This window comes from Leptothermofonsia sp. ETS-13, from assembly GCF_049200465.1.
Classification (GTDB): domain Bacteria; phylum Cyanobacteriota; class Cyanobacteriia; order Leptolyngbyales; family Leptolyngbyaceae; genus Leptothermofonsia.
The window spans coordinates 173,014-230,684 of record NZ_CP120836.1 but is presented as its reverse complement, the minus strand read 5'-3'; the positions used below and the strand labels follow the sequence as shown (position 1 = coordinate 230,684).

Annotated in this window: 52 protein-coding genes and 2 tRNA genes (1 of these 54 running past the window's edge); 24 read left to right on the top strand and 30 right to left on the bottom strand. The window is 49.2% G+C overall.

What is annotated here, in order from left to right:
* Positions 1 to 491: the 5' portion of an NAD(P)H-dependent glycerol-3-phosphate dehydrogenase gene (locus tag P4D80_RS01100; RefSeq protein ID WP_421657018.1), read on the bottom strand. Its footprint begins 472 nt before the window's first position; the window shows 491 of its 963 coding nt (coding positions 1-491); it begins with the start codon at positions 489 to 491; its stop codon lies beyond the left edge, outside the window.
* A gap of 6 nt (positions 492 to 497) precedes the next feature.
* The gene (gene lipA, locus P4D80_RS01095) at positions 498 to 1,382 is read right to left on the bottom strand and encodes a lipoyl synthase (protein WP_421657016.1); all 885 of its coding nucleotides are present in this window, start codon (positions 1,380 to 1,382) and stop codon (positions 498 to 500) included.
* A 386-nt stretch (positions 1,383 to 1,768) separates the two neighbouring features.
* On the opposite strand from lipA, the gene P4D80_RS01090 reads away from it, so the two are divergent.
* The 4 genes from P4D80_RS01090 to P4D80_RS01075 all read left to right on the top strand — a co-directional run bounded on the left by P4D80_RS01090 (position 1,769) and on the right by P4D80_RS01075 (position 6,129).
* Positions 1,769 to 2,311, top strand: a complete 543-nt coding sequence (locus tag P4D80_RS01090; protein WP_421657015.1) for a peroxiredoxin family protein — start codon at positions 1,769 to 1,771, stop codon at positions 2,309 to 2,311.
* Positions 2,312 to 2,569: 258 nt separating this feature from the next.
* Positions 2,570 to 4,219, top strand: coding sequence for a hypothetical protein (locus tag P4D80_RS01085; RefSeq protein ID WP_421657014.1), 1,650 nt, complete (start codon positions 2,570 to 2,572; stop codon positions 4,217 to 4,219).
* A 392-nt stretch (positions 4,220 to 4,611) separates the two neighbouring features.
* Positions 4,612 to 5,550, top strand: a complete 939-nt coding sequence (locus P4D80_RS01080) for a hypothetical protein (RefSeq protein WP_421657013.1) — start codon at positions 4,612 to 4,614, stop codon at positions 5,548 to 5,550.
* 204 nt (positions 5,551 to 5,754) lie between these two features.
* Positions 5,755 to 6,129, top strand: coding sequence for a DUF5362 family protein (locus P4D80_RS01075; RefSeq protein WP_421657012.1), 375 nt, complete (start codon positions 5,755 to 5,757; stop codon positions 6,127 to 6,129).
* Between the two features lie 732 nt (positions 6,130 to 6,861).
* Here P4D80_RS01075 and P4D80_RS01070 read toward each other — a convergent pair.
* From P4D80_RS01070 to P4D80_RS01055, 4 genes are all read right to left on the bottom strand, one after another.
* Positions 6,862 to 7,836 carry a vitamin K epoxide reductase family protein gene (locus tag P4D80_RS01070; protein WP_421657011.1) on the bottom strand — a complete coding sequence of 325 codons (975 nt, stop codon included), beginning with the start codon at positions 7,834 to 7,836 and terminating at the stop codon, positions 6,862 to 6,864.
* A gap of 134 nt (positions 7,837 to 7,970) precedes the next feature.
* Positions 7,971 to 8,411 (bottom strand): hypothetical protein, encoded by a 441-nt coding sequence (locus P4D80_RS01065; RefSeq protein ID WP_421657010.1) that lies wholly within the window; start codon positions 8,409 to 8,411, stop codon positions 7,971 to 7,973.
* A gap of 11 nt (positions 8,412 to 8,422) precedes the next feature.
* Positions 8,423 to 9,271 (bottom strand): photosystem I biogenesis protein BtpA, encoded by an 849-nt coding sequence (gene btpA, locus P4D80_RS01060; protein ID WP_421657009.1) that lies wholly within the window; start codon positions 9,269 to 9,271, stop codon positions 8,423 to 8,425.
* Between the two features lie 138 nt (positions 9,272 to 9,409).
* A complete protein-coding gene (locus tag P4D80_RS01055; protein ID WP_421657008.1) occupies positions 9,410 to 11,014 on the bottom strand; it encodes an Hsp70 family protein in 1,605 nt (534 codons plus the stop codon).
* A 310-nt stretch (positions 11,015 to 11,324) separates the two neighbouring features.
* Between P4D80_RS01055 and P4D80_RS01050 the strand changes: the two genes are divergently transcribed.
* The 10 genes from P4D80_RS01050 (at position 11,325) to P4D80_RS01005 (ending at position 18,469) form a co-directional block, all read left to right on the top strand.
* Positions 11,325 to 11,465, top strand: coding sequence for a hypothetical protein (locus P4D80_RS01050; protein WP_421657007.1), 141 nt, complete (start codon positions 11,325 to 11,327; stop codon positions 11,463 to 11,465).
* Entirely contained in the window at positions 11,466 to 11,705 is a 240-nt protein-coding gene (locus P4D80_RS01045) for a DUF308 domain-containing protein (protein WP_421659606.1), read from the top strand. It begins immediately after the preceding gene.
* Positions 11,706 to 11,711: 6 nt separating this feature from the next.
* Positions 11,712 to 11,879, top strand: coding sequence for a hypothetical protein (locus P4D80_RS01040; protein ID WP_421657006.1), 168 nt, complete (start codon positions 11,712 to 11,714; stop codon positions 11,877 to 11,879).
* Between the two features lie 230 nt (positions 11,880 to 12,109).
* Positions 12,110 to 12,922 carry a prohibitin family protein gene (locus tag P4D80_RS01035; protein ID WP_421657005.1) on the top strand — a complete coding sequence of 271 codons (813 nt, stop codon included), beginning with the start codon at positions 12,110 to 12,112 and terminating at the stop codon, positions 12,920 to 12,922.
* Between the two features lie 101 nt (positions 12,923 to 13,023).
* Positions 13,024 to 14,016 (top strand): ligase-associated DNA damage response exonuclease, encoded by a 993-nt coding sequence (locus P4D80_RS01030; protein WP_421657004.1) that lies wholly within the window; start codon positions 13,024 to 13,026, stop codon positions 14,014 to 14,016.
* 89 nt (positions 14,017 to 14,105) lie between these two features.
* On the top strand, positions 14,106 to 15,209 hold the full coding sequence (locus P4D80_RS01025; RefSeq protein ID WP_421657003.1) for an AAA family ATPase: 1,104 nt from the start codon (positions 14,106 to 14,108) through the stop codon (positions 15,207 to 15,209).
* 78 nt (positions 15,210 to 15,287) lie between these two features.
* The gene (locus tag P4D80_RS01020; RefSeq protein ID WP_421657002.1) at positions 15,288 to 15,746 is read left to right on the top strand and encodes a MarR family winged helix-turn-helix transcriptional regulator; all 459 of its coding nucleotides are present in this window, start codon (positions 15,288 to 15,290) and stop codon (positions 15,744 to 15,746) included.
* Between the two features lie 52 nt (positions 15,747 to 15,798).
* On the top strand, positions 15,799 to 16,386 hold the full coding sequence (locus P4D80_RS01015; protein WP_421657001.1) for a hypothetical protein: 588 nt from the start codon (positions 15,799 to 15,801) through the stop codon (positions 16,384 to 16,386).
* Between the two features lie 99 nt (positions 16,387 to 16,485).
* Complete coding sequence (locus P4D80_RS01010) at positions 16,486 to 16,623, top strand: hypothetical protein (RefSeq protein WP_421657000.1); 138 nt, start codon at positions 16,486 to 16,488, stop codon at positions 16,621 to 16,623.
* A 373-nt stretch (positions 16,624 to 16,996) separates the two neighbouring features.
* Positions 16,997 to 18,469 carry an IctB family putative bicarbonate transporter gene (locus P4D80_RS01005; protein WP_421656999.1) on the top strand — a complete coding sequence of 491 codons (1,473 nt, stop codon included), beginning with the start codon at positions 16,997 to 16,999 and terminating at the stop codon, positions 18,467 to 18,469.
* Positions 18,470 to 18,571: 102 nt separating this feature from the next.
* Here P4D80_RS01005 and P4D80_RS01000 read toward each other — a convergent pair whose 3' ends face one another.
* The 4 genes from P4D80_RS01000 to P4D80_RS00985 form a co-directional block, all read right to left on the bottom strand.
* Complete coding sequence (locus P4D80_RS01000) at positions 18,572 to 19,792, bottom strand: site-2 protease family protein (protein WP_421656998.1); 1,221 nt, start codon at positions 19,790 to 19,792, stop codon at positions 18,572 to 18,574.
* A gap of 105 nt (positions 19,793 to 19,897) precedes the next feature.
* Entirely contained in the window at positions 19,898 to 21,292 is a 1,395-nt protein-coding gene (gene glmU, locus P4D80_RS00995) for a bifunctional UDP-N-acetylglucosamine diphosphorylase/glucosamine-1-phosphate N-acetyltransferase GlmU (RefSeq protein ID WP_421656997.1), read from the bottom strand.
* Positions 21,293 to 21,998: 706 nt separating this feature from the next.
* Entirely contained in the window at positions 21,999 to 23,018 is a 1,020-nt protein-coding gene (locus tag P4D80_RS00990; protein ID WP_421656996.1) for an HD domain-containing phosphohydrolase, read from the bottom strand.
* 706 nt (positions 23,019 to 23,724) lie between these two features.
* Positions 23,725 to 23,979, bottom strand: coding sequence for a hypothetical protein (locus P4D80_RS00985; RefSeq protein WP_421656995.1), 255 nt, complete (start codon positions 23,977 to 23,979; stop codon positions 23,725 to 23,727).
* A 305-nt stretch (positions 23,980 to 24,284) separates the two neighbouring features.
* Between P4D80_RS00985 and P4D80_RS00980 the strand changes: the two genes are divergently transcribed.
* Positions 24,285 to 25,121: a sulfurtransferase gene (locus P4D80_RS00980; RefSeq protein ID WP_421656994.1), complete on the top strand. Its 837-nt coding sequence runs from the start codon at positions 24,285 to 24,287 to the stop codon at positions 25,119 to 25,121.
* 307 nt (positions 25,122 to 25,428) lie between these two features.
* On the opposite strand, the gene P4D80_RS00975 is transcribed toward P4D80_RS00980, so the two are convergent.
* Together P4D80_RS00975 and P4D80_RS00970 are read right to left on the bottom strand one after the other, a co-directional pair.
* Positions 25,429 to 25,875 (bottom strand): hypothetical protein, encoded by a 447-nt coding sequence (locus P4D80_RS00975; protein ID WP_421656993.1) that lies wholly within the window; start codon positions 25,873 to 25,875, stop codon positions 25,429 to 25,431.
* A gap of 46 nt (positions 25,876 to 25,921) precedes the next feature.
* Complete coding sequence (locus tag P4D80_RS00970) at positions 25,922 to 27,133, bottom strand: HhoA/HhoB/HtrA family serine endopeptidase (RefSeq protein ID WP_421656992.1); 1,212 nt, start codon at positions 27,131 to 27,133, stop codon at positions 25,922 to 25,924.
* A gap of 172 nt (positions 27,134 to 27,305) precedes the next feature.
* Here P4D80_RS00970 and P4D80_RS00965 point away from each other — a divergent pair, with 172 nt between their 5' ends.
* A complete protein-coding gene (locus tag P4D80_RS00965; RefSeq protein WP_421656991.1) occupies positions 27,306 to 28,217 on the top strand; it encodes a peptidoglycan DD-metalloendopeptidase family protein in 912 nt (303 codons plus the stop codon).
* A gap of 92 nt (positions 28,218 to 28,309) precedes the next feature.
* On the opposite strand, the gene P4D80_RS00960 is transcribed toward P4D80_RS00965, so the two are convergent.
* The 3 genes from P4D80_RS00960 to P4D80_RS00950 form a co-directional block, all read right to left on the bottom strand.
* Entirely contained in the window at positions 28,310 to 28,654 is a 345-nt protein-coding gene (locus P4D80_RS00960; protein ID WP_421656990.1) for a hypothetical protein, read from the bottom strand.
* Positions 28,655 to 29,242: 588 nt separating this feature from the next.
* Positions 29,243 to 30,208 carry a peptide chain release factor N(5)-glutamine methyltransferase gene (gene prmC / locus P4D80_RS00955; protein ID WP_421656989.1) on the bottom strand — a complete coding sequence of 322 codons (966 nt, stop codon included), beginning with the start codon at positions 30,206 to 30,208 and terminating at the stop codon, positions 29,243 to 29,245.
* 124 nt (positions 30,209 to 30,332) lie between these two features.
* Positions 30,333 to 31,124 carry a Tic22 family protein gene (locus tag P4D80_RS00950; RefSeq protein ID WP_421656988.1) on the bottom strand — a complete coding sequence of 264 codons (792 nt, stop codon included), beginning with the start codon at positions 31,122 to 31,124 and terminating at the stop codon, positions 30,333 to 30,335.
* A 777-nt stretch (positions 31,125 to 31,901) separates the two neighbouring features.
* Here P4D80_RS00950 and P4D80_RS00945 point away from each other — a divergent pair.
* Entirely contained in the window at positions 31,902 to 33,179 is a 1,278-nt protein-coding gene (locus P4D80_RS00945) for an ABC transporter substrate-binding protein (RefSeq protein ID WP_421656987.1), read from the top strand.
* 31 nt (positions 33,180 to 33,210) lie between these two features.
* Here the strand turns inward: P4D80_RS00945 and P4D80_RS00940 are convergent, their stop codons facing one another.
* Positions 33,211 to 35,814 carry an O-antigen ligase family protein gene (locus tag P4D80_RS00940; RefSeq protein ID WP_421656986.1) on the bottom strand — a complete coding sequence of 868 codons (2,604 nt, stop codon included), beginning with the start codon at positions 35,812 to 35,814 and terminating at the stop codon, positions 33,211 to 33,213.
* A gap of 163 nt (positions 35,815 to 35,977) precedes the next feature.
* The gene (locus P4D80_RS00935; RefSeq protein ID WP_421656985.1) at positions 35,978 to 37,405 is read right to left on the bottom strand and encodes a sugar transferase; all 1,428 of its coding nucleotides are present in this window, start codon (positions 37,403 to 37,405) and stop codon (positions 35,978 to 35,980) included.
* Between the two features lie 196 nt (positions 37,406 to 37,601).
* Here P4D80_RS00935 and P4D80_RS00930 point away from each other — a divergent pair, with 196 nt between their 5' ends.
* The 6 genes from P4D80_RS00930 to P4D80_RS00905 all read left to right on the top strand — a co-directional run bounded on the left by P4D80_RS00930 (position 37,602) and on the right by P4D80_RS00905 (position 40,821).
* Positions 37,602 to 37,865, top strand: a complete 264-nt coding sequence (locus tag P4D80_RS00930) for a hypothetical protein (RefSeq protein WP_421656984.1) — start codon at positions 37,602 to 37,604, stop codon at positions 37,863 to 37,865.
* Positions 37,866 to 37,874: 9 nt separating this feature from the next.
* Positions 37,875 to 38,351, top strand: a complete 477-nt coding sequence (locus tag P4D80_RS00925) for an aminotransferase class I/II-fold pyridoxal phosphate-dependent enzyme (RefSeq protein WP_421656983.1) — start codon at positions 37,875 to 37,877, stop codon at positions 38,349 to 38,351.
* A 163-nt stretch (positions 38,352 to 38,514) separates the two neighbouring features.
* Positions 38,515 to 38,880, top strand: coding sequence for an aminotransferase class I/II-fold pyridoxal phosphate-dependent enzyme (locus tag P4D80_RS00920; protein WP_421656982.1), 366 nt, complete (start codon positions 38,515 to 38,517; stop codon positions 38,878 to 38,880).
* 215 nt (positions 38,881 to 39,095) lie between these two features.
* Positions 39,096 to 39,257 (top strand): hypothetical protein, encoded by a 162-nt coding sequence (locus tag P4D80_RS00915; protein ID WP_421656981.1) that lies wholly within the window; start codon positions 39,096 to 39,098, stop codon positions 39,255 to 39,257.
* 96 nt (positions 39,258 to 39,353) lie between these two features.
* Positions 39,354 to 39,716, top strand: a complete 363-nt coding sequence (locus P4D80_RS00910; RefSeq protein ID WP_421656980.1) for a hypothetical protein — start codon at positions 39,354 to 39,356, stop codon at positions 39,714 to 39,716.
* Positions 39,717 to 40,176: 460 nt separating this feature from the next.
* Positions 40,177 to 40,821, top strand: a complete 645-nt coding sequence (locus P4D80_RS00905; RefSeq protein ID WP_421656979.1) for a hypothetical protein — start codon at positions 40,177 to 40,179, stop codon at positions 40,819 to 40,821.
* Positions 40,822 to 41,085: 264 nt separating this feature from the next.
* Here P4D80_RS00905 and ftsH2 read toward each other — a convergent pair whose 3' ends face one another.
* The 8 genes from ftsH2 to P4D80_RS00865 form a co-directional block, all read right to left on the bottom strand.
* Positions 41,086 to 42,972, bottom strand: coding sequence for an ATP-dependent zinc metalloprotease FtsH2 (ftsH2, locus tag P4D80_RS00900; RefSeq protein WP_421656978.1), 1,887 nt, complete (start codon positions 42,970 to 42,972; stop codon positions 41,086 to 41,088).
* Between the two features lie 216 nt (positions 42,973 to 43,188).
* Positions 43,189 to 43,707, bottom strand: a complete 519-nt coding sequence (locus P4D80_RS00895) for a hypothetical protein (protein ID WP_421656977.1) — start codon at positions 43,705 to 43,707, stop codon at positions 43,189 to 43,191.
* 68 nt (positions 43,708 to 43,775) lie between these two features.
* A complete protein-coding gene (gltX, locus tag P4D80_RS00890; protein ID WP_421656976.1) occupies positions 43,776 to 45,227 on the bottom strand; it encodes a glutamate--tRNA ligase in 1,452 nt (483 codons plus the stop codon).
* A 46-nt stretch (positions 45,228 to 45,273) separates the two neighbouring features.
* Positions 45,274 to 45,347: transfer RNA gene (locus tag P4D80_RS00885), tRNA-Asp, on the bottom strand.
* Between the two features lie 202 nt (positions 45,348 to 45,549).
* On the bottom strand, positions 45,550 to 45,708 hold the full coding sequence (locus P4D80_RS00880) for a hypothetical protein (protein WP_421656975.1): 159 nt from the start codon (positions 45,706 to 45,708) through the stop codon (positions 45,550 to 45,552).
* A 1,971-nt stretch (positions 45,709 to 47,679) separates the two neighbouring features.
* A complete protein-coding gene (locus P4D80_RS00875) occupies positions 47,680 to 48,876 on the bottom strand; it encodes a HAMP domain-containing sensor histidine kinase (RefSeq protein WP_421656974.1) in 1,197 nt (398 codons plus the stop codon).
* Between the two features lie 192 nt (positions 48,877 to 49,068).
* Complete coding sequence (locus tag P4D80_RS00870; RefSeq protein WP_421656973.1) at positions 49,069 to 49,389, bottom strand: hypothetical protein; 321 nt, start codon at positions 49,387 to 49,389, stop codon at positions 49,069 to 49,071.
* A gap of 581 nt (positions 49,390 to 49,970) precedes the next feature.
* A tRNA-Asp gene (locus P4D80_RS00865) sits at positions 49,971 to 50,044 on the bottom strand.
* A 183-nt stretch (positions 50,045 to 50,227) separates the two neighbouring features.
* On the opposite strand from P4D80_RS00865, the gene P4D80_RS00860 reads away from it, so the two are divergent.
* Positions 50,228 to 50,770 carry a GNAT family N-acetyltransferase gene (locus tag P4D80_RS00860; protein WP_421656972.1) on the top strand — a complete coding sequence of 181 codons (543 nt, stop codon included), beginning with the start codon at positions 50,228 to 50,230 and terminating at the stop codon, positions 50,768 to 50,770.
* Between the two features lie 591 nt (positions 50,771 to 51,361).
* On the opposite strand, the gene P4D80_RS00855 is transcribed toward P4D80_RS00860, so the two are convergent.
* From P4D80_RS00855 to P4D80_RS00835, 5 genes are all read right to left on the bottom strand, one after another.
* On the bottom strand, positions 51,362 to 51,943 hold the full coding sequence (locus P4D80_RS00855) for a cysteine hydrolase family protein (protein WP_421656971.1): 582 nt from the start codon (positions 51,941 to 51,943) through the stop codon (positions 51,362 to 51,364).
* A gap of 196 nt (positions 51,944 to 52,139) precedes the next feature.
* Positions 52,140 to 53,702: an ABC transporter ATP-binding protein gene (locus P4D80_RS00850; protein ID WP_421656970.1), complete on the bottom strand. Its 1,563-nt coding sequence runs from the start codon at positions 53,700 to 53,702 to the stop codon at positions 52,140 to 52,142.
* Between the two features lie 60 nt (positions 53,703 to 53,762).
* On the bottom strand, positions 53,763 to 54,719 hold the full coding sequence (locus P4D80_RS00845; RefSeq protein WP_421656969.1) for an ABC transporter permease: 957 nt from the start codon (positions 54,717 to 54,719) through the stop codon (positions 53,763 to 53,765).
* 154 nt (positions 54,720 to 54,873) lie between these two features.
* Positions 54,874 to 56,019, bottom strand: a complete 1,146-nt coding sequence (locus P4D80_RS00840) for an ABC transporter permease (protein WP_421656968.1) — start codon at positions 56,017 to 56,019, stop codon at positions 54,874 to 54,876.
* 4 nt (positions 56,020 to 56,023) lie between these two features.
* Complete coding sequence (locus P4D80_RS00835; RefSeq protein WP_421656967.1) at positions 56,024 to 57,217, bottom strand: BMP family ABC transporter substrate-binding protein; 1,194 nt, start codon at positions 57,215 to 57,217, stop codon at positions 56,024 to 56,026.
* Between the last annotated feature and the right edge of the window lie 454 nt (positions 57,218 to 57,671).

Genomic DNA, 57,671 nt, shown 5'->3' with positions numbered 1-57,671 from the left:
GTATAAATCCGAAAACTAGAGGAGGAGAGCGCAAACTGCACCGTTTCAGCGGCGGCCATGTCATCGCTGGCAACCACGGTAGCAGCCGGTAACCCCTGTTGAATTTCTTTTGACAAATTGGGGCCGGATAGAACCACAACTGGATGGGATGGAAACGCTGCCTGCCAGATCTGAGAAGGTAGGAGGGGCAACTGTTGTTCACTCCCAGAGTCTGGATCTAATCCTTTGGTGGCAGTGACAAAAATGGTTTGGGATGGCACTTCTGCTTGTTGGACTTGCTCAGCGATCGCCCGCACGCCTTTCATAGACACGGCAGAAATGACCATATCGGCCTTTGCTAAAGCTGTTTGCAGGCAATCACCACTTCGACGGGACCATACCCTCACCCTATGTCCTTTTGCTCTTGCCAGATTTGCCAGCGTACTTCCCCAGGCTCCTGTCCCAATTACGGTAATGGTGAGTTGTGAGTTGAAATCGGCTAAGTTGCTCATCACGCTTTACTCAAAACTCTTCATTCTCGGATAGCGTTCCATTAATGCCCTGACTTGCTCAGCATGATAGGAACTGCGGGTGAGGGGAGAAGCCACCACTTGCAGGAAACCAATCGATTCACCATACTCCCGCCAGGAATCAAATTGTTCTGGAGGAATGAAATTCTGAACGCCCAGATGCTTCTGGCTGGGCTGGAGGTATTGCCCTAGGGTGAGAATGTCGCAATTGACCCGGCGTAAATCGCGCATCACCTGCCGGATTTCATCGTCCGTTTCCCCCAACCCGACCATTATTCCCGTTTTGGTGTAAATCCAGGGGGCCAGTTCGCGAGTACGTTGCAAGAGTTCAAGCGATCGCCCATAATCTCCCTGCGGGCGCACCCTCCGGTACAGCCGTGGAACGGTCTCCGTATTATGGTTCAATACCTCTGGATTGGCCTGCAAAATAAGTGCTAATGCATCCCAATTGCCACACAGATCAGGGATCAGTACTTCAATCGTGGTACCGGGGGAGGCAAGACGAATGGCACGAATGCAGCGATCGAACTGAGCAGCCCCCCCATCGGACAGGTCATCCCGGTTGACTGATGTAACTACTACATGGTTCAACTGCATCCGACGCACGGCTTCTGCTAACCGTTCGGGCTCGGTTGGGTCAAGGGGTTTAGGTTTCTTCTCGAAGTCAATGTCGCAGTAGGGACAGGCACGGGTGCAGGCAGGTCCCATAATCAGAAAAGTGGCGGTGCCATTGTTGAAACACTCACCAATATTGGGACAGGAGGCTTCTTCACAAACCGTGTTCAACCCCAGATCCCGCAAGATCTCCTTAACACTGCCAACCCGTTCCCACTGAGGAGCTTTAACCCGTAACCAATCTGGCTTAACAACCACGCCTTAACCTGCTTGTAAACAACCTCTTTGATCCTACTAGCAGTCCTGGAATTATTGGTGAACGAGGGGGTTGATATAGCAATTTTCAGATAGGGAAAGGATGTCTCAATCAAGGGAGTCAAGAGAGCAAGGAGGGGAGAAATGCAAGATTTACCTCGTTTGAATGGGAACCGCTATGAAAGGACTTTCTAGCAGGACCACACTTCCGCAATTCTGAGCAACCATCCTGATTAGGGTTCCCTCTACAATAACTTTTAGGGATTCCCTGCCTGATTCTTTGTCGTGGGATGTTTGCCTGTAGAAACGTTCTACGGATCATCTCTACAAGCAAAAGCAACATTTCTGGAACATCCCATCCACTCATCTACTCATCCACCCATCTACTTATGCTGACCTCTACCGATTTCAGCGGGCTGTTTAGCGATCGCTTCTTCAAAAACTTCTTCCCGATTCCCGCCACGAACTCCTTTAGCAAAGGAATGCTGACTCCGGATTTTGAATTGCCAGATATTACTAACGGGGGCAAGGTACGGTTGTCTAGTTTTCGAAGACATCTCCCCGTGATTCTTGCCTTTACCCGAATTTTTACCGAAAAGCAGTATTGCCCCTTCTGCTTTCCCCACATCAAGGCACTGAACGAGAGCTACGAAAAGTTTCGCGATCGCGATGTTGAAGTGCTCATGATTACCAGTACCGATGAGGCGCAGAGTAAAATAGTCGTTCGTGACCTGGGGTTAAAAATGCCGCTATTGAGTGACCCCAGTTGCAAGGTCTTTCAAGCTTATCAAACTGGTCAGGCGTTGGGGGCCCCCCTTCCCGCGCAGTTTGTGCTGGATGAGGAGGGGCGACTCCGCTACAAACACCTTTTTTCCTTCCTGGATCACAATGCTAGCGTTGAAACTCTCCTCAAAATTTCGGATCAGCTCTGACTCCTTGCTAAGTTCCCTAATTTCCTTACCCTAAAAATAGGGTGAACAGCCCCGTCTTAACCATAATGGCTTGAATTCGGGCCTCTTCATTCCCTCACCCAAAAGTGTTAGCCAAAGAAAAATTCTAAGGAACTCCGGAAAACTCCAGTTTCACTGGGTAGGTTACTGGGAGAATAGGCACTTGCAAACGATTACATGGATATAGCCTAGCTTGTGCCTCGTTTCATCTTCTACACCAGTATTTGGAGTGCCCCCTCTATGCAATCTTCTTCAAAATCTCAGCCCCCATCCCAACCCCAGCAGCCCACTTCAATCACCCCTTCAGCTCCGGTAAACCCTTCACCTACAGTTCCCTCTCAACCCTCGCAAGATCCCTCTCCATCCCCTGCACCTGCGCAAAATCCGACACAAACGATTCCTGCAAATGCGGCTTCGGAGCTACCGCTTTACCCACCCACCGCCATTGACTTGAGACGCTTCAACGAACTGGTCGGTGATTGGGCTGGTAAGCCTGTAGACGACATGAAAAAACTGTTTGTTAAAAAAGTCATCCTGGATGACCAGACTTCGATTGATGTGGAAACCATTAAAGTTCCTGGCTTTATTGGCATTACCGATGCACTGACTGTCATTGATGCCAGTGGAAAACAGGTTTCCGGCCATGAGGATATCGCAAAATGGCTGGGGCGAGATGGGCTCTATATCTGTACCTTCCAGTGGCACAAAGAACGCTATGGTGAACCAATAGATACTCGCCGCCCAATGGAGAAAGAAGTTTTCACCGAAGCCTTTATGAAGAATGAGGGGCATCATTCTGGAGCGGTTGTTCCGGCTAAGCGATTTGGTCAACCGGGAGGGCTGATTGACTCTTTCGGCACCTTCAACGAACCGAATGATTACCACAGAGGTATGTATGGCAAAGATGGCTATGTTGCTGTCGCCCAGCGGCTCGTTTTTCCCAATTTTGTCACACCTGCTCAGGCACGAGGTTATACCGACAGCATTATTTGCTGGATGGCGCTGCTGAATCCCTATGTGCAATTTCCGGCTGATTATAACGGGGGCGACCCGACGAACATTAGCGATCGCGCCTCCCTTAAAGAGTTTCTGCGGAATGCATTGCTGGCTGCATTGGGCGATCAAAATGCGATCGCCTTTTTCAAAGATCCCCTCCACAAGTGCTACTGTGCAGAGTTCATGTACGTGAGCCTAAACACGCCAGTCTATCCCTTCAACAAGCAGGGCTTATCCCTCCTACTGGATGGGGATATGCAAAAAGTTGAGCAAATTTTGGAAATGCGAAAGCTACAAAACGAGCGGCGGGCAAACACACTCAGTGTGCAAACCACAAACCCAGAATTCAAAGCCTACAATATTCTAATGCCCATCGTGCCAGAGCACCTGCCCCCCCTGGATGCGTTAATGACTCAAAACGGGCAGACCATTGCTCCTAACAGCATTCCCTTCCCACCCTTCAAAATCTCTCATGTGATTCGCCGTGCCTATCGCACACTACTGCCCCGCCATCAGGCTGTAGATGACATGAAAATTGCTAAAGCCCAGGCTCGTATGTTCAAGTTCATGGAACCGGCACTCATTCAGCAGCTTGGGTTGCAAGGTAAACCTGAAACCGATCCGCAAGTAGTAGCTGTCAAACAGTTTGTGGCATCCGTCAGCCAACAACTTGAGCAGCCCTTTCCAAACTATGCCGCCTTTAGTCAGGCGATGGATGCGTGTATGGCGCAAGCAGATGAAATTTTGGCAGGCGAAGGTGCCCGCTCCCGCTTTGTACCACCCCGAATCTACGTTGACCTGGGACAGAATGACGGTGATGCCAGCCTGCCAAAAGGCTGGGGCTTCCGCCTGGAAACTGTCGGTGCCCTCGTTGCTCGTAGTGTGATTAGATAACACTCAACTTAGAGATTTAAATTCCGTCGATCTAGAAACCTATAGTTTTTCCTTGGGAAAATCTCCAGGTTTCAACCTGGATCAGGTTTAGTAGAGTTTTAGAAATGCGGCTTTGTCTATAAGGACGTTTCATAGAACTTCCCTACGGACATTTATAGCGGTAGTCATTATGATTAGGACGGGGTGCAGGGGTTCCACCCCTAGCTGGGGGCGAAGCTCCCACTCCCTCTCTAATTCCAACGTCCTAATGCACCCGCGAGAGCTATACAATCCGCACAGATACCCCCATACTCTACTTCCTATCCATTAGATGCCACTCCCGGTCGAAAACTGCTTTAATCTCAGAACCCTTTGAATTGATGTTGTGTCCTCCCCTATCAGGAGAATCGCTTATGGCAAGACACTACCTGGTTTTTGTGCATGGAATTGGTGAAAGACAGCCAGACAAACCTTCAAAAGAAAGCCATCTTGAAGCCGATGTGGTTTTGAATCGGAGCTATACTACCCTGTGGAACAATCTGGCTCAGAACTTTGAACAATTAACCAGCAGTAAATTTAACAAGGCATTTGCTCCCGTCTACACCGACTGGCATACAGAGCAGATTAATCTGGCAGAATCAACAATTTATAGTGCGGCTTTCCCCGAACTGGCAAAGCGCAAGTGGTCATTGATCTGTCCCTTGCGAAACTTTACCACCTTTTTTCTGGGGGATGTCATTGCCTATGTATCAAAGGATGTCAATGTTATCCGCCGCACAGTATGGAACCAGATGTGGGACCAGCTTCAACATCCATTAAAAGAAGAGAACGCAACTTACAGCATCATTGCCCACTCTCTCGGTACAGTCGTTGCCTTTGACTATCTGTTCTACCTCCTCAAACATGACAAGCTCTTTGTAGAAGAATTGAATCCAGGTATGGCAATCAGTCCAGAGGATCGCCAGTTGCTCAGGCAACGATTCCGGTTTTTCTTTACAATGGGTTCCCCGATCGGACTTTTTATGCTTCGTGAGGGAAGACTCTGGGCCGATGGTGAACCATTCCAGAAAATTTACAATCCCATTCGGGGAGAAAACTGCACCTGGCTAAACTTCTACGACAGCAAAGACTTCATCGCTTACCCCTTGAAAGGACTATTCAACACGAACCGCGACAGTAATCAGGACTGCTTGCCCGAAGATATTCCTGTGTGGTCAGGTTGGACACCCTTTGGTGCCCACACTAACTATTGGAAAAACAAAGAGGTCGCCAGGAGAATTGTGGAGACGTTGAGCCAGTCTCCAAAGCTAATAGACAGGGAGCCTGGTAAAGTGGTATGGTCCCCTGGCTAATCTAGCAATGAAGCAGAGATGAAACCTGCACGGATGCCGGTGAGTCAACTTTTCGCAGTGACGGTTTTAACCGTTACACCCTTCTTAAGGGTGCTCCCGCCCATGATTAAGGGTTGCCGCAGGTGAAAAAAAGCTTTAGAAAAGGTTTTAACAGCAACCTGTGTTGGAAACTAATCAAAAAGCTTAGCCAGGGAGAATGAGAAAATGAATGCTTATGAATTTAACGATTCTCAAAATGGATTGATTAAGGATTTATCACAAAAAATGCGGTTTGTCGGATATTTCAGCATGGTGGTTGGAATTCTGGCCATCATTGGCGGTTTGTTTGCTTTTACCAGGGGTGGACTGAGTAGTCTAATTCAAGGTGTGATTGCAATTGTGATTGGGCTCTGGACACTAAATGCTGCAAATGCCTTTAAGTTAATCGTTGACACCCAGGGCAATGATGTTGAGAACTTAATGGGAGCGCTGGGGGAATTGCGAAAGCTCTACACGCTCCAGTACTGGTTGCTAATCATCGCTATTATCTTCATCGCTCTGGGGCTGATAAGCCTCATCTTTTTTGCAGCAACTCGTTGATATAGTGATCCCATCTGGATTTTGAGAAGGGATTCCGCAGGAATCCCTTCTCAGAAAACCTGTTATTTTACAAATCATTTAGGACTGCTATAGCTCTACGCGGGTGCGTTAGGACGTTGGAATTAGAGAGGGAGTGGGAGCTTCGCCCCCAGCTAGGGGTGGAACCCCTGCACCCCGTCCTAATCATAATGACTACCGCTATATAACGCTCACAAATAGTTTGTGAACAAGGGGGGGCGCGTAGCCTCCACGCAGGGGTTCCATCCCTGTACTCCGTTCAAATTTCAAGAAGGATCGCTATATATAGTTGTTACCGGGTTGCTAAGGAATGAAAGTTAAATAACTCCGAAAACCTCACCCCGCCTTTGGCACCCCTCTCCGACTCGGAAAGGGGAAGGGAAAGAGGTCATTTCACTCAAAGAATACGGTGTTATTAAATCCATGATCCTTAGAACATTGGGTTTAAAAGGGTGTGAGGGCCGCGCCCCAGCCAGGGATTCCACTTCTGCACTCCGTCCTAACCACAATGACTCAGTAGGTAGTCATCATTAATTGTAAAGGGGGGGGAGGGTTTCACCTCCTCCCCCCCGAAATTATCCTTAATTTAATTGCGCCTAGTACAGCACAGCGGGAATATGGATACCATTCTAGCTCCCTTCTACTCCCCACTTTTCAACCCAATGGTTACTGGGCTTATCCATCGTCCACTAGCTACTCAGCAACGTCCCTTTTTCAGTTCTTAAAGTTACGCGGTCCTGTATAGCCTGAAATCTCAGCCAGCTTCTCCAGAGATTGAGCACCGGGATAGTACTTACCTTTGATTTCCCAGGTTGGGAATCCAAATTGCTGCCCAGTCTGCTTTTCAACTTCGGGTAGGATTTTTTGACAGAGGGCGCTCTGAGAGTTTTTGCCATCAGCCGCACACTCTACGTAATTGATCAGGGCAAAGGCTTCCTTCCCAAAGGCAGCTTCTTGGTCATGACAATGAGGACACCAGTAGGCACCATACATCTTGGCGTCAATCTGTTTTAGATGACGCGCCAATCCAATTTCTGCTGGAGACGAAGTGGTTTGGATAGGGGGTGGAGCCTTGGTTTCCAGGTAGTTTGTGCTACTGGAGGAGCCACCAATGCTGGAGTAAACTGCCAGTGTGCCAACCAGGGTCACCATCACAACAATGATCCCAATAAACAGTAACTGGCCAACGTCATCCCAATCATGCCCGACAAGGGTGAGTATAAACAGGCTGAGGGCAAAGATAGCAGAGACTATGCAGAAATAGCAGATCCCACCTGGACCGAACTTAGCAACAAACTGAGAAAACATGATGTACATCAGGTAACCGCTGAAGACGGTCATGGCGGTTGCCCCAATGAACAGAAATAACCAGGTCCATTTATCGAGGCTGGAGCGAAGCTGTCTGTCTTTCTCGGAACCAACGGCTAGCGGTGCTAATGCAAAGATTGCCATTGCGACATAGGCAAGCAACCCAAATAAGGAAAGGGGTAGCCCAAAAACAGTAGCATAGGGACTGGCAAGCACCTGCTCACACCCCTGAGTTGGGCAGGCGGTTTCTGTGCTGGTTAGTTTAGCGATAGTCAGATACGCCGTGTTGATAGCACCAAGAATGGCGATCGCCCCAATCAGATGACGCGACCAACGGTGAATCCATGGGGTTGAGCGGCGACGGTTGACAAGACTAGACATGGAGCATCCTCAAATTACGGTCCAATCGCTTAAAGATAGCAGTAGTCTGTTTCCTATTCTGCCCTATTAAATTAAGGATTTTAGATTTTGGGTTCGAGATTTTAGATTGAGAGGGATGGGGGGGCGAGTAAGGGTCAAAAGTTTTGGGTGCCTTGATAGCCAGATAGGGCCGCCAGTTCTTCTAAAGACTGCACACCGGGATATAGCTTGCCTTTGATTTCCCAGGTGGGATAGGCTTCTATCCTCACAGCTTTGCACAGATCGGGCTTGGCCTTGTAGCCTCTGGGGTCACATTCAATGTAGTTGATATAGAGATTGAAGACAGACCCAAACATATCCTTTTGATAATGGCAATGGGGGCACCAGTAGGCTCCATACATTTTGGCTCCGATCGCCTTCAAATGTCTGGCCAGGGCGGTAACACTAGAATTACTCTGAGTTTTTAAGGCAGGAGTTGAGGAAGGAGCGGTTTGGGCAGGCTGGGCTGCAAGGGGAGCGATCGCCAGAAAAACAGCCACTATCAGGAAGCAGCTTCTACTTAAAGAGCGGTAAAGCTGAGAAAACCAGGGGTTCATAAACAGTAGATTCAGGAATGTAACGATACGGATGAAACAGATTGGGGCTCAGCCTTAGCGGCGCAACTACGGCGGGTGGCTTCCACAAATCGGCTGACGCGAATCGGATCAATGGGCTGGTCGCGGCGACCATGGCGTTTGAGGGAACTAGAGGTAATAACACCATCAGCGGCTCGCATCAGGGTGTGAATATTTTCCCAGTTCGCCCCACTGCCAATAAATACGGGAGTACCGTTGGCAGCCGCGCTGGCAAGCTCCAGATCTTCCAGGCTGGGAGGGCTACCCGTTGCCCATCCAGAAAGAATAATGGCGTCTGCCAAACCACGCTCAATGGTGTCCTGTACGGCAACGGTTAGATTGGGGGAACTGAGGGGGCGGGCATGTTTCACCAAAACATCGGCGAAAATCTTCACATCGCTGCCCAGTTCTCGCCGGTAGCGCAATAGTTCGTGGGCCTGCCCTTCAATCAAACCCTGGTCGGTTGCCATTACCCCCGTTAAGACGTTGACACGGATAAAGTGTGCCCGTGTGCAGGTGGCGATCGCAAGGGCACTACGGGCATCATTTCGCAGCACATTGATGCCAATCGGCAACGTCACCATGTTCATCAGCCGATTCACAATCAGAGTCATTGCACTAACGATGGCTGGGTCAACCTGATCCTTCGTGAAAGGAGCATCAAAAAAGTTTTCCACAATGATTCCATCCACTCCACCGGAAGCAAGAGCCGTGGCTTCTTGTTCAGCACGGTCGATGACTGCTTTCAAATTGCCCCCCCAGCGTGGTGAGGTTGGCAAAGGTAGCAGGTGGACAACGCCAATAATGGGATTGGGAGTCTTAAATATCTGTTCTAAGTACACGTGCGTATGGGTTCCGACTCGTCTGCAAAATCGGCTATCAAAATAATAGCTTTTAGCGTACCCCAGGGAGTAAGTGGTAGGAGTAGAGATTGGGGGGAGATGGGGGGATGCTCCTCACCCTCCCACTCATCCACCCCTTTACCTCAACTGCACCACGGGCTGATCATCAAGCAGGGTGCGGAGAGCAAGCAGGTCTTCAACGGTGATGCGGAGAAACCGCTGATCATCGACACGGAACAGGACCTTGATGCGATCGCTGCCTGGATGGCCTGGAGGGTCAAGTTTGGCAATGTTGCGAGCACCTTCCCGATCGTTGAGGGGCTGGACTTGAGTTTGGCCAGCACCAATCCGCCGGGTAACAAGGCGATCGCCATCAAAGTAAACCTCCGTCTGGTCAACGTCTGCCCCCATTTCACCAATAATCAGTTCAATGCTGGGCTGATTGTCCAGAGAGGCACCCAGCACCAGTTCTACCGGATCACTCATAGGATAAGCCTGACCAGCCCGAATCAGAGGATGCCAGTTGTGGCACTGGTTGCGCCGATCCCAGTAGCGAATGCCATAGCTGTGGTAAAGAAAGTCTTTTAGCTCAATTCCCTGACTCAGTTGGAGGGCACCGTGGGCGATCGCTGCAAAGGGTTTTTCGCAGCGAACTTTCTCCAGGTCAAAATACTGTTGTACCCAGGTTTGCACGGCTGGAATCTGCACAGTTCCGCCCACCAGCAGTACCGCATCAATATCCTCTACCATTAACCCCTGCCTGCGTGCCTGCTGAAGCACCTGAGTCATGCAATCATCCAGACGCTCAAAAAATGCGTGTTGTTTTAGAATCTCCTCAAACTGGGAACGGTTCAATTGCAGCTCATAGCTTTCAAATGTCTCATCATTGAAATAAACTTCCTGTGCCTGTGGTTGCAAGGAAAGCTGGATTTTGAGCCGCTCGGCGAGGCGAGTCGTGAGGGGGGTCGCAGCCACTCCTTGAGTGGAGGCAAAGTAGTCCACCAGCCAATTATCAATATCAGAACCACCCAGGTTTTGCCCCGCTTTCGCCAGTACACGAGCAATTTTGGGCTTCTGCCCGGATTGTTCTGCAAAGGATTTTGGCCCCCATTTGAGAATAAAGCCGAGGGGTTTAGTTTGTGCGCCGCCTGCACCCGTATCCAACTGCACCAGGGACAGGTCCAGGGTTCCTCCCCCAAAGTCAATAACGAGAAGGGTTTTGCGGTCAGTCAGTCCATAACCCAGGGCGGCGGCAGTTGGCTCATCCAGCATCCGCACCTGTTCCACCTGGAGGGATTCGCACACTCGCCCCAGCCAGAGCCGGTAAGTCTCAAAGCTATCTACCGGAACAGTAAAGATCAGGGATTGCCCTGCCTCTGGTTCAATAGTTTTCAACTGCTGGATGACTTGAAATAGAAACCACTGACCGACCTGCTCAAAGCTGATTATCCGCCCATCCAGTTCAGGCAAAAACCCCTGAACAGAAGCACCAATGCCCCGTTTAAAGTTTCGAAAAAAGCGGAGATCACTGGCAAGGTCGAGGGCGCGATCGCGCACTGCCTGCCCCACTAACACCTCTCCTCTGGCAGCATCCTCTACATACACCAGGCTGGGAATCAATGGTGGATTCTGTCCCGATTTGTAAGAAATGCCTGGTAGAGTCAGGGTTTCGGGTTGCTGAGTTGCCCGATTCCAGCGGGCAATAACAGTATTGCTGGTTCCAAAGTCAATTGCAATTCCCATGCAGATTCAAACAGGTTGCCTCAAACACATTGTCCTTTTATTGAAGATACCAATCATCGGCCCTCACCAGTTATTCTTTGCCCGGACCGATCCGCCTCAACTGAACTTAGATTGCAATGTAGAGTAAATGAGGTTTAATTGCAGAGTTTTTCAGTCAAGTTAACCACACTCTTTAGGGAGCAAGGGGCTAAAGAGTGATTTATAAAGAGTGGTTGATAAAGTTAGCTGTAAGGATTGCCAGCTTAGTTCTGTATTCATATTGGTAGCAGGCTGATATATTTTCCTCATAACATAATGAGGGTTATATCCAATGACAACGGATCTTCAAACTGAGCTTCGCAAAAGTACTGGCTGGTTAATTGCTTTAAGCATTCTGCTGATTCCGTTAGGCATTGCGGCCATTTTCATGCCAGGAATCGCCTTGGTTACATTTACTCTGGTGCTGGCCTAGATTCTATTAATTAGCGGCATTATTCGGATTGTTGAATCGTTTCAATCAAAACCTGTGCGAGGTTTCTGGTTAAACCTGGTGATTGGTATTCTGTATGCGATCGCCGGACTCATGATCCTGTTTAATCCCCTGACAGGAACCCTATCGCTAAACGCCATTTTAGGCATCCTTGTCATTGCAGAGGGGATTTATGCCATTATCATGGCGTTTCGCGTGCGTCCCGGTGGACAATTCTCTTAGTTGATCTTGCTGGATGGAATCATCACACTGATTTTGAGAATTCTGGTCTTAAATCAGTTTCCCTTCAGTGCTATTTGGCTGATTGGTCTGTACATGGGTATCAGCATTCTGCTGAGTGGAGTGTCGCTGCTGATTATGGCTCTAATCGCCCGCCGCACCCTGAGCGCAGCGTGAATTAATCCATTGCATCCTCTTGCCCTGAGCCAGGTGGCTACCACTATAAACTCTAAAGACTTTCTGCCTCTTGCCCATGGTTTATCATCCATAATCTATCGTCATAGGTATAGCAGTAAGCATTTGGATTGGGATGGGGTGTAGGGGTGAAACCTTTGCTGTGGGGGCAGTGCCCCTCCTTGTCCTAACCAGAATGCGTAAGGCTATACTGAAGCATTAGGGAAATAGGCGTGAAGACTCAAGGACAAAATCGTTTAACAACGGTAGGGCTCATTCTCCTCGGTATTATTGCTTTTATTGGATTGAATTCCTTTATCATCATTACCCCTGGCGAAGCGGGTGTACTCAGCATTCTGGGAAAGGCCCAGGATGGGGCACTACTGGAAGGATTTCACTGGAAACCCCCCTTTGTTTCCACCGTAGATGTCTATGATGTGACCGTGCAGAAGTTTGAAGTGCCTGCCCAAAGTTCAACCAAAGACCTGCAAGAACTTTCTGCCAGCTTCGCCATCAACTTTCGCCTGGACCCCACTCAGGTAGTTGAAATTCGCCGGAAACAAGGCACCCTGCAAAATATCGTATCCAAAATTATTGCGCCCCAAACCCAGGAGTCGTTCAAAATTGCAGCGGCCCGACGCACAGTCGAAGAAGCCATCACCAAGCGGGATGAGTTGAAGCAAGATTTTGATGTTGCATTGGGTGAACGCTTAGAAAAGTACGGCATTCTGGTACTGGATACCAGCGTGGTAGACCTGACCTTCTCTACTGAATTTTCTAAAGCAGTTGAGGAAAAGCAAATTGCGGAGCAACAGGCACAGCGAGCAGTATATGTCGCTCAGGAAGCCGAGCAAGAAGCAGAAGCCAATGTCAATCGGGCCAAAGGACAGGCTGAAGCCCAGCGGTTGTTGAGAGAAACGCTGACACCGGAGTTGTTACAAAAGCAGGCGATCGAAAAGTGGGACGGTAAATTCCCGACGGTGATGGGTGGAAACAACACCTTACCGTTGATCAATTTGGATGCAGCGAGACTGCCAGCCAAATAAAACCAAATAAAAAGTATTGCCGAAAGAAGCGATGCACTGACTCCTTGACCCTTTGATACCCTTGACGCCCTTTCCAGGATTGACACAGAAGAATTTGCCCCATGGCCTTAATTACAGTTCTGCAAGAAGGTCTTTACTGCGAACCCGGCGGCTTCTTTATCGATCCCTGGCGACCCGTAGATGTTGCCCTCATCACCCATGCCCATTCTGACCATGCCCGCTCTGGCTCCAACCGTTACCTAGCTACCAAGATTTCGGAAGGAATTTTGAGAAAGCGCCTGGGCGACTCCGTTAATTTGCAAGGTGTTGAATACGGCAAGAAGATCCAGCTGGGGGATACCTGGGTTTCCTTCCACCCCGCTGGTCATGTCCTTGGCTCTGCCCAGATTCGAGTAGAACACCAGGAGCAGGTCTGGGTCATTTCTGGAGACTACAAACGGTGTTCCGACCCCACTTGCGCCCCCTTTGAGGTTGTTCCCTGCGATACGTTTATTACCGAAGCCACCTTTGGCTTACCCATTTATAAGTGGAACTCCGGCGAGGAAACCTGCCGCAAAATCTACGAATGGTGGCAGGGCGACTCAGATAGACCCTCGCTTCTGTTTTGTTATGCGTTTGGTAAAGCTCAGCGCATCTTGAGTGAACTGCGGAAATTCACTGACCGGCCTGTTTATGTACATGGCGCGATCCATGTCATCACCGAAATCTATCGTGAAGTTGGGATTGAGATGGTACCAACCATTCCTGCTTCCGAAATGCCTCGTAGTTACAAATTTCAAGGTGATTTGGTATTGTCTCCGCCCTCTAGTCATCGTTCCAGTTGGATGAAGCGCTTCCATCAACCCCAAACCGCTTTTGCTTCTGGTTGGATGGCGGTGCGAGGTGCCCGACGACGGCGGGGTTACGAACGTGGGTTTGTGCTATCAGATCATGCTGACTGGCGAGGTCTGGTAAACACAGTTTTGCACACGGGTGCAAAGACAGTTTACGTCACTCACGGACAAAGTGACGTTCTCTCCCGCTACCTCAACGAAATGTATGGACTCAACGCTATGCCATTGAGAACCCTATTTGAGGGAGAGGGGGATATTTAGCCCGTTCTTCTACTAAGCCTGAAAGCCACAAAATGCGTTACAGAGCGTAATATGGTACGAAGAATAGCGGACATCCATTGACGACCCCTATGCCCTTCGCCAACTCGCTCGACCTTGAACAAACAGTAATTTCGCTCTTTGAGCGAGATGGATGGCAAGTGAAGCCCGCCTCACCGGATGCCAGGGATTACACTTTTGAGATGGAACGGGGAGAAGAGCGTGTCGCGGTTCAGCTTCGTAATCACAAAGCGAAGGTGCATGTCGGCTATTTGGAAAAGTTCCTTGATTTTCTCGAACAACCTGAGGGTGCCCGCTTTACTAAAGGTTTTTTGATTTCAACTTCCGGATTTAGTCCTTCTGTCTTTACCTACATACGAACGGAAGAGGTCATTGATATTTCCTTGGGCACCTTTAAGGACGATCAGATTTTCTGGGAACTGGAAGAACCTCCCCCACCTCCCAAAAAAGAAATGACCTATATTGGCGTTTTCACCTGCAAGGGTGGGGTTGGTAAAACAACCATCAGTGCCCATTTAGCAGGCGCTTTTGCCTTAAATGGCTATGACGTTATTCTGATAGACCTGGACAGGCAGAGTAACCTGCGGAAGCTATTAGGGGATGGTGTGTATCTGCCTGGCCCAAAGGGCAGCTTGGGTGCAACTATTACTGTGCTTAACCACAACGAATGGCACGAAGAAGATTACCTCGACGTCAAGATTGTGATTTGTGATTGCAGCCCAGAGTACGATGCCAACCCGGAGGAGTTTATCAAACGGTTTAACTATTGCATTATTCCAACCACGCTGAACCCACTGGGCATCAATAAAAATGCGGATGTTATCAAACGAACGTTCAAAGCCATTCGCCGCAGTAATAGCCAGGCAGAATTGTTTGTCCTGATTAACAATTATCATGCCGATGAAGATAAGCGAAATGAGGTCTTGAACGACATTCTGAAGACGGAATTTAAGGAACTGACGATGGACGACGAAAGGTGCCACTATATCGATCCCGAAATAGTAGCTATCCGTTTTAGCAAGCAACTCCTTTACTGGGGTTACCATCTGGTTGAAGGGTCTAAACCCCAACTGGCATTTCGAGAAATTGCGGGGCGCTCGTTCCCTAAGGCAGATTTTTTGAAGCTGCTGGATTACCTCGAAGACCACACCAGTCTTGAAGCTGCTAAAGACTAAACGCAGTGTGCATTGATTAACAAGAAGTCCCTGATCGGCATAATTGACACGTTCAAAAAGTGTATATACACTCAAGCCATGAGTACACTTTCCCCTCACCTGGATAAAACTCAACTCCTTACAGCAGCAACCTTCTGTACCTGTATGAATGTTCGTAAGGCATCACGTGTCATTACTCAGCTATACGATGAGGCATTGCAACCTAGTGGTTTGTTGGTCAGTCAATTCAATCTTCTAGTGGCTCTTGCATTTGCAGGTTCAATGACGATGACCCGGCTGGCAGAGGTGTTGGTGATGGATCGAACGACTCTGACTCGCAACCTTAAACCCCTGGAGAGAGATGGGTTGGTTCAAATTCAACCTGGTCAAGATCAGCGAACACGAGTGGTGAATTTAACACAGACGGGACGTGCAGCGCTTGCAACGGCGTTGCCCCTGTGGGAAAAAGTACAGGCTTCTGTGGTGGAGCGGCTGGGACAAGAGCAGTGGAGTCTTTTACTGCAAAGTTTGTCTCAGGTTGTATCTCTGGATCCCTAGAGGACATTTTTTTGAGCGGAAAGATGTATATACACTAAATAAGGAGAGGCAAATGACTGCAATAAATGAAAAATCCTTCAGGTTTACGGGAAGCCGTATTGGGATGGTTTTGGTGGTATGGGCGATCGCAGTTTCGCTGGCCGGATACATGGGCCTGTTCATTCAGATACCGGGACCTGGGATCGCCTTCCTGGTGATAGGCGGAATTGTAGGATTGCTAGCGTTCTACTATCGCAGCCCTGGTGTCAAAGCTTTTGTATCTTCAGTTCATCCTAAATATTTTGTCCTTCTTCACCTGTGGCGAATTTTGGCGGGATTTTTGTTTTTGTATTACGGTAGCCACCATCTGTTACCTGAGCGGTTTGTGGCAAACGCGGGTTATGGTGACATCGCCGTCGGTTTTTCAGTGCCGCTGATTTTGATGTTGAAGGAGAGCGCTGGCAAGTATGTGATGTTCCACCTCTTCAGCCTTCTAGATTTTGTTGTGGCTGTTGGAACAGACTTGTTATTTACGTTATTCCAGGTGCCATTGATGGAAACCATTGCAACCTTTCCTATTGTTCTGATTCCTCTCTTTGGGGTTCCCGTTACAGGGGCAAGCAGTGTGATGGCGATCGACACTCTTTTGAGAAAACAATAGTTCAGCAATTTGGAGGGAATTGGGGGTAGGGAGTAAAAGGTTGGACACTCGATTTATCCAAAAAATTAGGGGAGGCGTTTTGCCTCCCCTTTCTGCTTTTTGATTGTTAGACGGATCGTTTGGATTGTTGGATTGATTTTTGAGTCGCTGTCGCAATACCTGGAACTGTTTGCGCTTCTGACGCTGACGGGCGGAGCCACCTTTACCTTTGTGGTTCCGTCCTTCTCGGCGGGGTGATTCCCACCGCTTAAGTCGCTGTGCCATGAATGAATCTCTACTTACTCAAGTGGGCTTGATTGGGAAAGGAGCAGGAGCCAGGAGATAAAGAGATTGAATTCACAGATAGCGCAGGAACCAATCTCTTCAGGAGGAGTTAGAAGTTGAGGCTTGAGGTTGAATCGCCTCTTACCACGCACCCTTGGGCTCAGGCTCCTATTACCATCCTAGAAGTTATTTTAAGATGGATAATTTCCTGCTGTTTAGTAATTACCGAATGAGGTGGGTCTGTCCCGGAGAGGTATGAGGGAATTAGGTGACAGGTGGTAGCTGGGAACAACTACCTCCCCCCACCCCCTGCCAAAAAGTGTTGGGTGTCCCCTAAAATGAGCCAGTGGCTATTTCGGAGTCGCGATCGCCTATGAATTCTCTCTGGCAACGATTAACTCTGTCTACGATGCCTCTGCAACAGTGGTGGAGTACCAGTTACCTGCATCGCCTGGTAGGGCTGCTACGGAGTTGGCGTAAGGGTAGCCGATTGATGCAATACGCTGACTTGATCGGGGCAGGGCTGGTGTGTCTGGTTTTTGGGCTGGCTCCCTTTATTTCCAACACATTGATTGGCATTTTGCTGATTGCCTGTGGCGCTTATTGGGTGCTGTTAACTGTTTCAGATGATCGGGATGAGGGGAATAACGATCGCCAACGGACAACTGACCAGGAGCATCTATCACCTGTTGTCCATCGCCCGCCGCTCAACACTCCCATTCACCTTCTGGTACTGCTCTACTGGAGCATTGCAACAGTTGCAACGGCATTGTCTCCCGTAAAAGAGCTGGCGTTTGTGGGCTGGTCTAAGCTGAACCTGTACTTACTATTTTTTGCATTGATGGCGCGAGTGCTGCGATCTCCCCGGATTCGCTCGTGGGTAATTGGGATCTACTTGCATGTCGCCTTGCTGGTCAGCAGCTACGGTATCTATCAAAAAATTTATGGGGTCAAGCAACTGGCCACCTGGGTTGATCCGACTTCTCCCACTGCCAATAAGGAACGGGTTTACAGCTATCTGGGCAATCCTAATTTGCTGGGGGGGTATCTTCTGCCTGCGATCGCCCTTAGCTTCGTTGCTATTGTTGCATGGCAGCATTGGGGACCCAAGTTACTGGCTGTGTTTATGCTAGGTCTTAATTTGGCCTGCCTCTATTTCACCGATAGCCGGGGTGCCTGGATTGGCTTTGTGTGTTTAGGAATCGTGCTGCTATTTCTACTGATTTACTGGTGGAGTAACTACCTGCCCAAATTCTGGCAGACCTGGGCGTTGCCTCTTGCACTGGGTGGGTTTGTTGGAGCGATTTTATTAGGCGTTCTAGCGATGGAACCATTGCGCGATCGCGTCAGCAGTATGTTTCTCGGTCGTGACGATAGTAGCAACAACTTCCGCATCAACGTCTGGATGTCCGTGATTGAAATGATTAAGGACCGTCCCATTCTAGGCATTGGTCCCGGCAATACCGCCTTCAACCGAATTTATCCGCTCTACCAGCGCCCTCGTTTCTCCGCGTTGAGTGCCTATTCCGTCATTCTCGAAGTGGCCGTTGAAACCGGGCTGATTGGGCTCACCTGTTTCCTGTGGCTGTTGCTCGTAACCTTCACTCAGGGCTGGATTCAACTAACTCGACTGCGGCAGGTTGCAGACCGTCAGGGATTTTGGTTGATTGCGGCGATCGCAAGCTTGGTTGGGATGCTGGGGCATGGCTTGTTTGACACCGTACTCTACCGCCCTGAAGTCAACACGCTCTGGTGGTTGATGATTGCACTGATCGCTAGTTTCTACAGCGGAAAACAGGTGAAAGGGGTGGATGGGTAGATAGTGATAGAGTATTGCTCTTTACATCCATCCCTCCATCACTTTTTTACTCTCCTGCTCCCCACCTTCCCACTTGTCCACTCATCCACTCCTTTCCCATCCTCATTTGTTACCTGCTTCCTCTGCTCCCTCTGCGGCGGATTGAGCCAGGGCTCCCAATTGAAAACCAGGTGGGTAATGACCATCTTGCTTAATTTGTTTAATAGCGGCTTCAGGGATAGGAATGTTCATTTTCTGAGCGATCGCCCGCACCACATCCCCCCGGTCAATCACCCCAGCCACCGCTCCGGCAGGAGATAGAATCGTAATTTGAGAAAGTTGCTTGGACTCCATTATTTGAATGACATCGACCAGACGGCTGGATTCTTCTAGGGTCGGAATCTCACTCAATGGCTTGATAATTCGATAAAGGTTTTGGGTTTCCCACTGGCTGCGTTCAACGTAGTTCAGATCATCCACAATGACCATTCCCCGGTAGCGCCCATCGGAAGCCGCAAAATATACAGATGGGCCTATTTGGTTCAAGAGATAATCGTCAGCAAATTGGCGCAGGGTCATATCTGCATCGACGACTCGAAATTCTCGCGTCATGGCATCACTTGCCTTCAGTTGAAGTAGTGTTTCCTGCAGGTCTGTGACGCGATCATAGCTGCTGGCATTTTGTACTCCAAACCAACCCAGAAAGGCAATCCATAGTCCTAGTCCTGATTGTAGTAGAAACAGGGAGCCTAACCCTAAAATGACCGCCAGCCAACCCAGCACCTTACCTGATGTAGCAGCCCAGTGAACACCTTTAAACCGACTTCCAGTCGCCTTCCACACAGCAGCCTTGAGAACCTGTCCCCCATCCAGGGGCAGACCCGGAATCAGGTTAAACAGCGCTAGCACCAGGTTAATCCTGGCTAACGTCCAGACGAGTTCTCTCAGCGGAATTGGTGCCACAGGAACTAGGGTGGATAGACCCAAAAGCAGCAGAAACAAGGTAATACTTACGACTGGACCGGCGATCGCCACCTGAAACGCCTTTCCAGGAGTCTTTGATTCCTGATCAATCGACGCAATGCCACCAAATAAAAACAGCGTAATGGCATTCACTTTAATTCCCTGTGCTCTGGCCACCAGACTATGTCCCAGTTCATGCAGCAAAACAGAGCCAAACAGCAACAACGCCATCACAATACCAATGCCATAGGCGGCAATTCCTAAACTCCCCTGGAGCGGCAAGCCCATTTGCAACGCAACCAGCCCCAGCACAATCAGCCAGGAAGGATCGATATAGAGAGGAATGCCGAAAATTGAGCCAACTCGCCAACCTGACTGCATGATTTTTTTCTCCGTTCTCTCTTTAAGGATACAGAAGACAGAAACCAGGAGTCAGGAGGCAGAAGTTAGAACTTCAAAGGATTTGGTGTCAAACTAGCAGCAGAATCAAGCATCCGAAGATTTTTTCAGTCTTGACTTCACGCCCCGTTCCGGTTTAATCACTTGACGAGCCCGCCCCAGCGCCAGGCAGTCATCCGGGACATCTTCGGTAATGGTCGAGCCTGCACCGATGATCACATCTTCTCCGATCGTGATAGGGGCAACGAGGGAATTATTGACTCCTGTTTTGGTGCGATCGCCAATAATGGTGCGATGCTTTTTGAAGCCATCATAGTTAGCGGTAATTGTACCTCCACCCACATTGACCTGATTTCCAATCGTTGCATCCCCAATGTAAGACAGATGGGCAACGTTTGTTTTGTCTCCCAAAGTTGAATTTTTAATTTCCACAAAACTGCCAATCCGGCAATGGCTTCCGACTGCTACGGGGCCTCGAAAGTGAGCATAGGGACCAATTTGACTGCCATCGGCGATTGTACTGTTGGTAATCACTGAATACAAAACCGTCACCTGTTTCCCAATCTGGCTATTCTCAATCAGGCTACCCGGCCCAATCCGGCTACCAGAGCGAATCAGGGTTTTACCCCGTAAGTGAGTCTGGGGTTCGATCACCACATCGGGCTCTAACTGGACAGTATCGTCAATCGTAGTACTATCGGGATCAATCAACGTAACACCTGCAGTCATCCACTGATCTTTAATTCGTGTTTGCAAAATGTCGTAGGCTGCCGCTAGTTGCTTGCGATCGTTGATCCCCAAAATTTCCTGATAATCCTCTACATCCATAATCATCACTGGATCGAGGAAATTGACCGCATCTGTCAAATAATACTCTCTCTGCTCATTATCTGACGTTAACTTGGGCAACACCTTTGCCAGGTCAGGCCAGCGAAAACAGTAAACGCCCGCATTGATTCGGCGATTCTGTTTTTGGGCTGGGGAACAATCCCGATCTTCGACAATCTGCTGCAAAATATTTTGACCATTGCAAAATACCCGACCGTACCCCTTTGGATTTGGCATATGGGCAGTCAGAATTGTGGCCGGAACCTGATGTTCCCGATGAGTTTTCAGAAGGAGCTTTAAGGTTTCAGGGCGAAGGAGGGGAACATCTCCATTCAGGATTAGCAAGTCCCCTTGAAAGCCTTGCAGGTGGGGCAGTAGTTGTTGAATGGCATGCCCGGTTCCCAGTTGTTCGGGTTGTTCAACAAATTCCAATTCAGGTAGCGCCGGGTCATCATTGCTTAAGGTTGTCAGTGCCTCCTTCACTAGATTTCCTCGGTAGCCGATAATAACCAGACGTCGGCTTAGGTGGAGTTCTGAAAGGCTGTTGAGTACCCACTCAACGAGCGATCGCCCACCCATTTGATGCAGAACCTTGGGCAGGTCAGATTTCATCCGCGTTCCTTTTCCAGCCGCCAAAATTGCAACCGCTACCATTAGACCTCTTACTACTTAGACTGAATCTGGACTCAATTGATTTCGGCTATGGATCAATACTTTTCTGAGCCAGCGTTTTCTGATGGAGTAAGGATGTTTCAACGCCTTCATCTCCGTTCCTAGTTATACGCCACGACGGGTTCAACTAGTGCCCTGATCGTCCAGTTTAATTAAAAGGCACTCCCGACCCGTCGATGAAAGAGTAGCACAGGGTATTATTTCATCCTCAAAAAAAATTCTTAGAATAGTGGGGGCTGCGCCCCCAGGCAGGGGGTTTCACCCCCTCCGCCCCCGAAATTATCCTTAATTTAATTGAATTGAGCCTCGCTACTTTTAATTGAGCCTCTTAATTGAGCCTCGCTACTTATGGCGGTAGTTATTGTAGTTAGGACAGGGTGCAGGGGTGAAACCCCTGGCTGGGACCACCGCCCCCCCACCCCCTTTAAGCCCTAATAGTCCGTCAGGATAGATTTGAGAGGTAGTTCAAATCTATGAAATCCATTTCTGCGTGTTTTGAGGGTTTTCAACCCCCTCGAAACAGTCTTGACAGACCACTAATGTCCTAACGCGTAATGTTCTATCGCGTTTGCGTAGAGCTATAGGCGTACTGTCCAACCTCAGGATAGCCAGTCGTAAGTAGGCAGAGGGGTTGCGCTTTAGAAATGGAATTTTCGTTTGTAGAGATGTTCCAAGGTGTTGCGATCGCTCATATGGTTTGTGGCAGCTTTTTCGAGACCACAAAGGCATCCCTAGCGTTCATCTCAGTGGCGCGAATAAACTCTTTAAACTTATAAACCAGATCGGGATTACGCCAACCTTTAGCCGTTTCTTCATCGAGAATGGACAACGCTTCTTCAGGCGTAAAGGCTTTTTTATAGGGCCGTTCACTGGTCAAGGCGTCATAAATATCAATAATTTGAAACACCTGAGCCAGGAAAGGAATCTGGTCGCCTACCAAACCATCGGGATAGCCTGTCCCATCCCAGCGTTCGTGGTGATGGCGAATGATTGGAACCACCCCGCGCATCGTGCGGAGGGGCTGACAGATTTTTTCGCCAATTAAAACGTGCTGCTGCATTACCGCCCATTCTTCAGGGGTAAATTTGCCAGGCTTCAGCAAGACTGCGTCTGGAATGCCCACTTTGCCAATGTCATGCAGGTAGCCGCCCCACATCAAATCCCGAATTTCAGTGCGAGATAGACCTAAAAATTCACCAAATGCCCTACCCCATTCAACCAGCCGCTCGCAGTGATCACCAGTATTGGGGTCACGGCTCTCAACGGTGCGGGCGATGGAGAACAGTACCTGCTCCGCGTGATCCAAATCTTCATTCAAGCGCTTCTGCCGAATCAGAGACTTCACCCGCGCCGAAAGTTCAAGCTGGTCAAAAGGTTTTGTCAGGAAATCATCTCCCCCAGCTTCAATGCCTTTTAAGCGAGCACGACGATCATCCAGAGCCGTAACAAAGACAATGGGAGTAAGCCGGGTTTGTTCATCTTGCTTTAAGCGGCGACAAACCTCAAACCCGTCCATTCCAGGCATCATAACATCCAGCAGAATCAGATCAGGATTGCTGGCCACAACGGATTCTAAAGCACCAGGGCCACTGTCTGCTTCCAGAACCTCGTAACCCTCCACTGATAACAGTGCAACAGCGGTCATCCGGCTAGAAGGATGATCATCAACGACAAGGACTCTGGGGCGTTCGGAATCGAGGCGGCTCACTGGAACAGATCTCACGTAAAAAATTGTAGAAGTACCTGATGATGCACAACTGACAGGAGTCGCAATCACCTAGCAGGTTTTGTATGTCCAGTATGAGAAATAGTTTTGAGGGAGAAATCAGGTTTTTTACGGAGATTGCTTCTTTCCCGGCGATGCTAGTTTACAGAATCGGGTAAAATCCACTAGTGGCATGAGCAGTCATAAAAATGTGTTAGGAGCCAGCAGTCAGGAGCTAAAACGGGAAAGAACTCTAGATTCTGGCTCCCAGTTTCTGGTTTCCATTTCAAGTCAGAGAGATCAGTAGATAGCCTTAATTAATTGTTAAACGGAGAATGGATCTGCAGCCCTTACCTAGGAGTGCAGCCCCCTCCACGATTTAATTGTGCCTGACTGCTTAGCGCCCAAATTGTAGTGATTCTTGGAGTGGCTAATAATGGCGGCTAGCGCTGCGCATCGTTACTATAGTTACTCTGTTATAACGATCCTTCTTAAAATTTGAGCGGTGTGCAGAGTTCTACCCCTGCGTGGCGTCGAAGTTCCTACTCCCTGTGTTAAGAGAATATAGCAGTCCTAAATCATTCGTGAAATCAAAAGGTTTTGTGAGAAGGGATTCTTACGGAATCCTTTCTCACAAAAATCCCTTCTCACAAAACAGATTAGGATCGCTATATTTGTGAACACTATAGGTTTACCTTCAGACGATCGCTTACCGAATCAATTGATCCACCCGTTCGCTATTGAAAGTTGGCTGGATCATTACTTCGCCCGATTTTGTCAAGGGTGGTCGTGGAGAAGTTGAGATTGCCTGAACCGAAGTGGGTTGTAAATTGATGCGATCGCGTCCATTAGTGGATGTAGTCTTATCTAAAATTTCGATTCGACAACAGCGACAGAACCAATAGGTTTCACCTGAACGAACATGGCGCAACAAAACATCAGAACACAAAGGGCAGTTCGCCATACTAATCAACCATTTGAAATAACATTTATAAGTGCCTTGGCCAACCAGACGGAGACAAGAAGTTTGAGGCGTTTTTGCAGATCAAGTGGATACTAAAATGCTTAAAGCGCTTTTCCAACAGTGGTTTGCGGATTTCAAACTGCTAATAAACCATGGTTTATCAATTCTTGCTGGAGAGCAGAACTGAGCGTGTATCTCCCAGTACAACTTAAGATAATTTCATAGATGACAAACTCAGAAAATTCTCTGAAAGCTCACCCTGAGCAAACTATTAAAAATATTGAAGGAACGATAGGCACTTTGTTATGAATTCTTGGGTTGTTTCTGTGACATGGCTTTATGAACATTTGGATGACCCTCAGGTGGCGATCGCCGATTGCCGATTCTCCCTCATACAACCAGATCTGGGACGGCAACAGTATCAGACAAGCCACATTCCAGGAGCCTATTACCTGGATTTGAACCAGGACCTTGCCAGTTCCGTTGGTAAGCATGGGGGGCGACACCCCCTGCCTGACCCAGCCACCCTGGTCCCAAAACTGGAAGCAATGGGTATCTCCTCAGACCCACCAGAAGGACCCACCCTGGTGGTGACCTACGACGATTCCCGCCAGGCTTTTGCATCCCGGTTTTGGTGGTTGATGCGATACCTGGGCCATCAACAGGTCGCCGTATTGGATGGAGGCTTTGCGGCCTGGGTTGCCGCGGGTTACCCTCTAACGGATGCGGTTCCGGTGAGCAGGGCTGGCCGGTTTGTTTCCAAACTTCGCCCCGAACTGGTCGTCGATATTGACCAAGTAAAAGCTCGCAAGGATTTGCCCCAGGTGGTTCTGGTTGATTCGCGGGAAGGCGATCGCTACCAGGGTGAGCGAGAACCTATCGATCCCATTGCAGGGCACATTCCTGGTGCAGTGAACTACCCCTGGCAGGAAGCCACCGACGCTCAAGGGTACCTGCGCCCCGTCACCGAACAACGCCAACGCTGGGCAGAAGTCAGCCAAGCTCAAGAGATTCTCGTCTATTGCGGTTCTGGGGTAACGGCCTGTGTAAATTTGCTTTCCCTGGAACTGGCTGGTATTAGAACCGGAAAACTTTATGCTGGAAGCTGGAGCGATTGGTGTTCTTATCTGGTCAGTGGTTAGTGGTTAGAGAACTGTGAGAAATGAGGGGAAAGGCTTGCTTCCTTTTTCCTTTCTTGTTCTTTCTTCTTCTGGCATTGCTGAATCTGGAGATGAAAAAGGTGGCACTGGGCTGCTAATAGAGGATGCTTTGTGAAACACCTGCCAAATGGCGATTCATATGTAAAAAAACGGTAATCATTCGTTAGAAGTCCAGTGCCCAAAAGGTGCTGGATGCTTGAAACTTCGTTTCAATTCATCCCACTTTTCAGCAACGCCCTTCTTTTTTCTTTCTTTCTTCTTTCTTCTTCCTTCTGGCTCCTCTACTCTCTTACTCCTCCCCTCTTCCCTTTGACAGCATATCGATCGCATCCCCCAAAGCTGTAGTTAGACCCTTGCGGGTTTGGGCATGGTTAGCTTGTTCAGTTTTGAGGGCTTCAAGCAAGCGATCGCGTTCTGCTAATACCTGAATTAACCTCTCTTGCAATTCTTCAGGGGTTTTGAGTTTTGCCACCTCTGCCTGGATGGCTGATAGGAAATCAGCATCTGTTTCTCCAACAACCGAACTTCCCTGAATTTGCTGGATATGTCGCTTCAGGTTTTCAATGGTTTGCTTAGCTAAAGCGGCATCCGCCCGACGTTGTTGTGCCTCCGTTTCGTAAAGACGCTGCCAATTCGCTGCACTAGCATACGCCTGTTCGCGCTCTTGATGGGCTTCTGCCAGTTGTTGCCTGAGGGTTTTAATTTCAACTAACCACTGGCTGACGTCATGGGACATTGACGGCACTCCTTCGGAACTGTAGATGAATTCTACACTCGCGTGTTTATGAATTGTTATCGCCTGGAAAGGCAGCGGGTTTCACCTGAATCGTGCGGATCTGACCGTTACGATTAATTTCAACCTGTAAGGTTGACCCAATCGCGCTACTCTCAACCTTTGCCTGAACGTCTGCCGCCGTTTTAACTTGCTTGCCATCAATTTTTTGGATAATGTCTCCTTGTTGAATCCCCGCCCGGGCTGCCGGAGAACCGTCAAAGACTCTAACAATCAGCACTCCCTCATCCTGGTTGACTCGGAAGTTTGAGCCGCTATTTTCGTTAATCTCCTTGCGCAAGGCAGCTGTCAAATCGACCATCTGGATCCCCAGATAGGGATGCTCGACTCGCCCTTTAGCAAAAAGCTGTTCTGCAACTCTTTTTGCCGTTTCAATCGGAATGGCAAACCCAAGCCCCTGAGCATCTGCCCGGATTGCCGTGTTAATGCCAATCACTTCCCCCCGGTCGTTGAGCAAGGGGCCACCTGAATTACCGGGATTAATGGCAGCGTCCGTTTGAATAAAGCTGACCCGCTTATCGGGAACGCCAACTTGAGAACTGGATCGTCCAGTGGCACTGATGATACCAGCGGTGACGGTGTTATCCAGTCCAAGGGGATTGCCAATCGCGATCGCCCACTGTCCAGGCACCAGATTATCCGACCGACCAAGACGAACAGAAGGGAGACCATTGGCATTAATCTTGACCACAGCCACATCCGTCACCGGGTCAGAACCAACCACTTCTCCCTCAAACGTCCGCCCGTCCTTTAAGGTCACTTCTACCGTATTGGTTCCGGCAACAACGTGAGCATTTGTCAGCAGCCGCCCATCTCCTGACAGAATAAATCCTGAACCCGTACCTCGCTCCACCCGTTCTCTAGGGACTGGCAGCTCCCCTCCAAAGAACTTCTTAAACAAAGGATTTTGCAAAGCATCGGGCACCTCGTTCACAATCTTGCGGGCAGCATCAATGCGGACGACCGCAGGTCCAACCTGCTCCACGGCAGCGGCAATAAAGTTAGAATTGCTTGGCTCAAATGCTGCTGTCGCCGTCGTTTGATCACTTGAATTGGAGGAGGGCTTAAGAACCGTAGGGATATTGGAGTAGCCTTCTCCTCGCTGTTCACTCAAAAAATACTGACTTCCCAATACTCCGGCTCCACCGCCAATTGCCAGTAACGCGACATAGGTTGCTAATTGCTTAAAAGATAGGTTCATATAATTTGGAGAATCAAAATGGGGTACTTTTACCCTACTCTAACTTCTGGTGAATGAATGCCCACCTGTACGTGAAATGCTGGATCACTATTCACTTCCCCCAAGACCCAAGCCGGGAATTGAAGAAGTTAAGGTGTAGAGGTATTGTTTGACAACTTCCATGCCCCTGGCTATGAACTTACTTCGTAGATCATTTGTGTTTGGGCTGCTTTTCTGGTTGAGCTCTGTTAGTATCGCCAGAACAGCTCTCTCCCAGGTCAATGGGTCTACCGCTTGCCCACCACCTGTTCTGTCTCGCCTGGTACGCCACAAGGTTAAACCCGGTGAAACAACTGCAAGCATTGCTAAACAACACAACCTGATTCCAGCAACATTAATGGGGTTAAACCCGGTGATGAGGAGCGGTAAGGCTCCTATTGGCACTGAAATTCTGGTTCCTCCCTACAACGGTATTCGGGTAGAGCTTCAATCCAACCAGACCTGGCGTGATGTGGCAAAGAAATACGGAGTTCGCCCCGATGTACTGTTTGAGGTAAATGGTTGCCAACCAACTCCCAAAGTCGTTTTTGTACCGGGGGTGAACTGGTCTCCAGTTAACGTGCCAGGACAAAATGCCTCTGCCCAGGCAGCCCGTATTTTATCTGGCTATCCGCTGTCTTCTAAACCATCCCAATCTGCTATTTTGCTGGGCTATGGTTGGGGAATTCAGCCAACCATTGGCAAGGTGGGGTTTCATGGCGGTGTTGATCTGGCAGCAGCACCGGGCACTTCCGTTCTTGCAGTGGGGGATGGAACCATCGCCTTTTCCGGAAACCAGGGTACCTATGGCAAGCTGATTGTAATTAACCATCCGGAAGGTTTGCAGACTCGCTATGCTCAGCTTGGCAACATCAAGGTCAAGGTGGGACAAACGGTGAGGAAAGGACAGGTCATCGGTACGGTGGGTAGTAGCGGTCGCCCCAGTTCTACTCGGACCCATCTTCATTTTGAAGTCCGGTCTCGCTCTAAGCTGGGCTGGGTGGCGGAGAATCCGGAGAGCTATTTGCTGAGAGACAGGCAACACCCGAATCAGGCGAAGAAGTGAGAGTTTATTGGCTGGCACCAGGTTGCTTAGGATACTGGGTTGAAGGAGGTGGAGGGGGTTTTACCCCCTTCAGAACTTTGTGTTTTGATCTACTAATCTGGAAGAGCGACCCCAGTGGATGGGTCCCGGATGTAAAGACCCAGGGTGAGCGATCGCATCACACTATCCCAAACGGGTATCAGCTTAGGTGCATCTTCTACCCAGTAGTCAAATGTAATCAAACACTGAATTCCAGACCCCAATCCAATACAAATGCGGGAATAGGCTTCCCGGTGCTCATTGGAATCTATAAATTTGAACTCTGTCCAGACAATACGGGCAGTCTGGCGCTTAACAGTGACAATCTCTCCCTTCTCCAAAATGTTCCGTTCGTCCCTTTCCACCACATCCTTTAACAATTTAGCCAGGGGAAATAAACTCCAGTCGGTTGGAGGCAATCGGTTGTAGGAAACTTCTAGACGGCAGTTGTCGTCCGGCGGTTTGCGATCGCAAAATCAAAACGATTTGGTATCTGGCTCAAAGTACCAGTCACCGGGAACCTCAAAGCGTACCGCTCCCCGGTCAGCCACAAAGACCTTACAACCAGGGCTGGCCTGCCAACGGTGATCAGGCTTCAGATCCAGGACTTCCCGTATCCACTAGGTTTCCCTTTGTCGCGCTTTGCCATAGCAACCTGCAATTCCCTTGCCAATGGTATCAATCTCTTAATGATACGAAATCCTTTGTAGAACGATATTCCTATAGGTCAGGACGAGGGGCAGGGGTGGAATCCCTGGCTGGGGCGCAGCCCTCACTCCTCCTCTAATTCCAATGCCCTAACGCACCCGCGTAGAGCCATAAAACTTTATTATTTGTGGGGTTAGAAGCCAGAAGCCAGGAGTGGAAAGGGGCTACAAGCTGGGGACTAAAGCTCTGTCAAGAACTATTTTGTGAGGTGAAAGGCTACAAAACAACGAACTCAACCCCAGGCGACAAAATTAGAGAATTGATAGGCCACCAGGGTAGACGAAAGATCTGAAAATTGTCTATTTTCGAAATGCCAGAGCAAAGCGATCAATACCAGCCAGATCTGGGTAGATCTGAATCGGATGGTAGCTGCCCTGCTGGTGTAAGAGATCGGTAACAGCGATCGCCTGTCCGGCCATCATTTCAAATAGCAGAATTCCACCAGGTTGGAGATAGACTGGAGCCGTCGCAACAAGATGGCGAATGCAATCCAAACCGTCAACACCACCATCCAGGGCCAGGTGGGGCTCGTGCTGAGCAACTTCCGGCTGTAACTCAGATATCAGATCACTGGGGATGTAAGGCGGATTGGAAACAATGCCACTCAGTTGACCCTTCAGATGTTCCAGCGGTTGTAACCACGACCCCTGATAGAAGTGAATCCGGTTTTGCAGGTGATAGGTTTCGGCATTATGTTGGGCGATCGCCAGAGCCTCCTGGCTACAATCCACCGCATGGATCGTGGCTTGAGGGAAGGCACCTGCCAGGCCAAGGGCAATCGCACCACTGCCAGTACCCAGATCAGCCCAGTGGGGGATGGAGAGTGGGAGAGGAGGGGTGAATTGGGCTTCAGGTGTGGTGACGGCTGCGATCGCCAGGTCAATTAAAACCTCTGTCTCTGGTCTTGGGATTAATACAGCCGGAGAAACTTTGAGTCTGAATTGCCGCCAGGGAGCTACGCCAGCAAGATACTGTACAGGGACTCGTTCCTGGATTCGTTTCTGCCAGAGTTTTTGCAGCTCTACGAAGGGAATTTCAAGTCGCACTTGGGGCTGGGTTTTGAAGGTTTCCAGCCTTAGAGCCAGCCGATCAAGCCCAGCCAGTTCTTGCACAAGCCAATCCACTTCGGTACTGGGAATAGACGCGGTATTGGCTTCCTGCCGTGCCGCTTGCCACCATTCCCACAGTACTTGCCCAGAAACAACAAACCCTCGCCTCAGTAATGGAGACGAGAGCTTGTTAGAAAAACTGTCGAAATTAGTCATGGAGGGCTAAAAGAAGGAAGTGATGGAGTGATAGGGTGACAGAGTACTCCTCTACTCCCTCTTTCTACCATTCCCTTCACAACTAGCCTGAAAACTTCTGCTGCGATAAACCAGAATTCCCTGATTATTTCTTAGGTGCAGGAGCAGGTTTCGCAGCAGGGGCGGGTTTCTGGCCGGGGGCGCTGAGCGATCGCACATACTCAATCGACTCTTGCGAGGGAACCAGCACAATCTGAGTCAGTTGAGGATCATTCTTTTCCTGAAGCACCTGGATCAGCCCTTCTAGATTTAGAACCTGGATCTCAACCGTAGAAGCCAGATTGGGCTGTTGCTGTTTAAATTTGTCTAGCAATGCCTGAAGCTCTTCCTTCTTGAAGAACATAGGAATCACCGTTTTATTACCATCCTGAATGGTCAAATATCCCTTTTCCTTGCCACCACGGGCGACAAAGAGCGGTGTTCCATTAAATTGCTGCACCTGCTGACCGCTTTGCTTTAGAAGCGAGGTGGCAGAGGCAACTTGCTGCTGAGACGGTACGAAGGCAAAACCTAACCCATCAGGCTTGCCTTTGTTATCCAGATTCAGTTGATAAACCTCAGCTAGCGATACGGGAACTACACTCACGCCTTTAGCCAGCTCAGGATTCTTGGTCTTGAGGCTATCGAGGAATGCCTGGGCATCCTTTTGACTGATGAATACACCTGCTACAGGCTGCCCCTTTTGCCCCTGTGGCGGAGAAGCAACGAGAGGGGCACCTTGAGAGTTGGCAATTGTAAAGACTGGGACAGGGCGCAACTTTTGTAGGATCTGGTCCTTGGGTAGTGCAAGAACTCGCGTAGCTCCTGCCAAAACTGAACCCAGCAGGGCACTTCCAACCAAACCAACCGTTGCACTCCAGCGAACAAATGATTTCATGACTGCTCCTGGCATTGACACTCTAAAGGAAATACAGGGAACCGGACTCGTTACTTCGGGCGCATCGCCCAACTAAGGGGTACAACCCAGTGAAAGCTGACAAACTAAACCCGACTGTGCAGATTTGCCTACCCATTCTGAGGCATTCTCCCAATTTTGTAAATTCACTGCAACATTGTAAATTTGCTGCAATATTTAGACCAGCCTGGGTATTCATTCTTACACAGCAAGAAGGAACTCTCCAAGTTTAACTATGCCATTCTCCAAGTTGGTCTCGCTTTCAGGCGATCGCTGGGAACATGGAAGACAGCCAGATAAAGACAGCATCTTTCCGGTTTTCCCGGCTTGCCAATAAAAGAGTGGCGCAAGCTACCCCTTCATCCCAAACAAAACCCCTGAAATACTGATTTTGCCTGGGTGATAAGCTTTGCCTGTAACCAAACTCTCAGGAGAGCCACCTTTCCTGGATGAAATAATGTTTTAACCCATGGGCGAAGCTTTAGATGTTAAAAATTTGAACGAACTTTACAGATATTGGGTAGCCATCCTGAATCCTTTCTATAGGGGTCCTATTTGGATTATGAGAAGGAGTTCCGCAGGAATCCTCTCTCACAAAGCCTCTCAATCTCACGACTGATTTAGGACTGCTATACATAGCATATGGGCGCAGTCCATATAGGATGGGCTACGCTATCGCTAACCCTTGCACGCGTTGGGTTAGGACTGCTATAGCAAATGGGACGATGCTGGAAGGAGAGAGTTCCCTTCCTAAAAAAAATGACTACACCACAATGCCAGAAAACTTGTCAGCACGGAATCTTCTGTCTGCTGCTTTTGTTGACCTCTGCCTGCCAGACAACAGGAACACCCGGCAAGCTAAGGATTGGAACCTTACTGCCCATTACGGGAGATCTGGCAGCCTATGGTTCTTCAATGCAGAATAGTGCCCAGTTACTGGTGGATACGGTCAATGCCTGTGGGGGAGTCCTTGGTCAACCCGTTGAAGTTCTTTCCCAGGATAACCAGACAGAGCCTGCGGCGGCGGCGGCGGCCATGACCCAGTTAGCCGAAGTGAATCGGGTTTCGGGGGTTGTTGGAGGCGTGTCTAGTGCAACCGCCAGCGCTGAGGTTGGCATTGCCGTTCGCAATCAAGTGGTTCTGATTTCACCTTCCAGCACCAGCCCGATATTTACAGAACGAGCTCGCAATGGTGACTTTAAAGGGTTTTGGTTTCGAACTGCGCCACCGGATACCTATCAGGGAGAAGCCCTGGCCAAGTTGGCAAAAGCGCAGGGGATCGAATCAGTTTCGATTCTGGCCATCAACAACGACTACGGCAATGGGCTGATTTCCTCCTTTGTTCCAGCCTTTGAAGCCCTAGGGGGCAAGGTTCTAAATAAATCCAGCCCGGCTCGCTACCCTCCAGACAGCACCACCTTTGATTCAGTGGTTGCGGCGGCGTATAGCAGCAGGCCCGATGCGGTGTTACTGATTGCCTACCCAGAAACTGGTAGCCTTGTGCTGAAAACCGCCTATCAGCAAGGGCTTTTAGGCAAGACAACCAGGCTTCTGGTGACTGATGGGATGAAGAAAACCGAAATCGCTGACCTGGTGGGTAAAAACGCAAAGGGAGAATATATCGCAACCGGGATTGTGGGGACGGCTCCCAGCACGGGAGGCCCTGCCTTCAAAGATTTTAGAGAACAGTTCAGGGCGCAATATAAGCGAGAACCGGAAGTGTTTGATCCTAATACCTGGGATGCAACAGCTCTTTTGCTTATGGCGACGGAAGCGGCGAAATCAATCGATAGTTCTGTGATTAAGGACAGGATTCGGGAGGTTGCCAATCCTCCAGGGGAAGCCGTGACCGATGTTTGTCAGGCACTATCTCTGATCCGGGAGGGCAGGGAGGTGAATTATCAGGGAGCCAGCGGCAATGTAGACCTGAACGCCCTGGGCGATGTAACGGGTAGCTATGATATCTGGACAGTTGAGCCCGATGGCAGCGTGAAGGTGATTGGGGCGATCGCGGTCAGCGGCGAGGGGAACAAATGATCAGGCAACGGGCGACGGGCGATCGCTATCCTCAGCCACTTTCGATTGCTTTCAGTAGGGACTCTCGTTCTTTTTGCAGCAGGGTATCAAACTCAGGCGCGTACTCAGGAGATGGTAGCAGTGAACTAAAAAACTGCGTCATTGGAATGTTTTCAATTACGGTCAAAAAGTCTATAGGGGCGGGACCGTCTGCATGACGACTGATGACACCAAACCCAGCTCGCGATCGCCGATACTTCTGGCTGGGAGCATTTTGCTTTAGCCATTGATCGAGAGTTGAGGAGCGAGCCATCGTCTCCATCAGTTGTTGAAGGGTTTCGGGAGGGGGGAGGGTGCGGGTGGCTGTGATCCAGGTCTGGCTTAACAATTCCTTACGCTGGGTGGGATTGAGCCAGGCAGAAATTGCTAAGGCCGCCGCTGGAAAATCTGGTTGGGCTATTTCGGGTTTTACCGTTTTTCCTTCTGCCAGATCCAGCACCCCTTTACTCAAGGGAGTGCCATAAAGTTCCCAATCGGTACGGGCAGCAGTTAAGTTTCCCAGCCACCAGCGCAGTCCTCCCCGAATCTGATGCAGTTGGTAGGTTAGTGTTGGCGAGTTTTGGGCTTGCTCCAGTAGGGCAGTATATTTGGCCTCCATCTGATCCACAATTTGCCCGTAGAGTGGCTGAAGGTCCGGCAGTTTCCACAGGGGGCTGGTGATGAATAGGGGATCGCGGAGCGTTTCCAGGGTCATAGCAGCGATCGCCCAATCTTTATTCCCTTGAGCCAACAAACTCAATCCCAAACCATAAAACACCCCTCGTTTTGCCGGAACCAGTTGGGCAGAACGAACAAACGCTTGACTGGCGGCTTTGGGGTCGCGGTTCAACAGGAGCCAGGCCAGATTAGTGTGTCCAAATTCCTGATAGGGTGATGCCTGAATCCCCTGCTTGAGCCAGGAAATGCCATCCCCGATCAAACTCTGCTGCTGATTTGTGTTATTCACCTGTAAACCGAGATTTCCCAGGTTCCAGCCTAGCTGATAAGGGTAGTAGGCTTCCCAGGAAGCGAGTTGGTGTGCCTGAGTCAGCCGCTGGGCAAAGGTGTTCACATCGTTCCGGCTGAGGGCAGCAAATCCCTGGCTGGAAAGCATCCAGGCCCGGTGAATGGGGATGAGCCAGAGGATGATGGCCAGCAGGAAACCCAGTCCGGCGAGGAGGGAGAGGGGAAGTGAGGAGCGGGAGAGCAGGAGAGCGGAAGAGCGAGGGGTTTCTAACCGGGTTTTCTGGTCTCTGAGCTCCTGCTGGGTGGGTTCCGGGTGCCGGAATTCTGCTGCCAGTACCGCCAGGTAAATGATGAGAGTTCCGCTGATAGGGATATTGTCAAGCTGGTAGTCGGTGAAGCTGAAGATGGCGTAGGTTCCCAGGCCACTGAGAAGACAGCCAATCAGGATTGGGGGCGTCGGTGGGGTTGGCCGTGTGCTTAAAGAACGTAACCAGCGGATGGCGAGAAAAGTCAGGAGGGCGATCGCCCCCACCCCGACTGCCACAGCCCAGAATCCCAGTTCTGCCCACAGTTGAGCGGGGGTGCTATGTAGCTGGTAGTGAAGTTCTGCTTCCCGTCCGGCCCATGAAGGGCGATATTTCTGGTAAAGTAGCGGTACATTACCTGGTCCCACCCCTGAAAAGAAGTGGCTCAGACCCATCCTCCAACCAGTGGTGACTGTTATCAAACGGTAGGCCAGTTCGCCTCCGCCCTGACCGGTAAAAATTCCTGTGAGCAGCGATCGCAGACGGCTATTTGCCAGCACCAGCAGCACCAGTAGCGCAAATCCTGCCAGGCTCATCATCCCCAAGCAGCGACGGGGTAATTTGCTGTGCCAGAGAAGGACGGCCAATCCAATTACAAACAACAATGACACTCCCAGCCACCCACCCCGTGAGCTAGTGGTATACAGAGCAACCAGTCCCAGTCCCACTCCTGCAAACCAGATCCAGCGTTTCCAGCTAGCTTGATAGATTCCTAACCCCAGAAGTAAGGGCAGCGCTAGCAACAGATGGCCTGCGACGTAATTCTGATGTCCAATCGGCGAGCCATTTCTCAACCCAATATTGGAAAAATCGTAGGGAAGGTTAACCCCATACTGGCGAAATTCTTGCAGACGGCTAAGCTCTGGCAGAAGTGTCTGACTGCTCCAGAGCAAGAGACTGACCAGAATCAATGCCAGATTCAAATATCCCTGCCCAACTAACAGCCTGACTGGGCGTTGCGGAATTTCTAACCAGCTATTGAGGGCATAAAGCGCTGCCAGAAAGCAAATTGCAGCCCAGCCATACCAACGGGCTTGCATCGGAAAGGGAGCCAGTAAAGTGGAAACAACCAGACCCACAACCAGGACTCCAACCATCCAATCTAACCGATTGCCTAACCAGCGAAACCGCTTCTGCCAGAACATTCCCAGCAGCCACAGCACAGGGCAAATCAGCCCTACCTGCCAGAACAACACCCACGGCCACTCAACCATTGCGGTGTTACTGTCTGGCAGCAGCGTAAACAAGATGTAAAAGGCAGCCGTGAGCAGTCCCAACAAATTTCCTTTGGATGAAGATTGAACCAAAGACTTTGAGGATGGGGGGGCAGAAGTTGAGTTACTCATCTTTACAAATAACGATTATGAACTGCTTACAGCGCCACGAAGAAAAAGGGACTATTAGCTGTTAGCTCTTCTCAAGTCAGCCTCCCATGACCTGCATCCCCTTTCAAGCAGGAAAACTCCCCTCCCCACTCCCGGATCCCTATTCCCCACTCTCTGTTTCAAGTCAATACGCGCCCTTACCAAGGAGGATAATTTTGAGGGTTTCTAGCAGAATTTCCAGATCCAGGTTGAGAGACCAGTTGTCAATGTAATACAGATCCAGGCGGGCCGCTTCGTTAAAGGTGTCAATCTCGGAACGACCCGAAATTTGCCACAGCCCAGTAATACCGGGAAGCACCTGGTGACGGGTGTGATGCCAGGGGTCGAAGCGTTCCACATCCCGCAGTGGCAGAGGACGAGGTCCAACCAGGCTCATTTGCCCCAGCAAAACATTGAACAGTTGGGGAAGTTCATCAATGCTGGTGCGGCGAAGGAATTGCCCAATCGGAGTGATGCGGGGGTCATTTTTGATTTTGAACATGACCCCATCGTCGGTTTCATTTTGCTGCTCTAAAGCCGCTTGCATTGCGGCGGCAGCGGGAATCATAGTGCGGAACTTCCATATATGAAAAACTTTGCCGTGGAGCCCCGTCCGTTCCTGGCAAAAGAAGACAGGCCCCGGAGAGGTGAGCTTAATGGCGATCGCCACCCCCAAAAACAGCGGTGATAGGACAATTAACCCCACAAATGCCCCAATAAAATCAATCATTCGCTTCAGTCGATAATCCCACCCACTCAGGAAATCTGCCTCCATCCGCAGGGTGGGGATACCAGCAAAAATTTCCGGCAATCCCCGACGGTGCAGCATTTCTAAGCTAGAAGGGATTAGTCGCAGGGTGATGCCTGCCCGGCGCAGTTGCCAGTAAAGCCCCGAAGCCAGTTCCGTTTGAGGTAGTCCCTCTGCCAGCACTTCCCTGGCTCCAGAAGCCAGAATTGCCTGAAGGGTGGTGGTACTGCTGGCAGTTGAAGAAAGGGCTGCTCCAACCAGCTTACAGCGCGATCGCCGCTTCAGCAGGCGGAAAAGTTTGGATAGCCGCTCCGCCGGAGCCAGCAAGAAAATTGGTGTCTGAGTTTGCTCAAATTGTCGCAGTACCGGGCTGGTCATTAATCGGAAACCAATTACCAATGCAACACTACCGAACCAGGCGGTAAAAAAGAGCGATCGCGGCAAATCTAGCTTTGGGTCATAGAAATAGCTAATGACCAGGGATGATAAGTAGACCCCACTCACCATTTGCCCAGAGCGAATGTAGTTCTTCCATTGGGTCGAAGAGCTATATAAACCGCTGCGAGCAAACAGTATCAGTGTCACAGCAGCAAACAGCCAGAACAGCCCAGGTAAACCCAACCAGACTCCCCAGGAAAGTTGCGGCGGTAGGGGAGAATAAAAACGGTTCAGACGAGCCGCTACCTGCCAGGCGATCGCCAAGGCTGCCGTATCACACAACAACAGGGCCAGCACTCTCTGCCACTGCCAGCTCAAAAGCCTTTGTAACCTAAACCCGTGGGGAGCACGAATATCCGTCGCTTTCTTACAGAAGGTGCTGTTCATTGCAAAAAAAAAGAGAGATGCAATACAGCCAACAGTGACAGGACTGCCAACTGATTTGCAGGGCAACAAGGTTAGTATTCCGCAAAGACACGGAAAACTTATCGCCAGCCCCAGATTCTTTGCTATGTTCAACAGCAACCCCTTAAGGGAGGAAGTTGTTGGTTGTTAGTAATGTGAGGGGTGAGGGGAGTTCTTTATGCATCAACCGACCCAAATGCAAGCTGTACAGCCACCCATCATTCCAGTCATAGGGGAACTGATCCGTCAGCATCCGGGGACTATTTCTCTGGGACAGGGAGTGGTTTCCTATGGGCCACCGCCGGAAGCGATCGCCCAGATTTCCCAATTTCTGGCCAACCCCGATTTTCACAAATATCAAGCAGTTCAAGGCATCCCGCCCCTGGTGGAGCAAAGTGCGGCCAAGTTAAGGATTGAAAATGGGATTGAAATTGGTGAATAACGACAGGTAGTGGTTACGGCTGGCAGCAATATGGGATTTCTCAATGCCATCCTGGCAATTACCAGCCCGGGCGATGAAATTATTTTGCAAACGCCCTATTACTTTAATCATGAAATGGCCGTGGCGATCGCAGGCTGTCGTGCCATTCCCGTTCCAACGGACTCAAATTACCAGCTTCGTCTGGATGCCATCCGACAGGCTATCACTGGAAGAACTCGCGCGATCGTCACCGTTTCACCCAATAACCCTACCGGGGTGGTCTATTCAGAAGCCGACCTGCGGCAGATCAACGCATTGTGTGCCAGTTCGGGAATCTATCACATTACAGATGAGGCGTATGAATACTTCACCTACGATGGGGCGGAGCATTTTTCGCCGGGTTCAATTCCGGACAGTGCTGAATCCACTCTTTCGCTCTATACCCTTTCAAAAGCTTACGGGTTTGCCAGTTGGCGAATCGGTTATAGCGGTAGTCATTATGGTTAGGACGGGGTGCAGGGGTGGAACCCCCGGCTGGGGGCTTCGCCCCAACTCCCTTCTCTAATTCCACTGTCCTAACGCTCCCGCGTAGAGCTATACATGGTGATTCCAACGCATCTCTTGACCTCTGTGATGAAAGATTCAGGATACCAACATCATTAGTCCCCCTGTGGTCTCTCAGTATGCGGCGCTGGGAGCGTTGCAGGTTGGGCATGGGTACTGTCGTGAAAAACTGGGAGCGATCGCCCAGGTACAGCAGCGGATATTTCAGGAGTTCAGTCGGGTCAATCATCTGATCAGCCTTCCTCCTGCCAACGGGGCGTTCTATTTTCTACTTCGCGTCTATACTGAGTTGACTTCAATGCAGCTAGTCGAGCGGCTCATCCGCGAACATCGGGTTGCAGTTATTCCCGGGTCTACATTTGGACTGGAGGAGGGCTGTTATTTGCGGGTCGCCTATGGTGCTTTGCAAAAAGAAGCCGCAACGGAAGGAATTGAACGATTGATTTGGGGACTAAAAACCATTCTGAAATAGAGAAATCGAGCTAAATTCCCTTAGGTCTTTCTGTAGCGCTCTATCTATTGCCTGTAGTTAATGACCCCTTTGAGCAACGGTATGAGCTGGCAGGACGGCGTTTACCGTCAAGTTAACGCTAAATACAAGGCTTGTTTGCTCCCCCCTTACAGTGTTTTTGGAAAATCCCGGATTCCTTAACTGAACGTGAGATATCAGAAAAAGAGGACATAGAAATGCAGACAGTCGTTCCATCGCCCAGAACCACCATGAAATCCGTTCGCCCAAAGCTGATGCCCACCCTTGTTTGCCTTACGGTCGTGGGGCTGCTTGCAGCCTTTCTGCCGTATCCAGGGTTTGAGAACCAGGTAACGGTTATTGATACTACCCGCAAATAACATCACTCTACCTTAAACCACTTGTAGAAGTTCGTTAGAACTGTTTGCCTTAAGGAGTAACGCCTTGACAGGTGGTTTTGTTTTGGAGGTGGAATAATGTTACGCAGGCTGGGACTGATTTTACTTACTGCAATCTTTGGGTTTCTGGTGTGGCAAAGCCGCACACCTGCCCAATCCATTGCTAATCTACAAGCTGATCTCTACAATTTGAGGGCACAGGTCAACCAGCTTCAAGCTCAGGTTGCTCAGCTCAGCCAAAGAAATTTTTCCCGATCGCCCTCCAATATTCCCACTCCGCGCACTCCTTCGGGGAGCCCCTATCTGAGCGATCGCCAGATGCTTGACCGATTAGCGGTTCTAGCGATTGAAGCCAAGGATCGGCTAAATACCCTTGAAGAAAGAGTATCTCGCTTAGAAAAGCGCGCGCGCGATAGCCACATTGAGATGGGTGATAAGTAGGTAGCCATAATTAACTTTCTTTAAGGAGAGAGAGTAGGGGCTGCACTCCCTTTTTTAAAGTTAATGCCCTAAGCAACCTGGCAACAGCTTTATACTTACTAGCTCTATACTTACTAATTAATCTGATCAGACAAGCTGGTGATTAGACAAGCTGGTATGATTCTCCCAGCTTGTCGGTGAAAAGGTAGTGTAAGCTACTCTTTTACTTCAAACAAAACCCTTACAAACAAAACCCTTAAGATATAGATTTTTGTTAGGTAATAAGCGAAAATCATCACCAAATTCCCAGGAGAGCCGCTGGTATTACAGTCTAGAAAAGTTATTTTGTCAGGGTTTCCTTATCAACTGAGTTAAAGCTTTATAAACTATGCCGAGAGATCAGCAGATTCCCCTCAAAGAGTAGGGCAGACTTGATAAATCAGGCTTAATCTCGCCTCTTACACCCTTTAAGAAGTTGACAATGAAGCGGTTGCTGATTGGTATTGCTGGACTTGTCGGCTTAACCATTTCTAGCTGCGCTATCTCCATCCTGGCAACGGCTTTGCCAAAGGAGTTGATCCAGCAGACGATTGCTTGTCCAACAGATGGCAAGGCAAAAATTGAAAATTTTCAGGTAGTAAGTACCCATCGCTGGTCTCAGGGCGTTGTGGTCCTTTTTAGTGGACTGTGCCCAGGTGAAGGGAAGGCTGCGATGAAGCGGATTATTGGACACAAAGTGATTAAACGCAGTGGAATACACTGGCAAATCAGCAGCAGTGATAGTTATGTACTCAAAAACGCTCCATCCAAACCAGAAAAGCTAGTTAATTACAGGGTTAATCGCTCTCCAAACCAAAATAGCGATCGCTATACCGTTTTGTATGGGCAAATCCTAAAGCCCAAAGTAGCGACCGTCGAAGCGACTTTTAACAATGGACAAATCCTACGCGATCACAGTAGCAATAGTGCTTTCGTCCTTATTGCGACTGGAGCTACAGGAGTTTGTGAAGTGCGCATCCTGGGTTCAGATAATCAAATTCTTCGTCAAGAAGAGCCCACCATTTCAAAACGAATGGCCAAAGATGGAAACCCTCAGCAGTGTTTACCCGTGTCGCATCAGCTCTAGGGGTTGGGGTCAGGGATGGGAGTTAGAGGTTAGGAACTAGGGGCTAGGGATTGAGCGCTAGAGACTAAGGTTGAAGAGATAATACTCCATATCTCCTCCACTTCATCCCCTCTCACGTTCCCATCCCTTTCGACCTTTGTCTTTTTCCTTTCGCCTTACTCAAAAGTTTCTTCACACCTTACTGAAGAGAAACCAAAAGATAAAAAACACAAAAAAGGGATGACAGCCTCATCCCCGTTCAGTTACTTACTGAGAGTTTCGAGATTATAGCTGAGGAGTATACTGCTCTTTTTCAGGTATATCTGTATACTCAGCAACGATTTGACGAAACTCCTCGCCATCAATTGTTTCACGCTCAATCAACAGATCGACCAGACGGTCAATCACTGCCCGGTTTTCCCGGATCAGACGGCGAGCTTCATCGTAGCAATGCTCCACAATTGAACGCACCTGAGCATCAATACGGGAAGCAATCTCTTCCGAGTATTCAGAACGCATCATCCAGTCGCGTCCCAGGAAAACCTCTCCCATCTGGCTTTCAAGAGAAACGGGGCCCAGATCAGACATACCAAAGCGAGTCACCATTTGCCGGGCCATAGCAGTCACTTGTTGTAGGTCATTGCCTGCGCCAGTCGTGACTTCTGCATCGCCAAAAATCACTTCCTCAGCTGCACGCCCCCCCAATGCACCCGTAATCCGGGCCAGAATTTGGGCTCTAGAGATTAAACTTTGATCTTCACCAGGAGTGAACCAGGTTAGACCACGCGCCTGACCCCGCGGAACGAGAGTCACCTTTTGAACCGGGTCATGGTGCTTGACTAAAGTACCAATAATGGCATGGCCGATTTCATGATAAGCAATCAAGCGCTTGCTCTTGCTATCTACTAAGGGAGTTCCTTCCATCCCTGCAACGACACGATCCACCGCATCGTCAATTTCCAACATCGTAATCGCTTCTTTCCGGCGACGGGCGGTGAGAATGGCAGCCTCATTCAACAGGTTGGCCAGGTCTGCGCCTGTAAAGCCAGGAGTGCGGCGAGCGATCGCCTCCAGGGATACTTCTTGAGCAAGTTTTTTATTACGGGCATGAACCTTGAGCACCTCCAGACGCCCTTTCATATCCGGCGGATCCACCATCACCTGCCGGTCAAACCGCCCGGGGCGGAGCAGAGCAGAGTCCAGCACATCGGGACGGTTGGTGGCCGCAATGATGATGATGCCCGTATTGCCCTCAAACCCGTCCATTTCGGTAAGCAACTGGTTCAGGGTTTGCTCCCGTTCATCGTTGCCACCGCCAATGCCAGCACCCCGCTGACGACCCACCGCGTCAATTTCATCAATAAAGATGATGCAGGGGGCATTTTCCTTGGCCTTCTTAAACAGGTCACGAACCCGTGAGGCACCCACCCCAACAAACATCTCCACAAACTCAGAACCGGAGATGCTGAAGAAGGGAACTCCCGCTTCACCAGCGATCGCCTTTGCCAGCAGCGTCTTACCCGTTCCTGGCGGACCAACTAGCAACACACCTTTGGGAATGCGAGCCCCCACAGCGGTAAAGCGCTCCGGCTTCTTGAGGAAAGTCACCACTTCCTGAAGTTCTTCCTTTGCTTCCTCAATACCCGCCACATCATCAAACATTACCCCCGTCTTCGCCTCCATTGAGAAGCGGGCACGGGACTTGCCAAAATTCATCGCCTGCCCTGGCCCTCCCGGAACATTGCCAGAACGGCGGAATAAAAAGAATAATCCACCAATCAACAGGATTGGAAAGATCAAATTGCCCAATAATCCCCAGATGGCCCCATCATTGCGAACTGGGTGAGAGTCAAAGCTAATCTTGGATTGCCGCAGTCTAGCGATCAGTTCTGGAGCATTCCCTGGCAAATCAACCCTTAGGTGCTGCAAACGATTATCAAGCTCAGGATCAACCGCCTCAACAATGGCTGTTCGACCGTTATCGTAAAAGTCAACACTAACAACCCGATTTGCATCCAGGTACTCAAGAAAACGACCATAGGTCATCCGGGTGCTTGCCGTATTCCGTCCCATATTCATTGGAGATGGAGCCAGCGAGCTTTGCCAGATGAAAAACCCAATCACAAGTGCAGGCAGTGCCCACAACAAAACGGTTCTCCAAGAAAATTTCATAAATTAGCGCCCTCTTAATAAAGCCACCATCCTTGTCAACGATGGAAATGTTCAACCATCCGCCTAAATTTCTGTGGCTAGAAACGGTAATTTCTCTGGCATAGGGGACTTCTGAAAGAAGACAATCGCTATGCCCACCTCGCCTTTGATAAAAGACAATTGTTAATTAAATTTAACGTAATTATCAGGATTGAGGCAACCAAAGATGTTGTAACCCTAACGAACCTCCGTAATACGGAGAATATAAGTAGGAAAGCGGTTTTTTCCGTAAGAACTTACCCAAACCTGATAAGTGCCTGCTAACCATTGCCCTGAAACCCCTGGATTCTTACCCTGATAGTCGTCGTTACACCAAACTCCTCCCGGGCCTTTGATCGCTATAGCGGTGTCTTCTGGGCTCTCCACCTGCAAACTGAGCGAGTTAAAGAAGGAAGTTAGAACCAGGGTATGATTGGGTTTTGCATTAGCAAAGCCGGTACAACTACCCGTTGGGGTTTCAGAGATTCCCACAATGTCCTTTACAGGAACGTTACCACCTCCACTCCCTCGCACTTGCAGCGAATTAGGAGAAAAACGAGGTCCAATGGTAATATTTTCCAGATTGGGGGGAGACTGGGCCTGGGCCAGAAGATGGCAGAATTCAGTTAGAACAGCCAATAAACTACCTAATAACGGCGCGATCGCCACCCATCTCCCAAATCCTAATTCGAAGTTCCGGTAATTTGTCTCAGGCATAACTACTAAGCGTTTAACGGTCTCAGTCCCAGAAGACGATAGCAGAGTCAGAGAGTTCCTTCAGTACCTTACCCCTTCGCAATCTCCAGCGCCTTTTGCAGTCGCAGCGTATCCCACCCGCGTTGATGTAAAAGCAACCAGGATTGAAGCAAATCGGGACCACGAGTATCTCCCGTCAAGGCAACCCGCAGAATTGGTTTAAGCTGCCCTTCCTTGCGGCCCAGTTGAGCGGCTACCTGTTTAATGAGTTCTTGAGCACTGGACTCTGTAAGGGATTCTGTTTTAACCAGAGCACCAGCAATGCCTTCTACGATCGCCGCCGAACCATCCTGCCGCAGCTTTTTAGTAGCCTCTTCCGTAAACTCGACATTCTCAACAAATAGATACCGTGTCATGGTAACCGCCTCATTTAGACGAGAGAGACTCGGACCAACTAAGGCCGTGATCTGTTCTAGCCAGGGACGTTGACCTGACCAGTCGAGCTGATAGTCTGCTGCCTGCCAGTAGGGAATGAGCAAATCTGTTAATTGCTCAACCGGCATGGAGTGTAAATACTGACTGTTGATCCAGTTCAGCTTATCCCAATCAAACTTAGCCCCAGCTTTGTTCACGCGATCAAAGCCAAAAACTCTGGCGGCTTCTTCCAGAGTAAAGATCTCATCCATACCTTCCGGCGGCGACCAACCTAGCAGGGTCATATAATTGGCGATCGCCTCCGCCGTGTAGCCCATTTGCTTAAAATCTGAAATAGAGGTCACCCCATCCCGTTTGGAAAGTTTTGCCCCTTTCTGATTCAGGATCAGAGGCGTATGACCAAATTCAGGAACTTTTGCTCCTAATGCCTGGTAAAGCAGAATCTGCTTGGGGGTGTTGCCGATGTGATCCTCCCCACGGATGACATGGCTAATTTTCATATCGATGTCATCAACCACAACTACAAAGTTGTAGAGGGGCTGACCTACTTCACTCCCTGAAGCGGCACGGGCAATCACCATATCCCCCCCCAGATCTCGCCCCTTCCAGGTTACTTTACCGCGCACCAGATCATGCCAGGTGATTTCCTGGTCATCATCAATGATGAAACGGATAACGGACGCCCTTCCCTCTGCTTCAAACGCTGCCTGTTGCTCCGGCGTTAGCTTGCGGTGCCGGTTATCATAGCGGGGAGCCTCTCCCCTGGCTTTCTGAGCTTCTCGCATAGCGTCCAATTCTTCAGGCGTGTCGTAGGCACGGTAGGCCAAACCTTTGTCCAGGAGTTCCTGAACTTTCTGACGATACAACTCCAGCCGTTTAGTTTGAAAAAATGGCCCCTCATCCCAGGTCAAGCCCAACCAAGTCAACCCATCCAGAATGTTTTGGGTGTACTCGGGGCGCGATCGCTCCAGATCGGTATCTTCAATCCGCAAAATAAACTTACCACCGTGGCGACGGGCAAATAACCAATTAAATACTGCTGTTCTAGCAGTACCAATATGAAGATTGCCAGTAGGACTGGGCGCAATACGAACTCGAACAGACATAGATAGACATCAACACGCCTTTGCATCCCTCATTCTAAAGGGTCTACGGGACTGACGGGGCTCGAACCCGCAACTTCCGCCGTGACAGGGCGGTGCTCTAACCAATTGAACTACAGTCCCTTATTCTGAAGCCAGCCACCATAAACGGCATCTAGCATGTTGTGTACCTAATCAAAATAGGCTTTTAGCACTTTTGAATTAGGCTTTTTGAACCTGGCTCAGCTTTTTGAACCTGGCTCAGGTGGAAACTCCAGGGTATTTGCCATCTGGCAACCCCTATTCTAGATTTTACTCTAAAAAGCTACCTCAAATCTTGCTCAGCTTAGTCTGAAGAAGATTCGGTATTCGGTGTCGCATCTTCCTTACTCTGATCCGCATTCCGCTTTTTGGATTTAGGCCGCTGAATATGTTTGGCGAGTATTGTGAGAATCGCCTGGATATCAGTCCGACTGCGGCGAGTTACTGATTGATCGTCATCCATGATAGGGGGGACACTCAATCAAATACAACTGTTTAACTTCGGAAAGAGATAGATACCCTTCAGTCCCCAATTCAATTTGTGAAAAATTCGTTAGAGGATGCTTTAAAGGCCCTACAGCCTGTAACAGAACGCTCAAATCCCCCTTAAATCTCCTTTAAAGAATTTAAGGGAAGGAGATCTTAAGCCTGCTTCTCTCTTGTTAAGTGTTCAGGGGAGCTAGAGGAGATTCGCTGAGTACTCAAGATCACAGACCATCGCTTTTCAAACATCCTCTCAGCTAACCAGGTTTGCCCCCCTAAACCAGTAGAATAAGAATTAGCTTTTAGAGTATTTCCCACTCATTTTAGAGGTCTGATTCTGCTTATCCAGGATAGTTAAGATGGCCTGGATATCAGTTAAGCTTCGGTGAGACTTGATTGAATCTTCGTTCATATCTGAACACCCTCTTTAAGGAATTGTTGTTTGATATAAGTAGGTAGCCACAATTAATTGTGAAGGGGGGAGTGGAGGGGGTGAAACTCCACTCCCAAAATTATCCTTAGTTTAATTGTGCCCAGTATTTAGCGTTCACAAATAGTTTGTGAATAAGGGGCATGGCCCCCTGCACCCCGTTCAAATTTCAGGAAAGACGCTATATTTAGGAATGAGAATTAAATAACCTGGAATTTTATAGATTGCATCAGGCGATAGCCATAATGCATCAACCTCTTGAATTGATGTGTTGGGCTGCCGCTAATACATTCTACGTCTACGCCAGAATTCGGATTTATTTAATCCACAATCCTTGCCCGCTTCCCATTGCTCTTTAAGCCTTTTGATTTAGTTAGTTTGCCTGATCTAAACACCAGTTACGCAGGGGAGATTACTCCCTTCAGCAGGATAACCTTTCGAGCTATTTAGCATCTGTCAGATTTACATTTTGGTGGTGGGGGTTGCTTAGCAAAGGTAGGAGCTAAATCCAGTAGAACTACGCTAGCAAGGGCGATTGCTGTTACAATGGCTAATTCTTTGAAAAGGTTAGTTCTGGTCATTGGTCTCGCTTTGAACAATTCACTAATGCGTTTCTGGATAGGTTTTAGCCGAGATTAATCTGGAAGCAGATTTAGTAGAAGAGTATTCTAAGAATGGGGCAATTACTTATCAGCAAACACTTGCAGCTCAAACCTTCCCTAAATGTCACAATTGGGGGTTCAAAAAATTTCTGGCAAGCAAAACCAATAATTGCAAATGCTTACTGATGTAGTGAACCTGGATGCATCGCGTTCACTGATCATCAACAAGGCTATTGTTTTGAAAGTAAACCCTTTTTCAAACTGAGACTAGCGTTTTTCGGAAGTCTAACCAAAACAACATTTTTAGAGGTTTCACTATCCCTCAGTTAAAACTGCTCAAACTGAGAACTGATGAGCTTTTGGGCAGTTCGATACCGAAAATGATATATGAAGTGAGTGTAAATAAAAACACATCTACTGAGAAAGTCTAACCACCTCAATGTCTACTAAAGGTCTACTAAAGGCGTCAAACCTTCTTTCCCCAGTCCTTTCGTGATAGTGCGCTAATTATTGCCTAATTATTGCGCTGTTCCTTCGGGATCCTCATTGAGAACTTACTTCCGTAATTATACGTAAATGTCAGTCAGGTTGTGTAAATACACAGCCTCTACACAGTCTCTTTAATCTTAATCTTGCTTAATGCTTGATTTCGTAAATTTATAGCTGTTACCAGGTTGCTTAGGACATTGGTTTTAAGGGGGTGTGGAGGCTATGCCCCCAGCCAGGGGTGGAGAACCCCTGACCCCGTCCTAAGCCTGGTGGATATCGCTATACTAATGGGGTTACTAATCGAAATGAGTGGGGTTCAGTAGCATGCATAAATGGGCGATTTGCTACTGGCTGTTGGTTATTTTGAAGTCAGTCTCCCACGCTTTACAACCGCCTCCACCCATCCACTCCTCTTTTGCAGTTGTTTTGCTCATTCAGCTTGGGGCGGTAGTTCTCGGCAGAGTGGAAATTCGACCCGGAAGGTAGTCCCTACGTTCTCCTGGCTTGTAAGCGTAATTTGACCTTGATGGAGTTCAACGCATTGTTTGACAATCGCAAGCCCCAGTCCTGTGCCCCGGAAGGTGTCTGCATTTCCAGCCCGGTGAAATAGTTCAAACAATTTAGGTTGATCCTCTGGAGGAATGCCAATGCCCTGATCCTGAACTTCAAAGTAAATACTTTCTTCTAAACAAAGCAAAGTAAATCTGACGACACTTCCCCGGGGAGAGTACTTAATTGCGTTGGATAGCAGGTTGGTCAGAATTGAACGAAGTAATTTTGCATCCAGACAGGCATGCTGACAATTTCCTTTGCAGGTGAAGGCAATGGTATGGTTTGTCCCCATTCCTAGTTTTACTTCGTCCAAAATTTCTCGACAAAATTCCTCTAAATTTAAACAGACTGGGTTGAATTCTAGTTTTCCGGCTTCTGCTTTACCAATTGTTAAAATATCCTCCATCAATTGATTAATATTTTGGATTGCCGTTCGAATTCGCCGGAAATATTCACGCTTTTTCTCTTCACTTGCCACATCCCCATACTGCTCAAGAATCTCAGTAGCTGTTCTGATTGCCGTGAGGGGTGTTCGAAATTCGTGAGAAGCAATGGAGACGAAGCGAGACTTGAGTTCACTGAGTTCTTTTTCTTCTTCCAGGGCGCGACGGATTTCGTTCTCGGTCTGTTTTCCTTCTCGAATCAGTTGCTCACGGGTACGGATGCTATCAATCATCACTTCAAAGACTTGAGCAAGGGTATTCATTTCATCGGGAAACCAGCGCTGTTTTGCAAAGGAAAGAGCCTGGTTGTAGTTGCCAATAGCAATGCGTTCAGCAGATTCTGTAAGTTCAGTCAGATGTTTGGTCAACGCTCCAGACAGGATGTACACCAGGATGAATAAAACGGCGTAGGTTGAAATGAAGGAGAGCAGCACTTTATCCCGAATCTCTTGCTGCACTTTGAGAACGTAATCAGCTTGAATATCCACCCCCAGGATTGCAACCACTTTTCCCCTGGAATCCTTAAGGGGCGCAAAGGCAGAGAGCCAGGTACCCCATTTATCGGTGTAGATATCGGGTGTTTCTGCGATCGCCCCTCGTTCGATGACGTGTTCAGTTACCCGTCCTGGCACCCCTGCCTCCAGAAACCGAACCGATTTGGCTGGATTGTATTTTGCCCACAGGTCAACCAGGTAAATGATTTCTAGTTGATCGGGTGCGACAGCGGGCTCCCCAACTCGGCGATTATACCTGGCTTTGCCGAAGGTATAGGTATAGAGCCAGGCTCGTGGTTCTATGCGATGAACGGTTTCAAACCAGGCTAATTAATGCTGAAATCGAGGGTCATCTGAAAAGCCATCGGCATTAGGTTTTCCACCTGCATAGAGGGCAAGTAATTCTTTAACATCAATCCCATTGGCTGCACCAATCAGGGTCGATTTCATGTCTGCTCTCAATCGAGAAATTGTTTTTTCGGTTGTAAAGGTATAGAACCAATAGAAAGCTCCAGCAAAAACAATGCTGAACACCATGCTGAAACCCAATAGAATTTTGACCCGCAGACTGACAAACTGGCTATGGCGTTCCTTGGGGTTGGCGGTTGAAGCCTCATAATTTCTATTTGGTTGATGTTGTGACAAACCCACCTTACGCAACCTTCAAATGTGCCTCACTGAGACTAACCTTTTTTGTCAGAACCTGAAAGGATAAAAGTCTTCTTTCACTTCGAATCCGTTCCAGTGTTCATGAGGCAGAAGGAATAGTGTGAGGGAGGGAGAAGCAAAATAGGGTGGACAGTCCCGAATTGACTAACTGGGTAGGTTTTGGGGCTAAACATTTCAGATTCGATTGGATTAGGTAATTGAGCCTAGTGGATGCAATGAACAATCACTGATAACAGCCTCATGCATTAATGAACGCTTAGTAATGCTTAATTAGTAATGCTTAATAATAAGGGAATATGGATGCAGGAGTTATTTATTTGTCTGACTGGGTTTCAAGATGGCACGAAATCTTGAAAACAGATTCAGGGCTGTAACTCCTTAGAATAAGGTATTTTTTGTTCTCAGTAGGCATTGATGTTCTCAGTAGGCATTGACTGGGCAGGTCAAGTCACATCGTATGCTGATCTTTCAAGAAATAGCGGTTTAAATCCAGAAAATTTTCGTTACAAGGGAAGAAACCTGGTGCTAACCCAACAGATTGAAACGAGTTTGAAAATTATGTACGGGACTGACGGGGCTCGAACCCGCAACTTCCGCCGTGACAGGGCGGTGCTCTAACCAATTGAACTACAGTCCCTCAAAAGAGGCGATCTTTATTTTGGCGATCGCGGGTACTTTTGTCAAACCCTTTTTAGGGATAACCGCCATCTTTTTTTGGCTTCCCCTCGCACTTATTAAAAACGGGGAATGGGGGGAAAGATTTTTCTGCTTGAGTTGGGTGCTGGGCTCAGGAAACTGACTCATGATTACCAGGAACCAAATGAAAAAGCCACTTTGTGATAGGTTACAGCCAGGTCAAGAACTGAATGGTATGTACGTTCGAGATGCACTTGAGACTGATTTGTCTGCGATCGTCGAAATCTACAACACCACCATTCCCTACCAGATTGTCACGGCGGATATGGAGCCAGTGACGGTGGAAAGCCGATTGCAATGGTTTCATGCTCACAAGCCAGAGAGAAGACCGCTTTGGGTGGTGGAGACTGAGGAGAAGGTGGTTGCCTGGTTAGGGTTTCAGTCGTTTTATGGTCGCCCTGCCTATGAAACGACGGCAGAGTTGAGTATTTACGTGTCACCGGGGTATCGGTCTAAGGGGATTGGGAAAATGTTGTTGCAACGGGCGATCGCTCACAGCCCCTCCTACGGAATTAAGACTTTACTGGGGTTTATTTTTGCTGAAAATCAACCCAGTCTAAGACTGTTTGAGCAATTTGGCTTTCAACAGTGGGGTTATCTGCCGAAGGTAGCAGAGTTTGGTTCACTGGAGCGAGATTTAGTCATTGTAGGGTTGCGGTTGGCGTAGGGTAGAGGGGGGAGGGAGGGGGCAGCGATCAAAGGCAGGGCTCTGTAACAACAGCATTTCTGACCATGCAGCATCATAACTTCATGAATACGTGATTTCGGGTGCGATGGGAGAGTAGGGGAGAAACCAGTTCACTGAGGGGATCAAGGTCATGGAAGCAGGGAATGGGGCAACCATACTCCACACAGAGGCAATCGTGGATGAGAACGATTTTGCTTTGAAGTTCTGTCTCAGTAAATCCATTCAATCAATCGTTAGCAGCATTCACAGTGCCCTTGAAATCACCTTTCAGCTATTTATAGCTCTACGCGGGTGCGTTAGGACATTGGAATTAGAAGAGGGAGTGGGGACTTCGCCCCCAGCCAGGGGTTCCACCCCTGCACCCCGTCCTAACCATAATGACTACCGCTATGTTTTCAAATTATTTTCAAAAAAAAGGTAGGTTTAACACCCACCCTGCGAGAGAGTAGCCGTTGACGTCTAAACTAACGCCTTAGAGGGTTTCCAAGCTTCTAAGCCGTTGAGTACTTCATCGGCGGTTGCAGTCCAGCCAACAATGCCACCCTGGGCACGAACCATTTCCAGGGTTGATTATTTGAATTCGGGGAAATAACTTTCGGTACAGTCTTCCACCATGAGGCATTCGTAGCCGCGATCGTTGGCCTCCCGCATGGTTGTCTGGACGCAGACTTCGGTGGTAACTCCAGTAATGAACAGGTGGGTAATGTTCTGTTCTTTCAGAATCAACTCTAGATTGGTTGCATAAAATGCACCTTTACCTGGCTTGTAAATCACAAACTCCCCAGCGATGGGAGCCAGTTCGGGGATAATTCCATTTCCGGGTTCACCCTTAATCAAGATCCGTCCCATAGGTCCCGGATCACCAATTTTGAGATCCCCCTTTCCGCGTTTGATTTTGGAGGGAGGGCAATCGGACATGTCAGGTTGATGGCATTCAATGGTGTGGATGATAGGCAATTCCTTGGCACGGAATCTTTCTATCAACCGTTTCAGGGTAGGTACGATCGCCTGCAACCGGAGAACATCATTGCCCAAAGCATCGCCAAACCCGCCGGGTTCTAGAAAGTCTCGCTGCATGTCAATGCCCACCAGAGCTACATTACTTGCTTCTGGTAATTCATATTCATAGAGCTGGGCGGAAATAGTAGCCATAACCGTTCAAACTGTCTCTAATAACTAATGACTAAACACTGAATGGCGCTGAATGTAGGCTGGTGGGCGATGTCCACCCAACAACTCCTAACTGGTGGGTAGTGCCCATCCTACTTTTTAACAACTCTCTAATCCGCTTAGAAAGACGCTACCCCTCCACCTCCACCGTCACTTCACTAACAACTAACAACTTTTCCTAATGCCCGGCCATGCTCTGACCAATCTGGGCGAAGTCTGCTTCGTCAGTTTTGCTTTCGTAGGCAAACTTACCGCCACTGATGACAAGGATACGGTCAGACAGCTTAAGTAATTCATCCAGGTCTTCGCTGACCAGGAGTACCGCTACGCCCCGGTTGCGAGCTTCCAGAATTTGACCATGGATGTAGTCTACGGCGGCAAAGTCCAGACCAAAGCAGGGATTTGCTACAATCAACAGCTTGATATGGTCGGAGTGGAGTTCCCGCGCCAGTACTGTCCGCTGAACGTTTCCACCCGACAGGTTGCCAACCGGGGTTTCAGGGGATGGAGTTTTAATTTTGAACGTGTTGATCAGTCCAATAGCCATCTCACGAATGGCTTTGAAAACGAGTAAGAACCCTTTTGCCTGGGGGGGGCGATCGAAGGTTCGGAGGGCCAGGTTTTCGGCCACGCTCATGTGAGGCACACAGGCGTTGCGAAGGGGTTCTTCTGGCAATACAAACACCCGATGCTTATACATCTCAGCACGGGTCATGTTGTAGGGTTCGCCGTTCACCAGAACCTGACCGGCTGTAGCAGGGCGCTGACCTGCCAGGACTTCGACCAGTTCCCGTTGCCCATTGCCAGAGATGCCTGCAATTCCAACGATTTCTCCACTATGAACTGTCAAGTTAACGCCCCCAATGGCTTCCAGCCCGTTGTCTTTATTGGCATGAATATCTCGAATTTCAAGGACGGGAACCGATTCATCATGGGCGATCTTTTCTACAGGCTGGGGCTCCCGTTTTTCGCCCATCATCATCTCGGCCATCTCCGAGATCGTCAGGTCTTTTACTCTACCTGCTCCAGCAAATTTGCCTTTACGCAGAACAGTAATTTCATCCGCAAATGCCATAATCTCGCGGAACTTATGGCTAATCATTAGAACACTGATCTTGCCATCAGTCACCTGCTGCCGGATCAGGCCCAGAACCTCATCGGCCTCGGCTGGGGTTAGTACTGAAGTGGGTTCGTCCAGAATCAGAATTTTGCTTTTGAGGTAAAGTTGCTTTAGAATTTCCAACTTTTGCTTTTGTCCGGCGGCAAGTTGGGCGATCGCTGCATCAAGTGGAACCTTGAATGGTGCCGCTTCCATGAACGCTGCCAGTTCTTTGTATTCCTGCTTCCAATTGATCAGTCCAGGACTGTCATAACGGGACAGCACCAGGTTTTCTGCCACGGTCATGGAAGGCACCGAAGTAAAGTGCTGATATACCATGCCAATGCCATAGCGTTGAGCATCGCGGGGGCTGTCAATCTGACAGACCTGGCCATCAATCATGACTTGCCCTGAGGTGGGTTTGTAAAAACCCATAATGCACTTCACTAAAGTACTTTTGCCCGCTCCGTTTTCTCCCAGCAAGGCATGGAAAGTTGCAGGCTTTAGTTTCATGGAGACAGTGTCTAAAGCAATCAAAGGACCAAAATGCTTGCTCATGTTGACCACTTCCAGGTCGGGGGGGGCAGCAGCACTACGCATATCAGTCATTTCTTGAGTAATGGCATCTGCAACTTCTGTCATTCTTCCTCCTGCGGGGAGCTTAGGTAAAAGATTTAAGATTTAGGATGGGTTCTGGACTGCTTATCCGCTAATCGTACCGAGGGCTCCTGGCGCACCCGAAAGCGTCTTCTTCGGTGAACAGGTAATGATCATGATTAGCAGAGTCAATACGTAGGGTGCTGCATTAAATAAATAGCGTCCCTGCTCAATGCCGACTGCTTGTAGGGCAGGCCCGATCGCCTGTGCGCCGCCAAAAAAGAGGGATGCCCAGAGGCACTGAATTGGGTTCCAGCGAGCGAAGATGACCAGAGCAACAGCCATCAAACCCTGTCCGCTGGAAATGGTCTCAGACCAGATACCAGGGTAGTAAAGAGAGAGACACGCTCCTCCAATTCCTGCCAGAAAGCTACCAGCAATGATGCACAACATGCGCACTTTCTTAATAGAAACACCCATTGCCAAGGCAGCATCGGGACTATCGCCCACTGCCCGGACAAATAAACCCCAGCGGGTCGATTTGAAAAACCACGCCATCAGGGGAGCGATGAGGACGCCCAGAATAAACAGGGGGCTGATTTTGAGAGCAGATTGAACCGCTGGCATCGTACTCCAACCACCAATGTCAATAGTTGGCAATTGCGGTGCTTTGGGCTGAATAAATGGCTTGCCAAAGAAGAAGGCAACCCCGCTGCCAAAAATAATCATGGCAATACCAACGGCAATATCATTCACTTTCGACTGTTGAGAGAGCCAGGCATGAATCAAACCCAGCACCATTCCGGCACAGCCTGCCACTAATACGCCTAACCAGGGAGACAGGGCGGAGGGCAACCCCCACTTTTCGGCACCCAGGTAGGAAACGGCGTAGGCACTCATTGCCCCGGTCAATAAGGTTCCTTCCAGACCCAGGTTGATTTTGCCGCTTTTCTCCGTCAAACACTCTCCCAAACTGACGAAGAGAAAGGGAGCACTCCCTCGTAGCGTTCCTGCAAAGATTCCCAGGGGTACTCCCCACCAGCCCAGTGCTTCTGCTGCCATTACGATCCTCCAAAAACAAATCAGTTTTGAATTTTGAGTGTTGAGTTTGAGGTTTGAGATTAATTCTTCCCATGCGATGGCGGAACCTGATTTGTTGGAAACTGATACGCAGGTAACTACTGGTTATTCAGAATTCAAAACTCAAAACTTAAATCTATACAGGGATTGTGGTTGAAGTAGACGGCGGGGTTGAAGGTTCTGGGGGGTTGTCTTTGAAGATCTGGAAGCGTCCATAGAGGGATTCACTGTACAAAACGACGATGAAGACCAATCCCTGGAACAGAAGAACCGTTGCATCGGGCATCCCAAAAGTTCGCTGTAAGGCACCACCACTGGCGACAATACCACCCAGCAGAACGGACACCAGAATTGCTGCCAGAGGGTTATAACGAGCGACAAAGGCGACCAGAATTCCTGCATAACCGTAGCCTGCGACGATAGAGGCATTTGCCTGCCCCTGAACGGCGGCCACTTCAACCATGCCTGCCAGTCCGGCACAGGCACCAGCCAGAAAGCAAATCGTGACTGTAAGTTTACCAACTGGAAGCCCTGCCACGCGAGCGGCTTTAACGTTTCCACCAGCCGTACGGGCCGCAAAGCCGAAGGTGGTGTGCTGGATCAGGAAGTGGGCTATGGCACAGAGAATCAGCCCGAATATCAGCCCGTAATGAATTCGGGTGGATGGAATGTTGCCCAGCTTATAAATTTCGGGAAGGGGGAAGGTGGAGGGTTTGTTGAGCGAGGCCGGGTCCTTCATTGGCCCTTCGACCAGGTGATTCAGGAGGGCGATCGCAATGTAGTTCATCAACAGACTGCTGATGGTTTCATTGACTGCCCGGTAGTGGCGCAGGGCACCGGCGATCCCAATCCAGATTCCACCCGCTGCCATCCCTGCCAGCGCCATTGCCAGCATCACAATCACAGGCGGAACCCCCAGGAGATTTTGCACCTGCTCTGGAGAAGGCAGAATGCTACCGTAGGAAAGCAGCAAACCTGCGGTGATCGCGCCCAGGGCACCCATCACCAGCGCTCCTTCATTGCCAATAATCATCAAGCCAAGGCGTGCGGGCAATGCGGTACAGAGGGCAGTCAACATCAGAGGAGCCGCCCGCAGTAGCGAACCCTGAAATGAACGCCAGTTGCTGAACGCCGATTTATAGATAGCGGCGTAAATTGCAAATGGGTTTTTGCCATAGAACGCGCAGAAGATGCCAAACAACACCATGGCGACCAGAATAGCGCCGATGGGAATGGCGATCGCCTCTGCCATTGATCGCCAATTAGAACGACTCAGTGACATAACTTCAACTCGTCTTACCAATAACGCCTTCAGCCAGCCAGTCAATTTGGGTCAGTTGGGGATCGGTGATCTTGTATGCGGTACCGGCGGGAATCTCAACATTACCTGTGTTATCTTTCACAACGCCCTTGTACACCATCATCGAACCATCAACGATTTTGGCTTTTGTATCTTCTACATCCTTCTTCGCCTCTTCTGAGACGGCGGGGCCAAACGGTGCAAGCTCGACGTAATTCTCCTTCAGGCTACCAATCACCTGGTGGGGAATGCCTCCATTCATCAGGGTCTTGCCGCTCTGGAGCATTTCCACATAGTTCTTGAAAATGGTGTCCCACTTGTACACTGTTCCGGTTAGATACCCTTTGGGTGCCAGATCGTTTTGAGCAGCGTGGAAACCACTGGAGAAGATCCCACGCTTTTCAGCTGTTTCAATCACCACCTTGGGACTGTCCACGTGCATTGCCACCACATCAACGCCCTGATCGGCCAGAGAGTTCGTGGCTTCCGCCTCTTTGACAGGCAGAGACCAGTCCCCAGTAAAGATAACCTGCATTTTGATATCGGGTTTAACGCTGCGAGCGCCCAGGATGAAGGGGTTGATATTGCGCAGAACCGGATTAATGGGTTTTGCTGCCACAAACCCTAACTTGCCCGTCTTACTGGTCATAGCAGCGACCCGCCCGGCAAGAAACTGCCCCTCATCTACTAGGGCAAAGTAACTGCCAATATTGTCCGGCAATCCTTCCTTCCAGAGGGTTCCAGCATGGAGGAACTGCACTTCTGGATAGTCTTTGGCAACCTGAAGAATGTGAGGGTCAAAATATCCAAAAGACGTGGGGAAGAGAATGGTTGCTCCATCTTGCTCAATCATGTTACGCATCACTTCCTGAACCTCTTTGGTTTCAGGGACGTTTTCTTGCTCAACAATTTTTACGCCAGGTAACTTAGCAATCTCTAAGGCCCCTGTGGCTTGGGCCTGGTTCCAGCCATAGTCATCTTTAGCACCTACATAGATAAAGCCCATCACCAGGGGTTTCTCAGAAACTGGGCTGGCTTCTCCTCCGGCACCAGCCTGAGGAGCTGAAGGGGTGGAAGCACAGCCAGTCCAGAGTTTGGAAGTGGCTCCAAATGCAGCCGTTGCCAGAAGTCCCCGAATAACCTGACGACGAGGGATGTACAAATACTTTCTCGTACTCACTGTCTGATTCTCCTTTGAAGCTGTAGGTGGGAAGGGGTCACCACACGGCACCGATAAAGTCCACTACACCTGGGATTTAGAGGATATTTGTCAGCCTATGGGAAAAAACTTTGGCCAAATGTGCCAAATTTGACGGTTTGAGAGTTTGACGAGGTTCGATAAAGGTTAAGAAGAAGGCTAGATTAGGGGGTAGTGCATTACGGCAGTGTGGGAAAATTTGTAACAACTACTACGACTTGTTCATTGTCTGTCTTCAAATTTGAGTCAATTAGATCTGAGAACCTTGATAAGTTATAGTCTCACATTTATCTGATTCCTGATTCACGACCATCGCCTGACTTAAAGTCTTGAAAATGAATTGTTTTTATCTGACTTAACCTATTCAGTTACCGGGGTTTGCTAAGATACCTTTTGCCTATGGCTGCTGATAAAGCCCTGGTCATTCTTGAGAATA

Excerpts from the sequence above, each read along its gene's own strand:
- prmC (WP_421656989.1), bottom strand. The coding sequence starts at position 30,208 with ATGACTAATTTCGACAGTTTTTCTAACAAGCTCTCGTCTCCATTACTG.
- P4D80_RS00980 (WP_421656994.1), top strand. The coding sequence starts at position 24,285 with ATGAATTCTTGGGTTGTTTCTGTGACATGGCTTTATGAACATTTGGAT.
- P4D80_RS01000 (WP_421656998.1), bottom strand. The coding sequence starts at position 19,792 with ATGCAGTCAGGTTGGCGAGTTGGCTCAATTTTCGGCATTCCTCTCTAT.
- P4D80_RS00860 (WP_421656972.1), top strand. The coding sequence starts at position 50,228 with ATGAAAAAGCCACTTTGTGATAGGTTACAGCCAGGTCAAGAACTGAAT.
- P4D80_RS01085 (WP_421657014.1), top strand. The coding sequence starts at position 2,570 with ATGCAATCTTCTTCAAAATCTCAGCCCCCATCCCAACCCCAGCAGCCC.
- P4D80_RS00895 (WP_421656977.1), bottom strand. The coding sequence starts at position 43,707 with ATGCCTGAGACAAATTACCGGAACTTCGAATTAGGATTTGGGAGATGG.
- P4D80_RS00905 (WP_421656979.1), top strand. The coding sequence starts at position 40,177 with ATGAAGCGGTTGCTGATTGGTATTGCTGGACTTGTCGGCTTAACCATT.
- P4D80_RS00985 (WP_421656995.1), bottom strand. The coding sequence starts at position 23,979 with ATGGCGAACTGCCCTTTGTGTTCTGATGTTTTGTTGCGCCATGTTCGT.
- P4D80_RS01070 (WP_421657011.1), bottom strand. The coding sequence starts at position 7,836 with ATGTCTAGTCTTGTCAACCGTCGCCGCTCAACCCCATGGATTCACCGT.
- P4D80_RS00965 (WP_421656991.1), top strand. The coding sequence starts at position 27,306 with ATGAACTTACTTCGTAGATCATTTGTGTTTGGGCTGCTTTTCTGGTTG.
- P4D80_RS00850 (WP_421656970.1), bottom strand. The coding sequence starts at position 53,702 with ATGACAGAAGTTGCAGATGCCATTACTCAAGAAATGACTGATATGCGT.
- P4D80_RS00945 (WP_421656987.1), top strand. The coding sequence starts at position 31,902 with ATGACTACACCACAATGCCAGAAAACTTGTCAGCACGGAATCTTCTGT.
- glmU (WP_421656997.1), bottom strand. The coding sequence starts at position 21,292 with ATGGTAGCGGTTGCAATTTTGGCGGCTGGAAAAGGAACGCGGATGAAA.
- P4D80_RS01025 (WP_421657003.1), top strand. The coding sequence starts at position 14,106 with ATGCCCTTCGCCAACTCGCTCGACCTTGAACAAACAGTAATTTCGCTC.
- P4D80_RS00940 (WP_421656986.1), bottom strand. The coding sequence starts at position 35,814 with ATGAGTAACTCAACTTCTGCCCCCCCATCCTCAAAGTCTTTGGTTCAA.
- P4D80_RS01020 (WP_421657002.1), top strand. The coding sequence starts at position 15,288 with ATGAGTACACTTTCCCCTCACCTGGATAAAACTCAACTCCTTACAGCA.
- P4D80_RS00880 (WP_421656975.1), bottom strand. The coding sequence starts at position 45,708 with ATGGATGACGATCAATCAGTAACTCGCCGCAGTCGGACTGATATCCAG.
- P4D80_RS00845 (WP_421656969.1), bottom strand. The coding sequence starts at position 54,719 with ATGGCAGCAGAAGCACTGGGCTGGTGGGGAGTACCCCTGGGAATCTTT.
- P4D80_RS00915 (WP_421656981.1), top strand. The coding sequence starts at position 39,096 with ATGCAGACAGTCGTTCCATCGCCCAGAACCACCATGAAATCCGTTCGC.
- P4D80_RS01065 (WP_421657010.1), bottom strand. The coding sequence starts at position 8,411 with ATGAACCCCTGGTTTTCTCAGCTTTACCGCTCTTTAAGTAGAAGCTGC.
- P4D80_RS00840 (WP_421656968.1), bottom strand. The coding sequence starts at position 56,019 with ATGTCACTGAGTCGTTCTAATTGGCGATCAATGGCAGAGGCGATCGCC.
- P4D80_RS00970 (WP_421656992.1), bottom strand. The coding sequence starts at position 27,133 with ATGAACCTATCTTTTAAGCAATTAGCAACCTATGTCGCGTTACTGGCA.
- P4D80_RS01055 (WP_421657008.1), bottom strand. The coding sequence starts at position 11,014 with ATGGGAATTGCAATTGACTTTGGAACCAGCAATACTGTTATTGCCCGC.
- P4D80_RS00855 (WP_421656971.1), bottom strand. The coding sequence starts at position 51,943 with ATGGCTACTATTTCCGCCCAGCTCTATGAATATGAATTACCAGAAGCA.
- ftsH2 (WP_421656978.1), bottom strand. The coding sequence starts at position 42,972 with ATGAAATTTTCTTGGAGAACCGTTTTGTTGTGGGCACTGCCTGCACTT.
- P4D80_RS00975 (WP_421656993.1), bottom strand. The coding sequence starts at position 25,875 with ATGTCCCATGACGTCAGCCAGTGGTTAGTTGAAATTAAAACCCTCAGG.
- P4D80_RS01015 (WP_421657001.1), top strand. The coding sequence starts at position 15,799 with ATGACTGCAATAAATGAAAAATCCTTCAGGTTTACGGGAAGCCGTATT.
- P4D80_RS00935 (WP_421656985.1), bottom strand. The coding sequence starts at position 37,405 with ATGAACAGCACCTTCTGTAAGAAAGCGACGGATATTCGTGCTCCCCAC.
- P4D80_RS00910 (WP_421656980.1), top strand. The coding sequence starts at position 39,354 with ATGTTACGCAGGCTGGGACTGATTTTACTTACTGCAATCTTTGGGTTT.
- P4D80_RS00930 (WP_421656984.1), top strand. The coding sequence starts at position 37,602 with ATGCATCAACCGACCCAAATGCAAGCTGTACAGCCACCCATCATTCCA.
- P4D80_RS01030 (WP_421657004.1), top strand. The coding sequence starts at position 13,024 with ATGGCCTTAATTACAGTTCTGCAAGAAGGTCTTTACTGCGAACCCGGC.
- P4D80_RS01050 (WP_421657007.1), top strand. The coding sequence starts at position 11,325 with ATGACAACGGATCTTCAAACTGAGCTTCGCAAAAGTACTGGCTGGTTA.
- P4D80_RS01075 (WP_421657012.1), top strand. The coding sequence starts at position 5,755 with ATGAATGCTTATGAATTTAACGATTCTCAAAATGGATTGATTAAGGAT.
- gltX (WP_421656976.1), bottom strand. The coding sequence starts at position 45,227 with ATGTCTGTTCGAGTTCGTATTGCGCCCAGTCCTACTGGCAATCTTCAT.
- P4D80_RS01080 (WP_421657013.1), top strand. The coding sequence starts at position 4,612 with ATGGCAAGACACTACCTGGTTTTTGTGCATGGAATTGGTGAAAGACAG.
- P4D80_RS01090 (WP_421657015.1), top strand. The coding sequence starts at position 1,769 with ATGCTGACCTCTACCGATTTCAGCGGGCTGTTTAGCGATCGCTTCTTC.
- P4D80_RS00950 (WP_421656988.1), bottom strand. The coding sequence starts at position 31,124 with ATGAAATCATTTGTTCGCTGGAGTGCAACGGTTGGTTTGGTTGGAAGT.